The 54,332-nt window shown below is 69.0% G+C and carries 57 protein-coding genes (2 of these 57 running past the window's edge); 36 read left to right on the top strand and 21 right to left on the bottom strand.

Translation table 11 applies throughout. From position 1 onward, the window contains the following. The 12 genes from yajC to ACFOES_RS13715 all read left to right on the top strand — a co-directional run. Positions 1-253, top strand: the 3' portion of a protein-coding gene (yajC, locus tag ACFOES_RS13660) for a preprotein translocase subunit YajC (RefSeq protein ID WP_377833853.1). 80 nt of this gene lie to the left of the window's left edge; only the last 253 of its 333 coding nucleotides appear in the window; its start codon lies off the left edge, out of view; the stop codon is at positions 251-253. Positions 254-271: 18 nt separating this feature from the next. Beyond that, positions 272-1,936, top strand: a complete 1,665-nt coding sequence (gene secD / locus ACFOES_RS13665) for a protein translocase subunit SecD (RefSeq protein ID WP_377833854.1) — start codon at positions 272-274, stop codon at positions 1,934-1,936. A gap of 1 nt (position 1,937) precedes the next feature. Then, positions 1,938-2,915 (top strand): protein translocase subunit SecF, encoded by a 978-nt coding sequence (gene secF, locus ACFOES_RS13670; RefSeq protein WP_377833855.1) that lies wholly within the window; start codon positions 1,938-1,940, stop codon positions 2,913-2,915. Further along, complete coding sequence (locus tag ACFOES_RS13675) at positions 2,912-3,667, top strand: TSUP family transporter (RefSeq protein ID WP_377833856.1); 756 nt, start codon at positions 2,912-2,914, stop codon at positions 3,665-3,667. The genes secF and ACFOES_RS13675 overlap by 4 nt, the downstream gene beginning before the upstream one ends. A gap of 1 nt (position 3,668) precedes the next feature. Further along, positions 3,669-4,034, top strand: a complete 366-nt coding sequence (locus ACFOES_RS13680) for an Mth938-like domain-containing protein (RefSeq protein WP_377833857.1) — start codon at positions 3,669-3,671, stop codon at positions 4,032-4,034. Between the two features lie 323 nt (positions 4,035-4,357). After that, a complete protein-coding gene (gene ccmA / locus ACFOES_RS13685; RefSeq protein WP_377833858.1) occupies positions 4,358-4,996 on the top strand; it encodes a heme ABC exporter ATP-binding protein CcmA in 639 nt (212 codons plus the stop codon). Positions 4,997-5,021: 25 nt separating this feature from the next. After that, a complete protein-coding gene (gene ccmB / locus ACFOES_RS13690; RefSeq protein WP_377833859.1) occupies positions 5,022-5,678 on the top strand; it encodes a heme exporter protein CcmB in 657 nt (218 codons plus the stop codon). A gap of 56 nt (positions 5,679-5,734) precedes the next feature. Continuing rightward, positions 5,735-6,463, top strand: coding sequence for a heme ABC transporter permease (locus tag ACFOES_RS13695; protein ID WP_377833860.1), 729 nt, complete (start codon positions 5,735-5,737; stop codon positions 6,461-6,463). Next, positions 6,463-6,624, top strand: coding sequence for a heme exporter protein CcmD (ccmD, locus tag ACFOES_RS13700; protein WP_377833861.1), 162 nt, complete (start codon positions 6,463-6,465; stop codon positions 6,622-6,624). The genes ACFOES_RS13695 and ccmD overlap by 1 nt, the downstream gene beginning before the upstream one ends. Next, positions 6,617-7,159: a DsbE family thiol:disulfide interchange protein gene (locus tag ACFOES_RS13705; protein ID WP_377833862.1), complete on the top strand. Its 543-nt coding sequence runs from the start codon at positions 6,617-6,619 to the stop codon at positions 7,157-7,159. Before ccmD ends, ACFOES_RS13705 begins: the two co-directional genes overlap by 8 nt. 278 nt (positions 7,160-7,437) lie before the next feature. Continuing rightward, a complete protein-coding gene (locus ACFOES_RS13710; protein WP_377833863.1) occupies positions 7,438-8,295 on the top strand; it encodes a DUF2189 domain-containing protein in 858 nt (285 codons plus the stop codon). A 100-nt stretch (positions 8,296-8,395) separates the two neighbouring features. Continuing rightward, entirely contained in the window at positions 8,396-9,253 is an 858-nt protein-coding gene (locus tag ACFOES_RS13715) for a DUF2189 domain-containing protein (RefSeq protein WP_377833864.1), read from the top strand. A 12-nt stretch (positions 9,254-9,265) separates the two neighbouring features. Here ACFOES_RS13715 and ACFOES_RS13720 read toward each other — a convergent pair whose 3' ends face one another. Both ACFOES_RS13720 and acnA read right to left on the bottom strand, forming a co-directional pair. Continuing rightward, positions 9,266-9,985, bottom strand: a complete 720-nt coding sequence (locus ACFOES_RS13720) for a tetratricopeptide repeat protein (RefSeq protein ID WP_377833865.1) — start codon at positions 9,983-9,985, stop codon at positions 9,266-9,268. 100 nt (positions 9,986-10,085) lie between these two features. Then, complete coding sequence (gene acnA, locus ACFOES_RS13725; RefSeq protein ID WP_377833866.1) at positions 10,086-12,836, bottom strand: aconitate hydratase AcnA; 2,751 nt, start codon at positions 12,834-12,836, stop codon at positions 10,086-10,088. 284 nt (positions 12,837-13,120) lie between these two features. Here acnA and ACFOES_RS13730 point away from each other — a divergent pair, with 284 nt between their 5' ends. After that, complete coding sequence (locus tag ACFOES_RS13730) at positions 13,121-13,840, top strand: DUF1223 domain-containing protein (RefSeq protein ID WP_377833923.1); 720 nt, start codon at positions 13,121-13,123, stop codon at positions 13,838-13,840. A gap of 46 nt (positions 13,841-13,886) precedes the next feature. Here ACFOES_RS13730 and ACFOES_RS13735 read toward each other — a convergent pair whose 3' ends face one another. The 3 genes from ACFOES_RS13735 to purB all read right to left on the bottom strand — a co-directional run bounded on the left by ACFOES_RS13735 (position 13,887) and on the right by purB (position 16,682). After that, on the bottom strand, positions 13,887-14,762 hold the full coding sequence (locus ACFOES_RS13735; protein WP_377833867.1) for a DMT family transporter: 876 nt from the start codon (positions 14,760-14,762) through the stop codon (positions 13,887-13,889). A gap of 321 nt (positions 14,763-15,083) precedes the next feature. After that, positions 15,084-15,236, bottom strand: coding sequence for a hypothetical protein (locus ACFOES_RS13740; protein ID WP_377833868.1), 153 nt, complete (start codon positions 15,234-15,236; stop codon positions 15,084-15,086). Between the two features lie 138 nt (positions 15,237-15,374). Then, complete coding sequence (purB, locus tag ACFOES_RS13745; RefSeq protein ID WP_377833869.1) at positions 15,375-16,682, bottom strand: adenylosuccinate lyase; 1,308 nt, start codon at positions 16,680-16,682, stop codon at positions 15,375-15,377. Between the two features lie 89 nt (positions 16,683-16,771). Here purB and ACFOES_RS13750 point away from each other — a divergent pair, with 89 nt between their 5' ends. Beyond that, positions 16,772-17,188, top strand: a complete 417-nt coding sequence (locus ACFOES_RS13750; protein ID WP_377833870.1) for a DUF6314 family protein — start codon at positions 16,772-16,774, stop codon at positions 17,186-17,188. 303 nt (positions 17,189-17,491) lie between these two features. Then, the gene (locus ACFOES_RS13755) at positions 17,492-18,385 is read left to right on the top strand and encodes a hypothetical protein (RefSeq protein ID WP_377833871.1); all 894 of its coding nucleotides are present in this window, start codon (positions 17,492-17,494) and stop codon (positions 18,383-18,385) included. A 91-nt stretch (positions 18,386-18,476) separates the two neighbouring features. Here the strand turns inward: ACFOES_RS13755 and ACFOES_RS13760 are convergent, their stop codons facing one another. The 4 genes from ACFOES_RS13760 to ACFOES_RS13775 all read right to left on the bottom strand — a co-directional run bounded on the left by ACFOES_RS13760 (position 18,477) and on the right by ACFOES_RS13775 (position 23,460). Next, positions 18,477-19,475, bottom strand: a complete 999-nt coding sequence (locus ACFOES_RS13760) for an SUMF1/EgtB/PvdO family nonheme iron enzyme (RefSeq protein WP_377833872.1) — start codon at positions 19,473-19,475, stop codon at positions 18,477-18,479. After that, the gene (locus tag ACFOES_RS13765; RefSeq protein WP_377833873.1) at positions 19,472-21,292 is read right to left on the bottom strand and encodes a hypothetical protein; all 1,821 of its coding nucleotides are present in this window, start codon (positions 21,290-21,292) and stop codon (positions 19,472-19,474) included. The genes ACFOES_RS13760 and ACFOES_RS13765 overlap by 4 nt, the downstream gene beginning before the upstream one ends. Next, complete coding sequence (locus ACFOES_RS13770) at positions 21,273-22,307, bottom strand: NAD-dependent epimerase/dehydratase family protein (RefSeq protein WP_377833874.1); 1,035 nt, start codon at positions 22,305-22,307, stop codon at positions 21,273-21,275. The genes ACFOES_RS13765 and ACFOES_RS13770 overlap by 20 nt, the downstream gene beginning before the upstream one ends. Positions 22,308-22,488: 181 nt before the next feature. Further along, the gene (locus ACFOES_RS13775; protein ID WP_377833875.1) at positions 22,489-23,460 is read right to left on the bottom strand and encodes a ribose-phosphate diphosphokinase; all 972 of its coding nucleotides are present in this window, start codon (positions 23,458-23,460) and stop codon (positions 22,489-22,491) included. Positions 23,461-23,596: 136 nt separating this feature from the next. Between ACFOES_RS13775 and ACFOES_RS13780 the strand changes: the two genes are divergently transcribed. Further along, complete coding sequence (locus ACFOES_RS13780; RefSeq protein ID WP_377833876.1) at positions 23,597-24,622, top strand: hypothetical protein; 1,026 nt, start codon at positions 23,597-23,599, stop codon at positions 24,620-24,622. 19 nt (positions 24,623-24,641) lie between these two features. Here the strand turns inward: ACFOES_RS13780 and ACFOES_RS13785 are convergent, their stop codons facing one another. Continuing rightward, positions 24,642-25,337 carry a Crp/Fnr family transcriptional regulator gene (locus ACFOES_RS13785; RefSeq protein WP_377833877.1) on the bottom strand — a complete coding sequence of 232 codons (696 nt, stop codon included), beginning with the start codon at positions 25,335-25,337 and terminating at the stop codon, positions 24,642-24,644. Positions 25,338-25,566: 229 nt separating this feature from the next. Between ACFOES_RS13785 and ACFOES_RS13790 the strand changes: the two genes are divergently transcribed. Both ACFOES_RS13790 and ACFOES_RS13795 read left to right on the top strand, forming a co-directional pair. Next, on the top strand, positions 25,567-26,565 hold the full coding sequence (locus tag ACFOES_RS13790) for a Crp/Fnr family transcriptional regulator (protein ID WP_377833878.1): 999 nt from the start codon (positions 25,567-25,569) through the stop codon (positions 26,563-26,565). A gap of 148 nt (positions 26,566-26,713) precedes the next feature. Continuing rightward, positions 26,714-27,277, top strand: a complete 564-nt coding sequence (locus tag ACFOES_RS13795) for an Hsp20/alpha crystallin family protein (RefSeq protein ID WP_377833879.1) — start codon at positions 26,714-26,716, stop codon at positions 27,275-27,277. 141 nt (positions 27,278-27,418) lie between these two features. Here ACFOES_RS13795 and ACFOES_RS13800 read toward each other — a convergent pair whose 3' ends face one another. The 3 genes from ACFOES_RS13800 to ACFOES_RS13810 form a co-directional block, all read right to left on the bottom strand. Further along, positions 27,419-27,976, bottom strand: coding sequence for an HPF/RaiA family ribosome-associated protein (locus tag ACFOES_RS13800; protein ID WP_377833880.1), 558 nt, complete (start codon positions 27,974-27,976; stop codon positions 27,419-27,421). A gap of 115 nt (positions 27,977-28,091) precedes the next feature. Further along, positions 28,092-28,772 carry a phosphoribosyltransferase gene (locus ACFOES_RS13805; RefSeq protein WP_377833881.1) on the bottom strand — a complete coding sequence of 227 codons (681 nt, stop codon included), beginning with the start codon at positions 28,770-28,772 and terminating at the stop codon, positions 28,092-28,094. 45 nt (positions 28,773-28,817) lie between these two features. Beyond that, positions 28,818-29,243, bottom strand: a complete 426-nt coding sequence (locus ACFOES_RS13810; protein WP_377833882.1) for a host attachment protein — start codon at positions 29,241-29,243, stop codon at positions 28,818-28,820. Between the two features lie 209 nt (positions 29,244-29,452). On the opposite strand from ACFOES_RS13810, the gene ACFOES_RS13815 reads away from it, so the two are divergent. The 10 genes from ACFOES_RS13815 (at position 29,453) to ACFOES_RS13860 (ending at position 39,253) form a co-directional block, all read left to right on the top strand. Further along, the gene (locus ACFOES_RS13815) at positions 29,453-30,058 is read left to right on the top strand and encodes a TorD/DmsD family molecular chaperone (protein WP_377833883.1); all 606 of its coding nucleotides are present in this window, start codon (positions 29,453-29,455) and stop codon (positions 30,056-30,058) included. A gap of 88 nt (positions 30,059-30,146) precedes the next feature. Next, positions 30,147-30,344, top strand: a complete 198-nt coding sequence (locus ACFOES_RS13820; RefSeq protein WP_377833884.1) for a twin-arginine translocation signal domain-containing protein — start codon at positions 30,147-30,149, stop codon at positions 30,342-30,344. 67 nt (positions 30,345-30,411) lie between these two features. Beyond that, positions 30,412-33,330 (top strand): formate dehydrogenase subunit alpha, encoded by a 2,919-nt coding sequence (locus ACFOES_RS13825; RefSeq protein ID WP_377833885.1) that lies wholly within the window; start codon positions 30,412-30,414, stop codon positions 33,328-33,330. Positions 33,331-33,345: 15 nt separating this feature from the next. Further along, a complete protein-coding gene (fdh3B, locus tag ACFOES_RS13830) occupies positions 33,346-33,939 on the top strand; it encodes a formate dehydrogenase FDH3 subunit beta (protein WP_377833886.1) in 594 nt (197 codons plus the stop codon). Between the two features lie 187 nt (positions 33,940-34,126). Continuing rightward, positions 34,127-35,314: a formate dehydrogenase subunit gamma gene (locus ACFOES_RS13835; RefSeq protein ID WP_377833887.1), complete on the top strand. Its 1,188-nt coding sequence runs from the start codon at positions 34,127-34,129 to the stop codon at positions 35,312-35,314. Between the two features lie 10 nt (positions 35,315-35,324). Next, positions 35,325-35,969: a hypothetical protein gene (locus ACFOES_RS13840; protein ID WP_377833888.1), complete on the top strand. Its 645-nt coding sequence runs from the start codon at positions 35,325-35,327 to the stop codon at positions 35,967-35,969. Further along, on the top strand, positions 35,966-37,276 hold the full coding sequence (locus ACFOES_RS13845) for a (Fe-S)-binding protein (RefSeq protein ID WP_377833889.1): 1,311 nt from the start codon (positions 35,966-35,968) through the stop codon (positions 37,274-37,276). The genes ACFOES_RS13840 and ACFOES_RS13845 overlap by 4 nt, the downstream gene beginning before the upstream one ends. Before the next feature lie 59 nt (positions 37,277-37,335). Continuing rightward, entirely contained in the window at positions 37,336-37,527 is a 192-nt protein-coding gene (locus tag ACFOES_RS13850; protein ID WP_377833890.1) for a DUF6494 family protein, read from the top strand. A 32-nt stretch (positions 37,528-37,559) separates the two neighbouring features. After that, positions 37,560-38,255, top strand: a complete 696-nt coding sequence (locus ACFOES_RS13855; protein WP_377833891.1) for a biotin/lipoate--protein ligase family protein — start codon at positions 37,560-37,562, stop codon at positions 38,253-38,255. After that, on the top strand, positions 38,252-39,253 hold the full coding sequence (locus ACFOES_RS13860; RefSeq protein WP_377833892.1) for a DUF6352 family protein: 1,002 nt from the start codon (positions 38,252-38,254) through the stop codon (positions 39,251-39,253). Before ACFOES_RS13855 ends, ACFOES_RS13860 begins: the two co-directional genes overlap by 4 nt. A 78-nt stretch (positions 39,254-39,331) precedes the next feature. Here ACFOES_RS13860 and ACFOES_RS13865 read toward each other — a convergent pair whose 3' ends face one another. Next, on the bottom strand, positions 39,332-41,374 hold the full coding sequence (locus ACFOES_RS13865; RefSeq protein WP_377833893.1) for a 4Fe-4S binding protein: 2,043 nt from the start codon (positions 41,372-41,374) through the stop codon (positions 39,332-39,334). Between the two features lie 102 nt (positions 41,375-41,476). Here ACFOES_RS13865 and ACFOES_RS13870 point away from each other — a divergent pair, with 102 nt between their 5' ends. From ACFOES_RS13870 to ACFOES_RS13895, 6 genes are read left to right on the top strand one after another with little or no spacing between them, the layout of a single operon-like run. Beyond that, positions 41,477-42,007, top strand: a complete 531-nt coding sequence (locus ACFOES_RS13870) for a DUF3305 domain-containing protein (protein WP_377833894.1) — start codon at positions 41,477-41,479, stop codon at positions 42,005-42,007. After that, positions 42,000-42,617 (top strand): DUF3306 domain-containing protein, encoded by a 618-nt coding sequence (locus ACFOES_RS13875; RefSeq protein ID WP_377833895.1) that lies wholly within the window; start codon positions 42,000-42,002, stop codon positions 42,615-42,617. Before ACFOES_RS13870 ends, ACFOES_RS13875 begins: the two co-directional genes overlap by 8 nt. 22 nt (positions 42,618-42,639) lie before the next feature. Continuing rightward, a complete protein-coding gene (locus tag ACFOES_RS13880; RefSeq protein ID WP_377833896.1) occupies positions 42,640-43,788 on the top strand; it encodes an Mrp/NBP35 family ATP-binding protein in 1,149 nt (382 codons plus the stop codon). A gap of 7 nt (positions 43,789-43,795) precedes the next feature. Then, positions 43,796-44,503, top strand: a complete 708-nt coding sequence (locus ACFOES_RS13885) for an ABC transporter permease (RefSeq protein WP_377833897.1) — start codon at positions 43,796-43,798, stop codon at positions 44,501-44,503. Then, a complete protein-coding gene (locus tag ACFOES_RS13890) occupies positions 44,496-45,275 on the top strand; it encodes an ATP-binding cassette domain-containing protein (RefSeq protein WP_377833898.1) in 780 nt (259 codons plus the stop codon). Before ACFOES_RS13885 ends, ACFOES_RS13890 begins: the two co-directional genes overlap by 8 nt. 28 nt (positions 45,276-45,303) lie before the next feature. Beyond that, a complete protein-coding gene (locus tag ACFOES_RS13895) occupies positions 45,304-46,125 on the top strand; it encodes a substrate-binding domain-containing protein (protein ID WP_377833899.1) in 822 nt (273 codons plus the stop codon). 75 nt (positions 46,126-46,200) lie between these two features. On the opposite strand, the gene ACFOES_RS13900 is transcribed toward ACFOES_RS13895, so the two are convergent. From ACFOES_RS13900 to ACFOES_RS13920, 5 genes are all read right to left on the bottom strand, one after another. Then, positions 46,201-47,463 carry a molybdopterin molybdotransferase MoeA gene (locus ACFOES_RS13900; protein ID WP_377833900.1) on the bottom strand — a complete coding sequence of 421 codons (1,263 nt, stop codon included), beginning with the start codon at positions 47,461-47,463 and terminating at the stop codon, positions 46,201-46,203. After that, positions 47,460-47,969: a molybdopterin-guanine dinucleotide biosynthesis protein B gene (mobB, locus tag ACFOES_RS13905; protein WP_377833901.1), complete on the bottom strand. Its 510-nt coding sequence runs from the start codon at positions 47,967-47,969 to the stop codon at positions 47,460-47,462. The genes ACFOES_RS13900 and mobB overlap by 4 nt, the downstream gene beginning before the upstream one ends. Next, positions 47,966-48,583: a molybdenum cofactor guanylyltransferase MobA gene (mobA, locus tag ACFOES_RS13910; RefSeq protein ID WP_377833902.1), complete on the bottom strand. Its 618-nt coding sequence runs from the start codon at positions 48,581-48,583 to the stop codon at positions 47,966-47,968. The genes mobB and mobA overlap by 4 nt, the downstream gene beginning before the upstream one ends. Then, positions 48,580-49,482, bottom strand: coding sequence for a formate dehydrogenase accessory sulfurtransferase FdhD (locus ACFOES_RS13915; protein ID WP_377833903.1), 903 nt, complete (start codon positions 49,480-49,482; stop codon positions 48,580-48,582). Before ACFOES_RS13915 ends, mobA begins: the two co-directional genes overlap by 4 nt. 128 nt (positions 49,483-49,610) lie before the next feature. Continuing rightward, a complete protein-coding gene (locus tag ACFOES_RS13920) occupies positions 49,611-51,062 on the bottom strand; it encodes a sensor histidine kinase (protein WP_377833904.1) in 1,452 nt (483 codons plus the stop codon). Between the two features lie 1,021 nt (positions 51,063-52,083). On the opposite strand from ACFOES_RS13920, the gene ACFOES_RS13925 reads away from it, so the two are divergent. After that, positions 52,084-52,671, top strand: a complete 588-nt coding sequence (locus ACFOES_RS13925; protein ID WP_377833905.1) for an acyl-homoserine-lactone synthase — start codon at positions 52,084-52,086, stop codon at positions 52,669-52,671. 312 nt (positions 52,672-52,983) lie between these two features. Here ACFOES_RS13925 and aroQ read toward each other — a convergent pair whose 3' ends face one another. Together aroQ and ACFOES_RS13935 are read right to left on the bottom strand one after the other, a co-directional pair. Then, complete coding sequence (aroQ, locus tag ACFOES_RS13930; RefSeq protein ID WP_377833906.1) at positions 52,984-53,424, bottom strand: type II 3-dehydroquinate dehydratase; 441 nt, start codon at positions 53,422-53,424, stop codon at positions 52,984-52,986. Positions 53,425-53,456: 32 nt separating this feature from the next. Beyond that, positions 53,457-53,936 carry a hypothetical protein gene (locus ACFOES_RS13935; RefSeq protein WP_377833907.1) on the bottom strand — a complete coding sequence of 160 codons (480 nt, stop codon included), beginning with the start codon at positions 53,934-53,936 and terminating at the stop codon, positions 53,457-53,459. A 143-nt stretch (positions 53,937-54,079) separates the two neighbouring features. On the opposite strand from ACFOES_RS13935, the gene ACFOES_RS13940 reads away from it, so the two are divergent. Further along, positions 54,080-54,332 carry the 5' portion of a SufE family protein gene (locus ACFOES_RS13940; protein WP_377833908.1) on the top strand. It continues 179 nt past the right edge of the window, so the window shows 253 of its 432 coding nt (coding positions 1-253); its start codon is at positions 54,080-54,082; its stop codon lies off the right edge, out of view.

Below are 54,332 nucleotides of genomic sequence, written 5' to 3' on the forward strand. Positions count from 1 at the left end.
GATCCTGATCTTCGGCATCATGTATTTCATCATGATCCGGCCGCAGCAGAAGAAGATGAAGGAACACAAGTCGATGGTCGAGGCGCTGCGGCGCGGCGACCAGATCGTCACCCAGGGCGGCCTCATCGGCAAGGTGACCAAGGTCAAGGACGACAACGAGGTCGAGGTCGAGCTGGCCGAAGGCGTCAAGGTGCGCGTCGTGCGCTCGACCATCGCCCAGGTGGTGTCCAAGACCGAACCCGCCGCCTCCTGAAGCCAGGGACATTAGGCCATGCAAATCCCCCTCTGGAAGCGGGTGATGATCATCGCGATCTGTCTGATCGCGCTGGTCTTCGCCATGCCCAACCTGTTCTACTCCAGGGTCGAACTTCACAACGACGCCGTTAAGAAGATCGAGAAGACCGGGGTCACTACCCCCGATCTTCTGGCCCAGAAGGCGGGATGGCCCGACTGGCTGCCGTCGTCGATCGTCAATCTCGGGCTCGACCTGCGCGGCGGTGCCCATCTGCTGGCCGAGGTCCAGGTCAAGAACGTCTATGCCGAGCGGATGAACGCGCTCTGGCCCGAGGTTCGCGACGCGCTGCGCAAGGAGCGCGACGTGGTCGGCGGCATCCGCCGGGTGCAGGCGCCCGAGGGCGAGCTCAAGGTCCGCATCGCCAAGCCCGAGGGCATGACCAAGGCGCTGCAGACGATCCGCGGCCTGGCCCGGCCGGTGACGACCCTGACCGGCGTCGGCCAGACCGACCTGGCGATCGCCCAGGACGGCGCCGACACGATCACGGTGCAGCTCTCGGATGCCGAGAAGGCGGCGACCGACTCGCACACGATGCAGCAATCGCTCGAGATCATCCGCCGCCGGATCGACGAGGCCGGCACGCGCGAACCGACGATCCAGCGCGAGGGCACCGACCGCATCCTGATCGAGGTGCCCGGCATCGGCAGCGCCGCCGAGCTCAAGGCCCTGATCGGCACCACCGCCAAGCTGACCTTCAACCAGGTGGTCAGCCGCACCAACGACGCCCATGCCTCGACCAGTGCCGACCAGCAGCTGCTGCCGGCCTCGGACCAGAAGGGCGTCTATTACATCGTCGACCGGACCCCGGTGGTCTCGGGCGAGGAACTGACCGATGCCGAGCCGTCCTTCGACCAGAACGGCCGTCCGGCGGTGAGCTTCCGCTTCAACCCCTCGGGGGCGCGCAAGTTCGGCAATTACACCGCCAACCATGTCGGCGAGCCCTTCGCCATCGTGCTCGACAACAAGGTGATCTCGGCCCCGGTGATCCAGACCGCGATCACCGGCGGCTCGGGCATCATCACCGGCAATTTCAGCGTCGCGGAATCGACCAACCTTGCCGTGCTGCTGCGCGCCGGCGCCCTGCCGGCCAAGATGACCTTCCTCGAGGAACGGACCATCGGCCCGCAGCTGGGCGCCGACAGTATCGCGGCGGGCAAGCTGGCGGCGCTGGTCGGCTCGATCGCGGTGGTCGCCTTCATGGCGGCGAGCTACGGCATGTTCGGCTGGATCGCCAACTTCGCGCTGATCCTGAACATGGCGATGATGTTCGGCGTCCTCTCCGCCATCGGCGGTACGCTGACCCTGCCGGGCATCGCCGGTATCGTGCTGACCGTCGGCATGGCGGTCGACGCCAACGTGCTGGTCTACGAGCGTATCCGAGAGGAACTCAAGACGGCGCGCGGCCCGGCCCGGGCGATCGAGCTGGGCTATGAACGGGCGCTGTCGGCCATTCTCGACTCGAACATCACCACCTTCATGACGGCGGTGATCCTCTACATGCTGGGCTCCGGCCCGGTGCGCGGCTTCGCCATCACGCTCGGCCTCGGCATCATGACCTCGGTCTTCACCGCGATCTACGTCACGCGGCTGGTCATCGTGTTCTGGTTCGAGCGCCGCCGCCCCAAGACGATCGAGGTGTAAGATGCGTCTCAGACTTGTTCCCGACGATACCAAGATCGATTTCTTCGCCGTCGCCCGGGTGACCTTCGGCGGCTCGATGGTGCTGGTGGTCGCTTCGATCATCCTGTTCTTCGCGGTCGGGCTGAACTTCGGCATCGATTTCCGCGGCGGCACCACGATCCGCACCGAATCCAGCCAGCCGGTCGATGTCGGCGCCTATCGCAAGGCGATGTCGGGCCTGCATCTCGGCGACGTGATGATCACCGAGGTCTTCGACCCGTCCTTCGGCGAGACCAAGCATGTCGCCATGGTCCGGGTCCAGGCCCAGAAGGGCCAGGAGAGCATCACCCCGGCGACGATCAACGAGATCGAGGCGGCGCTGAAGAAAGTCGACAGCACGATCACCTTCCCGTCGATCGAGAGCGTCGGCCCCAAGGTCTCGGGAGAGCTGATCCAGACCGCGATCATCGCGGTGCTGGCATCGATCGCGGCCATCGTCTTCTACATCTGGCTACGCTTCGAGTGGCAGTTCGCGCTCGGGGCCGTGGTGGCGCTGATCCATGACGTCGCCCTCACCATCGGCATCTTCTGCGTCTTCCAGATCAAGTTCGACCTCAGCATCATCGCCGCGCTGCTGACCATCGTCGGCTATTCGATCAACGACACCGTCGTCGTCTTCGACCGGGCGCGCGAGAACCTGATCAAGTACAAGAAGATGCCGCTGCGCGACGTGCTCAACCTGTCGGCCAACGAGACGCTGAGCCGGACGGTGATGACCTCGGGCACGACGTTGATCGCGCTCATTGCCCTGCTGACGCTGGGCGGCGACGTGATCCGCGGCTTCGTCTTCGCGATCACCTGGGGCATCATCGTCGGCACCTATTCGTCGATCTATGTCGCCAAGAACATCGTGCTGATGCTGGGCGTCAAGCGCGACTGGTCCAAGCCGACCGATGGCGGCGGCAGCGGCGGCACGCAGTTCTCGAACGTCAAGGCATGACCTCCGCGCTTGCCCCGGGCCTCGATGGCGCGGGGCTGGCGCTGCTGGCCGGGGCGGCTGTGGTCGCCGGGCTGGTGCGCGGCTTCGCCGGCTTCGGATCGGCGCTGATCTTCATGCCCTTCGCCGGCATGGTCCTGCCGCCCTTTTCCGCGCTCGCCGTACTGGCGACGATGGACCTGGTCGGCCCGATCCCCAACCTGCCGCGCGCCTGGCGCGAGGGCGCGCCGAAAGAGGTGGCGTGGATGGGGCTCGGCCTGATCGCCACCCTGCCGCTGGGCTACCTGGTGCTGGCCGCGATCCCGGTCGCGGCCTTTCGCACCGCGGTGTCGCTGATCGCGCTGGCGCTGCTCGGGCTGCTGATCAGCGGCTGGCGCCACGACCTGCCGGCCAGCCGGCCGGTGCTGAGCGCGGCGGGGGCGGTGTCGGGCTTCCTCACCGGCTCGACCGGCATTGCCGGGCCGCCGGTGATCCTGTTCCTGATGGCCGGGCGGCGAACGGCGGCGGATGTCCGCGCCAACCTGCTGCTCTACCTGTTCCTAGTCGATGTCGGGACACTGGCGCTGATGGCGCTGGTGGGGCGGCTGAGCTGGAGCGCGGTGCTGGTCGGGGCGGGGCTGATCGTCCCCTTCACCCTGGCCAATATCGCCGGGGCGGCTATGTTCCGGCCCGGGCGCGAGCGGCTCTATCGCCGCATCGCCAATGTCATCATCGCGGCCTCGGCGCTGGCCGGGTTGCCGATCTGGGGAGGCTGAAATGCGGATGAAGGAAATCGACTATAGCGGCGCCGCGCCGATCGACGGCTACGGGCCGGGCTTCTTCCGGATCGGCGGCGCGGTCCACCAGGGGCCGCAGCTCGTCGATGCCAGGGGCGTCACGCCCTGGGCCGGGCTCGAGGACCGCGCGCCGCTCTTGGCGCTGGCCGGTGCGGTCGACGTGCTCTTCGTCGGCATGGGCGAAGAGATCGCCCATCTGCCGGCGCCGCTGCGCACGGCGCTGGAAGAGGCCGGCATCGGTGTCGAGGTGATGGCGACCCCGGCCGCCTGCCGCAGCTACAACGTGCTGCTGGCCGAGGGCCGCAGGATTGCCGTTGCCCTGCTGCCGGTGGGGCAGGCGGGGTAAGGAGCCTACTTGCCATTCGCGTGCTTGGTCGTGTGGGAGCTGAGTGCGCCGGAAGCCCCCTGTTCCGCCCGACGGGTACCGCCGGGCAGCGCCCGACCCGCCCCCCACCGGGGCGGGCGCTTCTGGTGAGGAAGGCGCAAAAAGCGTGCCGCCGGGGTTTTGAAGACCGTCCTGCACCGTTCACAGCCGCCCCGGACGGGTCGGGCGCTGCCCTTTGCTCTGTTGCCCGGAGCTTGCATCGGAAATCTCGCCTCTTACCCGCCTTGCTCCCGATTGTCGCAGTGCCTTCCCCAAGCCCCGGCTTTGGGTTAGGGCTGTCTGCCATGGAATTGCGCGTCACCGATCTTGCCTGCGCCCGCGGCGGCCTGCCCGTGCTGGAAGGCGTCAGCTTCACCGTCCAGCCCGGCCGCGCGCTGGTGCTGCGCGGGCCCAACGGCATCGGCAAGACGACGCTGCTGCGCACGCTGGCCGGGCTGCAGCCGCCGCTGGCCGGCTCGGTTTCGGTGCCGCCGGAATCGATGGCCTATGCCGCCCATGCCGACGGGCTCAAGGCGACGCTGACGGTGACCGAGAACCTGGGCTTCTGGGCCCGCGTCTTCGGCACCCATGACATCGAGCCGGCGCTGCAGCGGATGAACCTGTCGGGCTTGCGCGACCGGCTGGCGCAGAACCTCTCGGCCGGGCAGAAGCGGCGGCTGGGGCTGGCCCGGCTGCTGGTCACCAACCGGCCGATCTGGGTGCTGGACGAGCCGACCGTGTCGCTCGACACCGACTCGGTGGCGCTGTTCGCCGGCGTCGTCCACGACCACCTGAAGAACGGCGGCCTGGCGCTGTTCGCCACCCATATCGAGCTCGGGCTCGCTTCGGCCGACACCCTCGACCTCGCCCCGTTCAAGGCCAAGATCCCCGAAGAGGGCACCGGCACCGGCTTCGACGGCGGCTTCGACGAGGCTTTCGCATGAACGGGTGCATGAACGGGGCTTTCGCATGATCGGTCTGCTGTTGCGCGACCTTCGTCTGGCGATCCGGGCGGGAGGTGGCTTCGGCCTCGGCCTTGCCTTCTTCCTGATCGTCGTCGTGCTGGTGCCGCTGGGCGTCGGGCCAGAGGGCAAGACCCTGGCCAAGATCGCCCCGGGCATCCTCTGGGTCGCGGCGCTGCTGGCCTGCCTGCTGTCGCTCGACCGCATCTTCGCGCTGGATTACGAGGATGGCTCGCTCGACCTGCTGGCCACGGCGCCGATCCCGCTGGAAGGCGTGGTGACGATGAAGGCCGCGGCCCACTGGATCACCACCGGCCTGCCGCTGACCCTGGCCTCGCCGGTGCTGGCGCTGCTGCTCAACCTGCCCAGCGACGGCTATAGCTGGCTGATGCTCAGCCTCGCCCTCGGCACGCCGGCGCTGTCGGTCATCGGCACCTTCGGCGCGGCCCTCACCGTCGGCCTCAAGCGCGGCGGGCTGCTGCTGTCGCTGCTGGTGCTGCCGCTCTACGTGCCGACGCTGATCTTCGGCGCCGAGGCGATCCGGCGCGGCGCGCAGGGGATGGAAAACGGCACGCCGCTGCTGCTGATGGCGGCGATCACCGCCGGGTCGGTGGCGCTGTTGCCCTTCGCCTCCGCTGCGGCAATCCGCGTCAACCTGCGATAGGGTCGAGACGTGCTATTTAATTGAGCATCCCGAGAAAAGGACGTAGAGCGAGTTTCATGTCACTGTGGGAATACGCCAACCCCAAGAAGTTCATGCAGACCTCGGGCTGGCTCTTGCCCTGGGTCACCGTGCTGACGGTGGTCGCGCTGGTCGTCGGCCTGGTCTGGGGCTTCTTCTTCACACCGGACGACTACAAGCAGGGCTCGACGGTCAAGATCATCTACCTGCATGTCCCCAGCGCGATGATCGCCATCAACGCCTGGCTGATGATGCTTGTCACCTCGCTGATCTGGCTGGTCCGCCGCCACCACGTCTCGGCCCTCGCCGCCAAGGCCGCCGCGCCGGTCGGCATGACGATGACGCTGATCGCCCTTGTCACCGGTGCGATCTGGGGTGAGCCGATGTGGGGCACCTGGTGGGCCTGGGACCCGCGCCTGACCTCGTTCCTGATCCTGTTCCTGTTCTACCTCGGCTATATCGCCCTGTGGGAGGCGATCGAGGACCCGGACACCGCGGCCGACCTGACCTCGGTGCTGTGCCTCGTCGGCTCGGTCTTCGCGCTTCTGTCCCGCTACGCGGTGGATTTCTGGAACCAGGGCCTGCACCAGGGCGCCAGCCTGTCGATGGACAAGGCGCAGCACGTCGCCGACGTGTTCTACTTCCCGCTGCTGGTCTGCATCGCCGGCTTCATCCTGCTGTTCGTCATGCTGGTGCTGCTGCGGACCCGGACCGAGATTCGCGCCCGCCGGCTCAAGGCGCTGCTGGCGCGGGAAAGGATGGCGTGATGCTGCCGGATCTGGGCAAATACGAGGTCGCGGTGCTGTCGGCCTACGGCGCGGCGATCGTGCTGATCGTGGTGCTGGTGGTCTGGACGCTGATCCGCGGCGCCAAGGTGCGGCGCCAGCTCGACGAGGTCGAAAAACGCCGGGGACGCAAGAATGGCTAAACTCTCTCCGCTGATGATCCTGCCGCCGGTGATCTTCGCCGGGCTCGCGGCGATGTTCTGGGTCTCGATGGAGCGCGGCGGCGATCCCAACGCGCTGCCCTCGATGATGGTCGGGCGCGCGGCGCCGCCGGTGATCCTGACCCCGTTGGGCGACAGCCCGCCCTTCACCGATGCCACCCTGCGCGACGGCCATGCCAAGCTGCTCAACTACTGGGCCAGCTGGTGCGCCCCCTGCCGCGCCGAGGCGCCGATGCTGGACAAGATCGCGGCCTCGGGCGTGCCGATCTACGGCGTCAACTACAAGGACAAGAAGGAAGACGCGCTCGCCTTCCTGGCCGAGACCGGCTCGCCCTATGCCGCCATCGGCGCCGACCTGGCCGGCAAGATGGCGCTGAACTGGGGCGTCTACGGCGTGCCCGAGACCTATGTCATCGACGGCAAGGGCAAGGTGCTGCTGCGCTTCCCCGGCCCGATCACCGAGAGCGTCTGGACCAAGACGATCCAGCCCGCATTGCAGAAGGCGGCGGCGGAGTAGGGGGCACAGCGTCGTGCACTCTGGTGCACTCCGCGAAAATGTGCAGTGAACAACTGTTTTCCGAGGCTTCCGCCCCGGATCGCGCCCGACCCGCCCCCAGGGCGGGCGCGATCCCAAGTGCTGCCAGATGACGACGCGGTTGTTCTGGCCCCGAGCCCTCACACCCCCTCCCGACCAATTGACGCCGCGCGACGGGCAGTCCGGACAGCCGCGCCCCATATGCCCCGATGAGCAACCGCGGGCGGCGCGGGCCGCCTGCCCGAAGACGGGAGCGTGCGATGAAGACGATCGGCAATCCGCTGTCCTGGACGGCACAGGAGCTGGTGCGGGCGGGCGGCGCCCTGGCCGCCACCGAGGAGGCGCTGCATGGCGCCGGGGCGGCCCCGCCCGAGATCCGCCGGATCACCGTCGACGATCTGTTCCGGGCGCTGCGCAAGGGCTGGGAGGATTTCATCGCCACCCGCAGCGACGTCGCGGTCCTGGTCGCGATCTACCCGCTGACCGGGGCGCTGCTCTACTGGCTCGCCGGCCATGCCGACCTGCTCCATCTCTTCCTGCCGGCGCTGACCGGCTTCGCCCTGCTCGGCCCGGTCGCGGCCGTCGGCCTCTACGAGCTCAGCCGGCGGCGCGAGGCGGGCGAGCGGGCGCTGCTGACCGACGCGCTGGCGATCCACCGGGTGCCGGCCTTCGGCGCCGTGGTCACGCTGGGGCTGTTGCTGCTGGGCCTGTTCCTGACCTGGATGACCGTGGCGACGATCGTCTACGGCGCCGTCATGGGCAGCGCGGTGCCGGCCAGCCTGACCGCCTTCCTGTTCCGCATCGTCACCACGGCGGACGGGCTGTGGATGCTGACCGTCGGTGGCCTGATCGGTCTGGCCTTCGCCACCGCCGTGCTGGTGCTCAGCCTGGTCTCCTTCCCGCTGCTGCTCGACCGCGATGTCGGCCTGCCGGTGGCGATGGCGACCTCGCTGCGGGTGGCGCGACGCAACCCCGGGGCGGTGGCGCTGTGGGGGCTGATCGTCGCCGCCGGGCTGGCGCTGGGGGCGCTGCCGGCGTTGCTCGGGCTGGTGGTGGTGCTGCCGGTGCTGGGCCACGCCACCTGGCATCTCTACCGCGCCGCGGTGGTGCCGGGCTGAGCGGGCCGCCGCCGGCCAAGGGGCACCGGGACGACAGGGCCGGGCATCCGTGCTATCTTCTGCGACATTCCGCCACATATGGCGGGGGGAGGAGCAAGCGATGTCCGGAACCATCGGTAATCCGCTGTCCTGGAGCGCAGAGCGCCTGTTCGGCGCCGGCGCCCATCTGGCCCAGGCGACAGAGATATTGGGAGGCGACCGGGACGAAGCCCGGCCAAGGGTCCGCCGTATCGGCAGCGCGGACGTCTTCGGCGCGCTGCGGCAGGGGCTGGCGGATTTCGCCGCCCTGCGCACCGATGTCGTCTTCCTCTGCCTCGTCTACCCGGTGATCGGCGCGGCGCTGGTCTGGCTGGCGCTGAACCGCGACCTGCTGCCGCTGGTCTTCCCGCTGATGTCGGGCTTCGCCCTGATCGGCCCCGTCGCGGCCGTCGGCCTCTACGAGATGAGTCGCAAGCGCGAGGAGACCGGGCAGGCGGTCTGGGCCGACGCCTTCGGCGTGCTGGCCAGCCCGCGCTTCGGGGCGATCTTCATCCTCGGACTGGCGCTGTTCGGGCTGTTCCTCGTCTGGATGGTGGTGGCCGGCGGTCTCTATGCCGCGACCTTGGGGCCCGAGCCGCCGGTCTCGGCCGCGGCCTTCCTGCGCGACGTGACCACCACCGATCCGGGCCAGACCATGGTCTTCGTCGGTGTCCTGGTCGGGCTGGGCTTCGCGGCGCTGGTGCTGATGGTCAGCCTGGTGTCCTTCCCGCTGCTGCTCGACCGCGATGTCGGGCTGCCGGTCGCGGTGGTGACCTCGATCCGGGTGGCGCGCAAGAACCCCGGACCGGTGGCGCTCTGGGGCCTCATCGTTGTCGCCGGGCTGGCGGTGGGGGTGGTGACGGCGCTGCTCGGCCTCGCCATCGTGCTGCCGGTGCTGGGCCACGCCACCTGGCATTTCTACCGCCGCGCGGTGGGGTAGGGCGCCCGCAGGCTAGTGCAGGCTGGTGCGCAACCGCGCCAGTCCGGCATCCCCCGGAAAGAGGCGCAGGCCCTCGGCGATGGTGTCTCTGGCCGCGGCCGCGCGGCCGAGAGAGAGCTGGGCCCGGGCGGCCTGGACGTAGATGCGCCCGCTTTCCGCGTTTTCCGTCAGCCCCTCGCGGGCGACGGCAAGCGCGTCGCCGGGCTGGCCGCTGCGGTTCAGGGCCCTGGCCGAGAAGTAGATGGCATCGAGGTCGCCCGGCCGTTCCTCCAGCGCCCGGGCGCAATCGGGCACCGCCTGGGAGAAATGCGCCTGGTCCTGGCGCACGACGCAGCGTGACAGCCAGCCCTGCGGAACGTCGGCAAGCTTGAGCGACCGGGTCAGCAGCATTTCCGCCTGCGCCGGCTTGCGCTCCTGGCGCAGGGTCCAGGCCAGCATCCTGAGGATCTCGGCATCGCGCGGTGCCAGCGTCGCGGCCCGGCGCAGGGCGGACTCGCTTTGCGGCAGGCGGTCGAGGGCCCGCTGGGCGAGACCGATATTGAGCAGGACCTGCGCGCGGCTTGCGTCGGGCATGTCCCGGGCCGCGGCGACGGTGCAGGTTTCGAGCGCGGCTTGCGGCTCGGCCAGCGGCGCGGCGGACAGGCAGTCCTTCACCGGGTCGGCCCGGACCGGGGCGCCGAGCGCGAGCAGGGACAGAAGCGGGGCGCAGAGCGCGGTGGCTACCAGTTTCAACTCGTCCTCCCGAAGGCACAGGGGCTCAGTCTCGCCGCAAAATGAAAAAGAGGGCAACCCCCGGGGGGCGCCCTCTTCCAATTTCGCCGTGTGGCGGGACTTACGAGGCTTTCGCCAGGTTGCGCAGCACGTAGTGCAGGACGCCGCCGTTCTCGACATATTCCAGCTCGACCGCGGTATCGATCCGGCACTTGAGCTCGATCACCTTCTCGCTGCCGTCGGCATATTTGATGGTGCAGGGCACCGTGGCCTGGGGCTTGAGGTCGCCTTCCAGCCCGGCGATCGAGATTTCCTCTTCCCCGGTCAGACCCAGCGACTTGCGGGTGTCGCCGCCGGTGAACTCGAACGGGATCACGCCCATGCCGACCAGGTTCGAGCGGTGGATGCGCTCGAAGCTCTCGGCGATGACCGCCTTGACGCCCAAGAGCGCGGTGCCCTTGGCCGCCCAGTCGCGCGACGAGCCGGCGCCGTATTCGATGCCGCCGACGACGACCAGCGGGGTGCCGGCGTCCTGGTAGGCCATCGCGGCGTCGAAGATCGAGGTCTGGGTGCCGTCCGGGCCCTTGGTGTAGCCGCCCTCGACGCCGTCCAGCATCTCGTTCTTGATGCGGATATTGGCGAAGGTGCCGCGCATCATCACCTCGTGGTTGCCGCGGCGCGAGCCGTAGGAGTTGAAATCCTTCGGCGCGACCTGGCGCTCGGTCAGGTAGCGGCCGGCCGGGGTGCTGTCCTTGAACGAGCCGGCGGGCGAGATGTGGTCGGTGGTGACCATGTCGCCCAGCAGGGCCAGGACGCGGGCGCCCTTGAGGTCGGTGATCTTGCCCGGCTCCTGCGACATGCCCTGGAAGTAGGGCGGGTTCTGGACATAGGTCGAGGCGGCCGGCCAGTCATAGGTCTCGCTGTCGGTGGTCTCGACCGCCTGCCACTTCTCGTCGCCCTTGAAGACGTCGGCGTATTTCGACTGGAACGCCTCGCGGGTCACGGTCTTGTGGACCAGATCGGCGATTTCCTTGGTCGAGGGCCAGATGTCCTTGAGGTAGACCGGCTGGCCGTCCTTGCCGGTGCCCAGCGGCTCGCTGCTCAGGTCGATGTTCATGTCGCCGGCCAGCGCATAGGCCACGACCAGCGGCGGCGAGGCGAGGAAGTTCGCGCGGACGTCCGGGCTGATCCGGCCCTCGAAGTTGCGGTTGCCCGACAGCACCGAGGCGGCGACGAGGTCGTTGTCGTGGATCGACTTCGAGATCTCGGGCTGCAGCGGGCCCGAGTTGCCGATGCAGGTGGTGCAGCCATAGCCGACGAGGTTGAAGCCGATGGCGTCGAGATCCTCCTGCAGCCCGGCGGCCTCGAGATATTCCGACACGACCTGCGAGCCCGGCGCCAGCGAGGTCTTGACCCACGGCTTGCGGGTCAGGCCCAGTTCGCGCGCCTTGCGGGCGACGAGGCCGGCGCCGATCATGACATAGGGGTTCGAGGTGTTGGTGCAGGACGTGATCGAGGCGATCACGACCGAGCCGTCGCGCAGCTGGTAGTCTTCGCCCTCGACGGCACCGGTCTTGCGGCAGTCGGCCGGCGCGGTGAGCGTGTCGCCTTCCGAGGCCATGTTCGCCGCCCCGTTTTCGGCATCGACGCCGCGATAGTCGCAGACCACGTTGTAGAAGGCGCCGGCGGCCTTGGTCAGCGGCAGGTAGTCCTGCGGCCGTTTCGGACCCGAGATCGCCGGGACGATGGTGCCCATGTCGAGCTCGAGCGTCGAGCTGTAGACCGGGGCGTAATCGGCGTCGCGCCACAGGCCCTGGGCCTTGGCATAGGCCTCGACCAGCGCGATGCGGTCGGTGTCGCGGCCGCTCTGCTCGAGGTAGCGCAGGGTCTCGCCGTCGATCGGGAAGAAGCCGCAGGTGGCGCCGTATTCGGGGGCCATGTTGGCGATGGTCGCGCGGTCGGCCAGCGGCAGGTGATCGAGGCCCTCGCCGTAGAACTCGACGAACTTGCCGACGACGCCGTGCTGGCGCAGCATCTGCACCACCTTGAGCACGAGGTCGGTGGCGGTGGTGCCCTCGACCATCTCGCCGGTCAGCTTGAAGCCGACGACTTCCGGGATCAGCATCGAGATCGGCTGGCCCAGCATCGCCGCCTCGGCCTCGATGCCGCCGACGCCCCAGCCCAGCACGGCCAGGCCGTTGACCATCGTGGTGTGGCTGTCGGTGCCGACCAGGGTGTCGGGATAGGCGACTTCCTCGCCGTTCTGGTCGGTGTCGGTCCAGACCGTCTGGGCCAGGTATTCCAGGTTGACCTGGTGGCAGATACCGGTGCCCGGCGGCACGACGCGGAAGTTGTTGAACGCCTTCTGGCCCCACTTGAGGAAGGTGTAGCGCTCGATGTTACGCTCGTATTCGCGGTCGACGTTCATCTGGAAGGCGCGCGGGTTGCCGAACTCGTCGATCATCACCGAGTGGTCGATGACCAGGTCGACCGGGTTCAGCGGGTTGATCTTCTGCGCGTCGCCGCCCAGGGCGACGATGCCGTCGCGCATCGCGGCCAGGTCGACCACCGCCGGCACGCCGGTGAAGTCCTGCATCAGCACCCGGGCCGGGCGATAGGCGATCTCGCGCGGGTTCTTGCCGCCCTTCTGCGCCCATTCGGCGAAGGCCTTGATGTCGTCGACGGTGACGGTCTTGCCGTCCTCGAAGCGCAGCATGTTCTCGAGCACGACCTTGAGCGCGGCGGGCAGGCGCGAGAAATCGCCCAGCCCGGCGGCTTCGGCGGCCGGGATCGAGTAATAGGCGACGCTGGCGCCGCCGGCGCTCAGGGTCTTGCGGGTGTTCTGGCTGTCATGTCCGACAGTGACGGTCATCTCGGCCTCCTGGCTGTTGGATCGGTCGCGGGATTTGCCGTCCTCATGCCCGACGGGGCGCGGGGACGCAAGGGAGTCGCAAGCGATGTATGCAATTGTATGCCGAAAATCCAGCCCCTTTTGCAGGGGGGGGCGACGCGGCCACGACATGCTGCGTCGTATCGAGAGCACAGATACATATTGTCGCCCCGGGATCGCAAAACCTTGATTGGCGCCCGGCGGTTCCCTTCGGTAGAAGGGAAGGTGGGAAGCTTGAATTTGCAGAGACAGAATAGATGCGCCGGATGATGATCGCCGCCCTTGGCCTGGTGCTGGGGGTGGCTGGGAGCAATCTTGCCGGCACCGCACGGGCCGAAACTGCGACGCAGGGCCCCGGCGCGGTGGTGGTCGAGCTCTATACGTCGCAGGGCTGCTCGTCCTGTCCGCCGGCGGACGCGCTGTTGTCCGAACTGGCCGAGAAGCCGAACGTCATCGCCCTGGCGCTCCATGTCGACTACTGGGACTATATCGGCTGGAAGGACAATTTCGGCTCGCCGGACTACACCGCCCGGCAGAAGGCCTACGCCCGCGCCATTGGCAGCCGCACTATCTATACCCCGCAGATGATCGTCGAGGGCGTCGACCGGGTCGAGGGCTTTCGGCCGATGCAGGTCGCCGACCTGATCCATCATCACCGGGCGCAGACCTCTCCGGTCTCGCTGCAGATCCAGCGCCAGGGCGGCGTGGTGCATATCGTGGCACAGTCCGCCGAACCGCTGAGCGAGGCCGCGACGGTGCAACTGGTGCGCTACCGGCCCGAGGCGACGGTGCAGATCCGCCGCGGCGAGAATGCCGGCCGGACGCTGACCTACCACAACATCGTCACCCATTGGGAAACCCTGCGGGACTGGGACGGCCGCAGCGCCCTGTCGCTGACCGCCCCGGCCAAGGGCGAACAGCCCGTCGTCGTGATCGTCCAGCGCAAGGGCCCGGGCGAGATCCTCGCCGCCGCGCGGGTCGAGTAGGGGCGCCGCCTCCGGCCGGGCGCACAGGGGGCCGAGCCTTGCCGCTCTACCCCTGCCGCGCCGCCCGCGTCTCGCGATGCCAGACATAGAGCCCGGCGCAGACGATGACGGCGCCGCCGATGCCGGTCCAGAGATCGGGATATTCGCCGAACAGCACGATGCCCCAGAAGGTGGCGAAGAGCAGTCCGACATAGCCGAAGGGCGCGATCAGCCCGGCCTCGGCGATGGTGAAGGCGCGGATCAGGAAGAACTGGGCGGCCGCCCCGATCGCCCCCATCGCCATGAAGGGCAGGATGTCGGGCGCCGCGATCGGCTGCCAGACCGTCGGCAGGGCGATGGTGGTCAGCACGGTCCCCAGCGCGGCGGTGTAGATCAGCGAGGTCCAGGTGTTCTCGTCGCGCCCGACCAGCCGCGTCACCAGCACGTAACCGGCATAGCAGACCGCCGCCGCCAGCGGCAGCAGCGCGGCGGAGGCGAAGACGGCGCTGCCCGGCCGGATGATGATCAGCGCCCCGATCATCGCCGCCAGCACCCCGGCCAGCCGGCGCGGCCCGATCGGCTCGGACAGCACCAGCGCCGCGCCCAGGGTGATGATCACCGGGTTGGCATCCATGATCGCGGTCGCCTCGGCCAGCCCGATATGGCCCAGAGCGGTGAAGAACAGCGCCGTGGCGCCGAGTTGCAGCACCGAGCGCAGCCCCTGCAGCCAGGGGTGGCGCGTCCTCAGCAGCGGCCCCAGCCGCCGCGCCAGCACCAGCGCGACGATGACGCTCTGCCCGGTATAGCGCGCCCAGACCACCTGCAGCGTCGGGTAGCGGCCGACCAGCGACTTCGCCGTCGCGTCCATCAGGGTGAAGGTGAAGACCGCCAGTAGCATCAACAGGATGCCGCGCGTCGCCGCGGCCGGCCCCGGGGCGTTCATGGCAGGGCGCGGCCCGCCGGGCGGCGGACCTCACGGCGGACGTCACGGGGCAGGGGGCGGTGCGACAGGTTCATGGCCGGCACGCTAGGGCCAATCGCGAAGGGCGGCAATGGGCCGAAGGCGGGGCCTGTCGGCACCGGGCGGTGACGTAGCGGCAGCTCCGGGACGGCGTGTCGATGGAACAGGGCGCGCGTCAGGCGGAACCGCATACCCAAGCAGGCCCGCCATCGCGTTTCACGCGCGGGCGGTCAGGCCATGGTCACGGCACATATTCCTCCTGCCGCCAAGGCGGTGCAGGCATTTCCCTGGCTCTGTCGGTCCTCAGCTGCCGGCCTTGGGCACGCAGCTGCCCGTCGCGGAATCCCAGACCTGGCCGTCGGCGCAGCTGCGGGCATGGTCAATCCCACATTGCGCCGCCGCCAGCGCAGGGGCCAGCGCGGCGAGAACCGCGAGGATCAGCGCAATCGCTTTCATCCCGATCTCCCTTGTCTGCTGTCCTTCCAGCAAACGCCCAAATCCGATTCGCGGCAAGGGCGGAGGCGGGAAATCAAAAGGACGGAAGCCGCGGCCCCCGTCCTTGTCGCTGTGCCTGTCGGCGCCGATACGGAGGTCTCAGCCCTCGCCGAAGACCCGGCGGAAGATCGTGTCGACATGCTTGGTGTGGTAGCCGAGGTCGAATTTCTCCTCGATCTCGGCCGGGCTCAGCGCCGCGGTGACCTCGGCATCGGCCAGCAGCTCTTGCTTGAAGTCCTTGCCCTGTTCCCAGACTTTCATCGCGTTGCGCTGGACGAGGCGATAGGCGTCCTCGCGGCTCACGCCGGCCTGGGTCAGCGCCAGCAGCACCCGCTGCGACATGACGAGGCCTTTGAACTTGTTCATGTTGGCCAGCATGTTCTCGGGGTAGACCACCAGCTTCTCGATCACCCCGGCCAGACGGTTGAGCGCGAAGTCGAGATGGATGGTGGCGTCGGGGCCGATGCCGCGCTCGACCGAGCTGTGCGAGATGTCCCGCTCGTGCCACAGCGCGACGTTCTCGAGCGCCGGGGTCACCGCCGAGCGCACCAGCCGGGCCAGCCCGGTCAGGTTCTCGGTCAGCACCGGGTTGCGCTTGTGCGGCATCGCCGAGCTTCCCTTCTGGCCCTTCGAGAAGAACTCCTCGGCCTCCAGCACCTCGGTGCGCTGCATGTGGCGGATCTCGATGGCGACGTTCTCGATCGACGAGGCGATGACGCCGAGGGTGGCGAAGAACATCGCGTGGCGGTCGCGCGGGATCACCTGGGTGCTGATCGGCTCGGGCTTCAGCCCCAGCATCTTGCAGACATGCTCTTCGACGTAGGGATCGATATTGGCGAAGGTGCCGACGGCACCCGAGATCGCGCCGGTGGCGATCTCGGCCCGCGCGGCGGCCAGGCGGTGCCGGTTGCGGTCCATCTCGGCATAGAAGCGGGCGAAGGTCAGGCCCATCGTCGTCGGCTCGGCATGGATGCCGTGGCTGCGGCCGATGCGGACGGTGTCCTTGTGCTCGTAGGCGCGGGCCTTGAGCGCCGCCAGCACCTTGTCCATGTCGGCCAGCAGGATGTCGGCGGCGCGCACCAATTGCACGTTCAGCGTGGTGTCGAGCACGTCCGACGAGGTCATGCCCTGGTGGACGAAGCGGGCCTCCTCGCTGCCGATGATCTCGGCCAGGTGGGTCAGGAAGGCGATGACGTCATGCTTGGTGACGGCCTCGATCTCGTCGATCCGGTCGACGTCGAACTCGACATCCCTGGCCTTCCAGACCGCCTCGGCATTGGCCTTCGGGATCACCCCCAGTTCGGCCTGGGCATCGCAGGCATGGGCCTCGATCTCGTACCAGATGCGGAACTTGGTCTGCGGCGACCAGATGGCGACCATCTCGGGGCGGGAATAGCGCGGGATCATCGGCGGACCTTTCGGTTTGAGGGCGGGCGCGCCGTCTTCTAGACTGCGGCGGTCGCCAGAGCAAGCGACAGGGCTGCCGCAGGGGAACGATGCCGTCGATCGAGGAGTTCGAAGGCCGCTGGCGCATCGCGCGCCGGATCGACGACCGCCGCGCCGGGGCGGAAGGCCGGTTCGACGGCGAGGTCGTGATCGCTCGCGGCGGCGACGGCTGGGTCTATGACGAGACCGGCAGCCTGAGCCTCGGCGCCGGTGCCCCGCTCACCGCCACAAGGCGCTACCTGTGGCAGGCGCTGGCCGACGGCCGCATCGCCGTCAGCTTCGCCGACGGCCGTCCGTTCCATGTCTTCGATCCGTCCGCGCCCGTGCCCGAGGCCGACCATCGGTGCCAGCCGGACTTCTACCGCGTGCGCTACGACTTCACCGCCTGGCCGGACTGGGCGGCGGAATGGGAAGTGACCGGCCCGCGCAAGGACTACCGGATGGTCAGCACCTATCGCCGGGCGTGACGCCAAGGCCGGGGGCGCTGCCCCCGGACCCCCGGGATATTTGCGAGCAGAAAGTGGGCAGGGCCTTCCAGCATTTAGCTTCCCCCCAACTATCGAGCGGGGGCGCCGCGGGAGCGAGGGCGCGGCCTTGCCCGCCCCGCTGCCGAAAACCGCCCGATCGGCGGCCTCATGCCGCTTGTTGCCGCAGCGTAAGGCGGATTTCCGCCCGCGCGGGCGGGGTGCGACAGGGGCGCGATTGACAGTCTTGCGACGGCTTCGCCAGATGGTCGGACCACTCGATTGATACTCAGAATAGGTGATCTCTTGCGACGTATTGCTTCGCTTGGCGGCCTCGTGCTGGGCCTTGCGCTGGGGAGCGCCGTGCCTGCCGCCGCCGCCGGCTCGGCCACCCGCGCGACCCATGGCTGTGCCAAGACCCTGACCCGCGACATTCCCGCCCGGCCCGCCGCCGCCCCCTCCGGCAGCGCGGTGATGAACAAGCTGCTCGACCTCAGCGGCAGCAAGCGCGACGCGGCGGTGCGCGACCAGCTGCTGGCCGGCAACGTGCCCGGCTTCCTGCGCGACCTCGCTCCGGTGCGTTTCTCGGGCACCGAGCCCGATGGCAGCAAGGTCGAGGTGACGATCTGCGTCACCCCCGACTACCTTGCCGTCGGCAATGACCGCGACTTCGTCCGCGTGCCGCTGGGCCTTCCCGCCGCCGCCGAGGTCGCCGACCGCTTCGGCTTCCTGCTGCCGACGCCGAAGATGGTTGACGCGATCTACCGCCAGGCCCAGGTCCGCCTCGCCCCCAGCCCGATGCAGCCGGGCCGGATGATGACCTCGACCGCCTACCTGCTGCGCCACAACCACACCGTCCAGAGCCAGCGCGCCCGGCTGGGCGTCTCGCAGGACGAGCTGACGGCGGGCGACAAGAAGGATGTCGTGCTGTCGGCGCGGCTGCGCCGGGCGCCGGGCAAGGTGGCGATCTACGGCTGGCACCGCAGCAACGGCCGGCCGATCCAGCCGCTCAGCACCGTCCATGTCGCGCGCTATGCCGATTACAGCCACGGCATCCGGCTGGTCAGCGATACCGCCTTCGTCAACGGCAAGCCGGTGCCGCTGGCCACGGTGATGCAGGATCCCAAGCTGGCCGCGCTGATCAGTCGCGAGGGGCCGATCGCGAAACCGCGCCAATTGCTGGCCTCGCTCTACCGCTGAGCATCGCCTTTCGTGCGAGTGACCGTCGGTTCGGCGGGGGGGCGTCCACACGGGCGGGCGCGGTCTGCGGCCGTCATCGCCGGCGGAAGGATCAGTTCAGCGTCTTGCAGCAGCGGAAGCCGAGGTGGTAATTCTCGTGACTGCCCGTCGACATCACCCGTGAGCCATGCCAGAACGGCGCCCGCCAGCGGCACCAGTCGGGATGGGCGCGGTACTTGTCGAAAATGAACCAGCTGCCCTTCATCTCGGTCACGCCCAGCTTGGTGCTGCCGCGGCTGGTCATCTGGTCGGGGGCCAGCGGCAGGTTCATGTGTTCGGCGGCGTTGCCGTTGAGGTCGTAGACCCCGAGCGGGCTGTGGCAGCCGGGAAAGGCCCCGGTCGGATAGGTGTTCGAGCCGCAGCCGCGCCAGCCGCCGCCATTGCAGCCCGGGCTTTTCACGCTGTCGGCGGCGCAGACGCCGCGCTGGTAGGCCGGGCCGTAGCTCCAGCGCGCCGTCGGGGCGTATTTCGCGTTGTGGGCGGCGCGCATCCGGGCGACTGCGGTGCCGGCCGAGACGCCCTTGGCAAGGTCGAAGCGGTAGTCGGGCGGGCCGAGCACGCCCTGGCAGGCACCTTCCCATTCATGCGCGTCGCACAGCCGCTTGCCCTCGGCGGCGCAGATCTCCTCGGCCTCGCGCGCCTTCACCCAGACCACGGGGTAGGTGCAGGGGATGTCGGGGAACTCGAACTGGTCGATGCAGGCGGTGGCGTCCTGCGGTTTCTGCGTCGCCGGATCGTAGAGCGGCGCCATGTACTTGCCGCCGCAGATACGCTCGAACTGCGTATTGGCATAGCTTTGCGGCCCGCCGGGGATGCGGGCGGCGCATTGCGCCGGGGTCATCGGGTGGCGGGTGATCGCCGGGTTGCCCTGGCCCATGACGCCCGAGCGGGCGAAGATCGCCCGGATCCGGTCCATCTGGGCATCCGACAGCCGGTGGACCTTCTGCAATTGCTGGAACAGCACCTCGTTGTTCCGCTGCAGGGCGGTCTCGGCCCGCAGGGGCAGGGCGGTCAGGGCCGCCAGCGTGGCGGCGGCGATCAGGCGGATCATGGCGTTCCCTCCTTGCTGTAGAGGTAGAACAGGTCGCGGTTGTCGGGATAGCCGAGGAAGCGCGGGATGACGCCGCCGCCCCGGGTCTTCTTGTCGATCAGCGCCATGCCCGGCACCAGGTGTTCGACCTGCACCTTGCCGGCGTGGCGCAGGTAGAGCGCCAGGTAGGTGTGCTCGAGCGCGTTCATGTCGAGCAGCATGGCGTAGCGGCAGCCATAGGCCTGGAAGGTGCGGGTCATCGCCGAGGGCGTCGCGGTCGAGAAATAGGCATAGGCGAGGTAGGCGGTGCCGCCGTGGTCCAGCAGGCAGGCGCCGGCACGCAGGGTCCGCAGCTTGGCATCGGCCGAACCCGACCAGTTGCCGGCCCCCCATTGCGTCACCAGCGTGCCGGGCACGCCCTTGCCCGTCTTCGGGTCCCGCTCGATCAGCGGCACGCCGTTCTGGCGGGCGAAGCGGATCTTCGGCAGCAGCACGTCGTCGGCCTCGGTCCAGGTCTTCATCCCGATCGTGCCGTCGTCGAGGACGTAGAGCGTCGACAGCCCGGGCTGGAGCTTGGAGAAGATCACCCCGTGCTCGAGGAAGCCGTAATGGGTGCCGTGGTTGACGCCGGCATAGGGGCCCCATTTGAACGCCCCGTGGCTGCGCTTGAAGCCGGCGGTGAAGGTGGCGACGGTGCGCGGCGCGATGGCCGGGCTGACCATGCCCAAGGTTTCCAGCGGCGTCGACGAGGCGACGCCGTCGGGGCCGGGCAGGCCGCGTGGGCGGACTGCGGCGGGCGGGCGCGGCGACCAGTTCAGCCGCGGGTGATCGGTGCCCAGTTCGAAGCCGAGCGCGTAGCGCGACAGGTCGAAGGCGACCATGTAGCCCGTCGCCCGCGCCTCGACACCGTCGAGACCGTTGACCCGGCCGGGGCTCTTCAGCACCGCGCGGTCGACCGCGCCGGGCTGGAAGGCGGTGGCGTAGATGCCCTTGAGCCCGGCCGCCGGATACCATTCCCCGAGCGCCATCCGGCCGTTCGTCGTCCCGGTCAGGCCGATGTCGAGCAATGTCCCGACCTCGAGGTGATCCATCCGCGCCGGGGCCGGGCCGGCGGTCTGGCCATTGTCGCTCGCCTCGCCCTCGGCCTTGTCGAACTCGGCGAAGGCGTCCTTGTAGAAGGTCGAGCGGACGAAGCCGACGACCTGCTCGCCGCCCCAGACATTGTCGCGCAGGAAGTCGGTGACGCTTTCGAGGCTGGAGCGCGATCCCGAGGCGTGGTTGCGCAACAGCAACCGGCCACCGCAGAGCGGGGCATAGGGCAGCCGGCTGTCGCGGGCCTTTTCCAGCGCCCCGGTCCAGGGCGTGCAGCGGGTCTCGCCCTCGGCACCGCCCAGCACCAGCGCCGGGGTCGGATCGGTGCTCAGCGCCACGCTCTGGCGCCGCGGGTCGGGGTTTTCGAGGTGGTAGCTCTGCTGCGCGCGGCTGCCGTCCTTGCCGATCTGGAGCAGGAACCAGCCATTGCTGTCCGGATTGAGGTCGATGAAGCGCAGCGGCGTCCTGCCGTCGGCCAGCGTCGTCTCGGTCGTGCGCCGCCAGGGCTGCAGCGCCAGGATGCTCTTGGGCTGCACCGCCTCGTATTGCTGCCACTGCGCCTTGAGCTGCGCGTCCCGGGCGGCGTCCAGCGCCGCGGCGGGGCCGGCGAAGACGGTCAGGGCCAGGGTGGGCAGGGCCAGGGCGGGCAGGGCCAGGGCGGGCAGGGCGACCGCGGCGAGGAGCGCGCGGCGGAATCGGCGCGGCGGGCGGGGACGCGGGCGGGGGTCAGAAGACGAAACGGGCAAGGGCCAGGGCTCCCTTCTTCCAGGGTTCGCGATGGGTGACGCCGGCGCCGCGGGTGATCGTGGGGCGGTTGGCGACGTACCAGTCGTAGTTGCGGATCAGCGCCTCCTCGTTCGAGTAGCGCGGGGCATAGCCGAGCCGGGCGCTGATCTTGTCGATGCCGACGAAGCTCTCGGTCGCGGCGGTCTCGTAGATCCACTTGTAGAGCGGCGACAGCCCCAGCGACTCGAGCGCCCGCAGCGTCCAGATCGCCGGGGCCGCGGGCAGGCCGATGACATGCTTGCCGTGGCCGGCGCGGTCGAGCACCGCCTGGAACGACTGCCGCAGGGTGCCGTAGCGGCCGGCGCCGACATTGAAGACGTCGTTGACCGCGTCGCGCTCGCCGGTGGCGCAGAGCTCGACCGCCTGGCACAGGTCGGCGACGTCGAGCAGCTGGTAGAGGTTGTCGCCGCGGCCGAGCACCGGGAAGTTGTGACCGCCATAGGCGAAATCGTATAGCAGCTCGAACACGCCCAGCCGCTCGGGGCCGACGAAGGATTTCGGCCGCAGCACCGGCACGCACATCCCCTGTTCGCGGAACTGGCTGCAGACGGCCTCGGCCCGGACCTTGGCCTCGCCATAGGGGCCGACGCCGCTGATCCGGTCGCTCTCGATCAGCGGGTGATGGTCGGGGATGCCGTAGACCGCGGTCGAGGAGATGTGGACGAAGCGGTCGATGCCGGCCGCCGCGGCGCTTTCCAAGAGCCGGCGGGTGCCTTCCACCTCGACCGACAGGATCTCGTCGGGGGCGCAGAGCGGCAGGGCGGCGGCGCAATGGACGACCACGTCGACCCCCTCGAAGGCGCGGGGATGCAGGTCGCGGTCACGGATGTCGCCGCGCAGGACCGAGACGCGCGCGGCCTCGGGATAGTCGAAGGGCGCGATGTCGTAGCTGCGCACCGCGTGGCCGCGATCGAGCAGGTGCCGCACCAGGTTGATGCCCATGAAGCCGGCGCCGCCTGTAACCAGAAATTTCACGTTCCGTTCCTCGTTTCCCCGCGCGGCGATGGGGCCGCGGTCCTCCCGGGTGGTGGTGCCCACCTTACGGAATATAGGCGAAACATGCTGCAATTGCGCGGGGGGCGACATGATCCGTGTCAATCTGCCCACCCATGCCGGCCTGACCCTCCCCGGACCCTCCCCGGACCCTCCCCGGGCTCTACAGGGTCAGCAGGTCGCCCATCGGCCGGCCCTCGTGCAGGTTGACGATGGTCTGGCCCAGAAGCGGCGCCACCGACAGCACCCGCAGCCGGTCGCCCAGGGCGTCGAGCGGCACCGCGAAGGGGGCGACGCTGTCGGTGACGGTGATGCCGGCGATCGCCGGGTCGTCCAGCGCCGCGATCGCCTTCTCCGTCATCATGCCGTGGGTCGCCAGCAGGTGCACCGCCGCCGCGCCGCGTTCGCGGCAGGCCGTCGCCGCCCGCACCATGGTGCCGCCGCCGACGATCATGTCGTCTAGGATGAACACCGTCCGGCCCTCGACATCGCCGGCGAACAGCGAACCGGAGACGACGCCGCTGCTGCGCCGCTTCTCCATGAAGCCGAAATCCACCGTCCGCCCGGTCTGGGCGACCAGCGCCTCGCGCAGCAATTCGGCCCGCTTGACCCCGCCGCCATCGGGCGAGACCACGGCGACGGGCCCCTCGGGCAGCCGCGCCGCGATGTCCGCGGCGAACAGCCGCCGGGTGTCGAGATGCAGGCTGCCGCGCCGATAGGCGTTCTGGAAGGCGATCACGGTGTGGACGTCGAGCGTCACCACCATGTCGGTGCCGACCGCCTCGAACAGCTGCGCGACATAGCGCGTGGTGACCGGGTCGCGCGGCTTGGTCTGCCGGTCCTTGCGCGAATAGGCCAGGTAGGGCACCAGCGCCGTTACCCGCCGCGCCCCGTTCTCGCGGCAGGCGGCAAGGAAGAACAGGAGCCGCAGCAGCCGGTCGTTGGCCGAGTAGCCGGGCGTGCCATTGAGATTGTGCAGGACGTAGACGTCGCGGCCGCGCACGCTGACCAGCGGCCGCGTCTTGTGCTCGCCGCCCTCGAAATCGCGCTCCTCATGCGGCGCCAGCTCGATCCCGGCCGCCGCCGCGGTGGCGGCGCCCAGCCCGTCCGATCCCTTGAGTGCGAAGAACAACATGGACCCAGACTGCGCCCGCAGCCGTCCGGCGCATTGATGCAAGTCAATGCGGCCTGAAATTCCGGGCGGTTAGCCTGTGCCAGTGAAGCGGGCGGCTGCGGCGGTCTCCGCGAAGCGGGCAGCACGGGAGCCGCGGGTGCGTTTCAAGGACAAGGTGGCATTTCTGAGCGAGCCGGGGGCCTATCCCTGGCCGGTCGATGCCGTCGAGACGGTCGAGACCCATACCGCGATGGTCTTCCTGGCCGGCGACCGGGCGCTGAAGCTGAAGAAGCCGGTGCGCTTCGGCGTCATCGACTTCTCCAGCCTCGAGCGGCGGGGGCATTTCTGCCGCGAGGAGCTGCGGCTCAACCGCCAGCTGGCCGGCCATGTCTATCGCGACGTCCGGCCGCTGGTCCGGGCGCCGGATGGCGGGCTGCGACTGGACGGTGCCGGCCACGTCGTCGACTGGCTGGTCGAGATGACGCGGCTGCCGGCCGACCAGTTCCTCGACCTGCGGCTGGCTGCCGGCGGCGTCGCCGAGGCCGAGATCGAGGCGGTGATGACCCTGCTGGCCGCCTTCTACCGGGCCCGCCGGGCCGAGGCGGCGGAGGGACTGGCCGAGGCCGGCGGGCCGGGCGCCTATTGCGACCACCTGCTGCAGGAATGCGAGACCAACGCCGCCCATCTCGACGCGATGGCCGCGCATCTGGGCCCCGACTACCGGCCCGAGATTGCCGCCACCGCGACGAAGCTGATGCAGCGCCACCGCGACGAGATCGAGGCGCGGGGCCGGGCCGGTCTGATCGTCGAGGGCCATGGCGACCTGCGGCCCGAGCATGTCTGCCTCGTCTCGCCGCCGGTGATCTTCGACCGGCTCGAATTCTACCCGCCGATGCGGCGCGTCGATATCTATGACGAGGTCAACTATCTCGGCCTCGAATGCGCGATGATGGGCGGCGACTGGATCTGGCCGCGGGTGCTGGAGCTGCTGGAACGGGCCCATGGCAACCCGCCTTCGGTGGCGCTGCTGGACGCCTATGGCGCCTTCCGGGCGCTGACCCGGGCGCGGCTGTCGATCGACCACCTGCGCGACCCCAAGCCGCGCAGCCCGCAGAAATGGCCGACCCAGGCGCGACGCTACATCGCCGTCGCCGCCCGGCTGCTGCAGCCTTTCCTGTCCTGAGGCCGGGCTGGCCGCAGCCTCAGCCGCAGCGTTCGCGCAGCAGGTCGTGGCCGGAGATATTCACCAGCCCCTCGGGATCGGTCACCTCGAACCGGCCCGGGTCGTGGATCACCAGCACGCCGCGATCCTCGAGCGCGTGCAGCGCCCGGCTGAGGGTTTCCGGCCGCGTTCCCAGGTGACGGGCCAGGTCGGCGCGGCTCAGCGGCAGGCGCACCGGGATCGGGCTGCCGTCCCAGTCGGTGCCGCGCCGCGCCAGCTCCTGCCGGCACAGGATCAGCAGGAAGGAGGCGACCCGCTCGACCGCCTTGCGGCCGCCGAGCAGCAGCAGCCATTCGCGCGCCGCGTCGATCTCGTCGAGGACGTTGATCATGAACAGCCGCTCGACCTCGGGCGCGGCTTCGAGGATCTCCTCGAAACCGGCGCGCTTGAAGCACAGCACCCTTGCGTCGGTCAGCGCCTCGACCTGATAGCTGGCCTCGGGATCGAAGACCCGGCCGCAAAGCTCGCCCGGCGTCAGCAGGCCGATGATGTTGCTGCGTCCGTCCGGAAGCCGCTTGATCAGGCCCAGCGTCCCTTCGAGGACGAGGCCGACGCCTTCGGCCGGGGCCCCGTCGGCGATCATCACCGTTCCCGCCGGAGCGTCGCGCAGCTCCGAAACGGCGGCGAGCGCGCGTCGGATATCCGCTGGCAATTGCGCCAGGAGGCGGGCCAGCATCTGACCTCCGGTCGAGGCCAGCGCGGCATCCAAGGGGGGCTCGGGGGCCGTGTCTGCCATGTCGTCTCTGCGTCGTCGCAGCCTGTTCGTCGCGTGCCTGCCAAGCGTGGCCTGATCTGATGGGTTTAGCAAGGCTTCGCGCTAAGGTTGTGGTTTCTGTCTCGCGCGGGCTATGTCGAGGCAAACTCGGGTGTTATACAAAAGCAGTAGATGTCGCATCGATTCTTCTGTGGCCGCCATCGCGGCGGCCGGTGGAAGCGGCGCTGGAATGCGGGGAGAGCTCATGCACGCATGCCATTCCACCGGGGTCGGGCCCGACTGCCATCTTTGTCCGATGTGCGATACGGGGCTGTGCGTGGCGGCCGGCCCGGCCGGACGAGAGGAGCTGATGCGCAAGGGCAACCTGCAGGATTTCGCTGCCAACGCCACGGTCTGGGACGAGAGCCGCGGCCGCGGCTGTGTCGGGGTTGTGGTCTCGGGCCTGTTGCGTCTGCAGAGCTATAACCTCGATGGCCGGCGCCAGATTCTGGCGCTCTACAGCTGCGGCGACGTGATCGGCGACGGCATGCTGCCGGCCGAGGGCTGCATGCTCGAGGCGGCGACGCCGGCGCGGATCTGCCGCTTCGAGAGCAGCGCGCTCGAGCGGCTGGTGCGGGGCGGCGGGATGGCACGCGCGCTCTACCGGCTGCGCACACTCAAGCTCGACCAGTTGCGGCTGCTGACCTGGGCGCTGGCGGCGCTCGACGCGGAAGAGCGGTTCTGCGCCTTCCTCGCCGCCTCGACCCGGGTCTTGCCCTACGCGCCGCTGCCGGCCCGGGCGGGGACCGGCCGGCGGGGTGGCGTGCTGACGCTGGAATTGCCGCGGGCCGACATTGCCGACCTGCTGGGAACGACGGTGGAATCGATCAGCCGGATCAGCACCCGGCTGGACGCCGCCGGCGTGATCCGGATTCGCGATGCCCGCCATTTCGAGATTCCGGATCTCGACCGCTTGATCGAGATGGGCTGCCTCGAGAACACCTTCGACAATATCCGCTTCGCCTGCGAGGAAAGCAGGCCGCGACAGCCGGCGGACCGGAAGAACTTCGTCGCCGAAAGGCTGTCCCGGCCGAGCGCGGCAGCCGTCTATCCACGTCCGCCGAGTCTCCCGCGCCCGCCGCGCCCGCCGCGCGCGCCGCGCGCGCCGCTTCGCGCTGCGCCGGCGGCGCGGAATGACCCCCGTCAATGACCCTCTGATCCGGCGCTGCCAGAGTGGCGGCGTCCGGTCGTCCCTGCCACAGTCAAGCCGTGCGGGCGGCCGGATCGTGGCCGGCGCGCCGCTTCCAGCCGCGATGCGCCGGGCCCGTTTCCGACATGGCAGAGACAGGAGACGAGAGATGGCGAAGAGCAAATCGGAAAAGACGGATGTGAAGGTGACGCAGGCACCGGCGGGGCCGACGCCCGGGGCTCGGCCCGAGGTGCGGCCCGAGTCGCGACTGTCGCCGCTGACCAGCCTGCGCGGTGAGATCGACCGGTTGTTCGAGGATTTCGACTGGCCCGATTTCCGCCTTCCGGGCCACCGCCGGCGCGGCATCGGGCCGTTCCGACAGATCGGCGACCTGTGGTCGGACGTGCCGGCGATGGACCTGGTCGAGCGCGACGGCGAGTACGAGTTGCAGGCCGAGCTGCCCGGCGTCGCGCCGGGCGAGGTCGAGGTCAAGCTCTCCGAGGGCATGCTGACGATCAAGGGCGAGAAGTCGGCCGAACGCAGCGAGGAGAAGGAGGACTATCACCTGCGCGAGCGCAGCTATGGCAGCTTCCAGCGCAGCTTCGGCCTGCCCAGCGGCGTCGACGAGGACAAGGTGGCGGCGAAATTCGTCAATGGCGTGCTGACCGTCACCCTGCCCAAGAGCGCCGAAGCGCGCCAGAAGGAACGCAAGATCGAGGTGAAGTCTGCCTGACCGGACACCGGACCGACGGGACCGCGGACTGACCGGACCGCGGAGCCGTGCGGCAAGAGATGGCCGGGGGAAAAGAAGGGCCGGGAAGGTTTCCCTTCCCGGCCGTTTCTCGCCTGCGGTCCCTCGCGGCGCGGGCGGGCGTCAGGTCCGCGCCATTACCGCGACATCCGTGGCGAAGGCGCCTTTCTCGCCGTCCCGCTCACGGAAGCGCAGGCGATCCCCGATCTCGAGCGTTTCCCAATCGCCGCTGACCAGCGAGTCGCGCTGGAAATAGACCTCGCGGCCGTCATCGGCCCGCAAGTGGCCCCAGCCAAGCTCGTCCTCGAGCTCGACGATCTCGCCATGCAGTTCCGGCGGATGGTGTTTGACATGGACACCGCCGATGACCTCGCGCTTGGCTTTCAGCCGGCCTTCGAGGGCGGTGAAGGCCGCGTTGACGGCGCGGATGACGTCATCGGCCGCGTGACCGTGACGGACATGGCGGGCGACGTTCAGGTTGGGGCCGGGGATTTCCAGCTGCACCCGCACGTCGAAGCCACGCCCGGTGACGCGGCGCTTCTGCGGGGCGTCGATCACCACAGTGCAGCCGATGATGTTCGGATGGAACTTGTCCAGCGCCTCGATCCGCTCGTTGACGATGCTGTCGACGGCCGGCGAATGATCCATGTTGCGCCAGGTGATGATCGGATGGGTTCTCATTTCGATTCTCCCCTTAAGTCTTCGGGATGCCTTTACTTTGACCACATGGGGCGGGGCTCACCTTGACCAAAATCAAACCTGCGTGCGGGACGGAACGAAAATTGTCGGCGCCGGGTCAGGGGGCCGTTTCGCCATCGCCGGACGCCGCCTTCAGCAGGCGGGCGACCTCGTCGTCCGAGACCTGCGGGAAGCTGCGGTAATGGGCGCCGACGGCACCGAAATAGCCCGGCAGGTCGAGCGCCACGACATCGTCGACCATGGCCTTCAAGACCTCCAGCGAGTCGCGCGCCGCGACCGGCACGGCGAGCACGATCCGGGTCGCCCCGGCCGCGCGCGCGGCCCGCACCGCCGCCCGCATCGTCGCCCCGGTGGCGATGCCGTCATCGACGATGATCGCGCTACGCTCGCGCAGCTCCGGGGCAGGCCGGTCGCCGAGGTAGAGCCGGCGCCGGCGCTGCAGCTCGGCCCGTTCCGGTTCGGCCAGGGCGGCGATCTCGTCTTCGTCCAGCCCCGCCATCCGGGCGACATCGCGGTTGATCACCAGGTGTTCGCCCGCCGGCCCGGCGATCGCCGCGACCGCCAGCTCCGGCTGGCTTGGCAGGCCGACCTTGCGCACCAGAAGCAGGTCGAGCGGCAGGTGATGCCGCGCCGCCACCTCGGCCGCCACCGGCACGCCGCCGCGGGGCAGGGCCAGCACGATCGCCGGCGGCCCCTCCGGCACGCCCGCCGGCGGGTGCAGCAGCGGGGTGAGCGCCTCGGCAAGCTGGCGGCCGGCCTCTGCGCGATCGGTGAACATGACACTCCTCCCTTGTCCGCTCGTCCCCTCGGCGCGTCGCTTGCCTCACCGCTTGGCCGGATCGCTTCCGTCCCCTCCGTCGCGGACGATCCGCAGCAGCGCCTCCGACGACAGCCCGATCGGATCGACGGCCCAGGCCCGGGCCAGGCGGCGGCGCAGCAGCGGGCTCATCTCGCGCTCGAGGATATCCATCATCTCCGGCGGGGCAATGACCGCGAGCCGGTCGAAATCGGCGGCGCGGCGATGGGTGTCGAGCAGGGTGAGGACGGCATGGACGAAGGCCTCGCTGTCGCGGTCGAGCGCCGTTGCGCCGTCGCCCGGCGGGGGCATCGCGGCCCCGTCCAGGTCGAGCGCCGCGCGCAGATGGCGGTGATCTGCGCGCATCACCAGCTCGGCGCCGGACGGCGGCGCCCGGCCGTCAGCGCGCGCCCCGTCCAGACCTCTCAGGATACGCGCCCGGGACGTGTTCATCGCCAAAATCCACTGGACCTCACTTTCCATCCCGATGGACCTCTCACCCCCGAGTCCTGCCACTATGACAGCGGTGGCGCGGCGGCTCATTGACCGCCGTCAATGCGGCCGGCCGCGCCGCGCTGCAGAAAGACGAAAACCGCAAGTCTCGAAGATTTTCATTGCCTTGTAGGCAAAGGAATGCTGAAGTTTCGCCAGGGAGAGGTGATTTGTCACAACAGTTATCAGTCGCGCGACAGGAGATCGACGAGGCCGACCAGATGCGGGCCGGCTTCTACCGTCTGCTGGCGCGGTTGCTGGCGGCGCCGGCCGATGCCGAGGTGCTCGCTCTGGTCGCCGGGCTGCAGGGCGACGAGAGCGAGATGGGCGCGGCGATCGCCGATCTGGCGGCGCGGGCCGCCGACGCCACGCCCGGCTCTGCGCGCGATGAGTTCGAATTGCTGTTCAACGGGCTCGGCCGCGGGCTGCTCTTGCCATACGCCTCCTACTACCTGACCGGATTTCTGAACGAGAAGCCGCTGGCGCGGCTGCGGGCCGACATGGCGCCCCTGGGTATCGCCCGCAGCGCCGACAGCGGCGAGCCCGAGGATCACATCTCGGCGCTGATGGACATGATGGCCGGGCTGATCGAGGGCGCCTTCGGCGCGCCGCAGCCGCTGGCCGCGCAACAGGATTTCTTCGCCAAGCATATCGGGACCTGGGCACCGCATTTCTATGCCGATCTCGAGAAGCTGCCGCAGGCGGAACTCTACGCCCCGGTGGGGCGGATGGGCCGGCTGTTCATGGCGATCGAGGCCGCCGCTTTCGAGATGTAGCGGCCGTTTCCGAGTTTCCCGTGCGCCGGCGAAGACGCCCGGCCGCGCGCGGGAGGTGTCAACGGGGCGTCACGAAGAGGAGAATTCGATGGAGGAGAAGACCGAAGGCGTCCGCACGGATCGCCGGGGCTTCCTGAAATTCGCCGGTCTCGGAACCATCGCCGGAGGGGCCGCCCTGGCCACCGGCGCAACGACCGAGAGCGCCGAAGCCGCCCAGCCCGATACGGGCCAGGGCTATCGGGAAACCGCCCATATCAAGGCCTATTACGACTCCGCCCGTTTCTGAGCGGAGACTGCATTAAGGCCGCCGGCGGCTGATCCGCCGGGCGGAGTTTTTTCATACGGAGAGTAAGATGCTCAGGAAGAAGACAAATGGGGTAGCGAGAGGCCCCCGGCTGTCCTCGGCTGGTGCAGAGCTCGGAACCGCGGCGATCGACCGCCGCACGTTCCTCAAGCGTTCGGGCCTCACCCTCGGTGGGGCCGCCGCCGTCTCGACCCTGTCGGGCGGGATGGTGCAACGCGCCGAAGCTCAAACCGCCGCTGCTGCCGGTGCCCTTGAGACGAAGAAGACGGTCTGCACGCATTGCGCCGTCGGCTGCACGGTGATCGCAGAGCTCGATCACGGCGTCTGGACACGGCAAGGGGTCGGCATCGATTCTCCGTTCAGCGTCGGCGGCCATTGCGCCAAGGGCGCCGCCGTGCGCGAGCACGCCCATGGCGACCGCCGCCTGAAGCATCCGATGAAGCTGGTCGGCGGCAAGTGGCAGCGGGTCTCGTGGGAAGACGCGATCAACGAGATCGGCGACAAGATGCTCGAGGTGCGCGACAATGCCGGGCCCGATTCGGTCTACTGGCTGGGCTCGGCCAAGCATTCGAACGAGCAGGCCTACCTGATGCGCAAGTTCGCCGCCTACTGGGGCACGAACAACGTCGACCACCAGGCGCGGATCTGTCACTCGACCACGGTCGCGGGTGTTGCCAACACCTGGGGCTACGGCGCGATGACCAATTGCTTCAACGACATCCATAACAGCCGCGCGATCATCCTGTTCGGCTCGAACCCGGCCGAGGCGCACCCGGTGTCGCTGCTCCACCTGCTCAAGGCGAAGGAGGAGAACAACGCGCCGCTGATCGTCTGCGATCCGCGCTTCACCCGGACCGCGGCCCATGCCGACGAATTCGTCCGCTTCCGGCCCGGCACCGATGTCGCGCTGGTCTGGGGCATCCTGTGGCACATCTTCAAGAACGGCTGGGAGGACAAGGACTATATCCGCCGTCGCGTCTGGGGGATGGACCAGATCAAGCAGGAGGTGAGCAAGTGGACCCCCGACGAGGTCGAGCGGGTCACCGGCGCGCCGGGCTCGCAGCTCGAGCGGGTGGCGCAGACGCTGGCCAACAACCGGCCGGCGACGCTGGTCTGGTGTATGGGCGGGACCCAGCACACCAACGGCTCGTCCAACACCCGGGCCTATTCGATCCTCCAGCTCGCGCTGGGCAACATCGGCAAGGAAGGCGGCGGCGCCAACATCTTCCGCGGCCATGACAACGTCCAGGGCGCGACCGACCTTGGCGTGCTGGCCGATACCCTGCCGGGCTATTACGGCCTCTCCGCCGGCGCCTGGGCGCACTGGTCCCGGGTCTGGGAGGAGGATCTCGACTGGATGAAGGGCCGTTTCGCCACGATGAAGGGCAAGAACGGCAAGAACAAGGCGATGATGAACCAGACCGGCATCCCGGTGTCGCGCTGGATCGACGGCGTTCTCGAGGCCAAGGAGAACCTCGAACAGCCCGACAACACCAAGGTGATGGTGTTCTGGGGCCATGCGCCGAACTCGCAGACCCGTCTGCCGGAGATGCGCAAGGCGATGAGCATGCTCGACATGCTGGTGGTCGTCGATCCCTATCCGACGATGAGCGCGGTGCTGCAGGATCGCCAGGACGGCGTCTACCTGCTGCCGGCGACGACCCAGTTCGAGACCTACGGATCGGTGACGGCCTCCAACCGCTCGATCCAGTGGCGCGAGAAGGTGATCGAGCCGCTGTTCGAGTCCAAGGTCGACCACGAGATCATGTATCTTCTGGCCAAGAAGCTGGGCTTCGCCGACCGCATGTTCCGCAACATCAAGGTCGAGGGCGACATCCCGCTGGTCGAGGACGTGACCCGCGAATGGAACCGCGGCATGTGGACCATCGGCATGACCGGGCAGTCGCCCGAGCGGCTGAAGTCGCACATGAAGTACCAGCACACCTTCGACAAGACCTCGCTGCGCGCGGTCGGCGGGCCGCATGACGGCGAGTTCTACGGTCTGCCCTGGCCCTGCTGGGGGACGCCGGAGCTTGGCCATCCCGGTTCGGCGGTGCTCTACAATACCGAGATCCCGGTGGCGAAGGGCGGCATGGGCTTCCGCGCCCGCTTCGGTGTCGAGCGCAACGGCGAGAACCTGCTCGCCGAGGACAGCTATCCGGTCGGATCGGAGATCAAGGACGGCTATCCGGAGTTCACCGTCGGCATGCTGCGCGGCCTCGGCTGGGACAAGGACCTGACCGCGGAAGAGATGGCGGCGATCAAGAAGGTCGCCGGATCGGAGGACCAGGCCGCGATCGACAAGGTCAACTGGAAGGTCGACCTGTCCGGCGGCATCCAGCGGGTGGCGATCAAGCATGGCTGCGCCCCCTATGGCAACGCCAAGGCCCGCGCGGTGGTCTGGACCTTCCCCGACCCGGTGCCGCTGCACCGCGAACCGCTCTACGCGCCGAACCGGGAACTGGTGGCCGATTATCCGACCATCGCCGACAAGACCTTCTGGCGCCTGCCGACGGCCTTCGAGTCGATCCAGAAGAACGACTATTCCAAGGACTTCCCGCTGATCATGACCTCGGGGCGTCTGGTGGAATACGAGGGTGGCGGCGACGAGACCCGGTCGAATCCCTGGCTCGCCGAGCTCCAGCAGGAGATGTTCGTCGAGATCAACACCTACGATGCCAACAACCTGGGCATCCGCGACAAGGAGCAGGTCTGGCTCTACAGCCCGTCCGGCGGCAAGATCAAGGTCGCGGCGATGGTGACCGAGCGGGTGGGGCGCGGCGTCGTGTTCACGCCGTTCCACTTCGGCGGCCAGTTCGAGGGCACGGATCTGAGGGACAAGTATCCCGAAGGCTCGGACCCGATCGTGCTGGGCGAGGCCTGCAACACGGCGCAGACCTATGGCTACGACATGGTCACGCAGATGCAGGAAACGAAGACCACGCTCTGCCGGATCGAGCGGGCGTAAGGGAGGAATGACATCATGGCACGTATGAAATTCCTCTGCGACGCCGAGCGCTGCATCGAGTGCGAGGCCTGCGTCACCGCCTGCAAGAACGAGAACGAGGTGCCCTGGGGCATCAACCGGCGCCGGGTGGTCACCATCCACGACGGCCAGCCCGGGGAACGCTCGATCTCGGTCGCCTGCATGCATTGCTCGGACGCGCCCTGCATGGCGGTGTGTCCGGTCGATTGCTTCTACCACACCTCGGAAGGCATCGTCCTGCACAACAAGGACCTGTGCATCGGCTGCGGCTACTGCTTCTACGCCTGCCCCTTCGGGGCGCCGCAATACCCGCAGGCCTCGAGCTTCGGCTCGCGCGGCAAGATGGACAAGTGCACCTTCTGCGCCGGTGGCCCGGAACCCGACGGCTCGCCCGAGGAGTTCCAGAAATACGGCCGCAACCGGATCGCCGAGGGCAAGCTGCCGCTCTGCGCCGAGATGTGCTCGACCAAGGCGCTGCTGGCCGGGGACGGCGACACGATCTCGGCGATCTATCGCGAGCGGATCGTGGCGCGCGGCTTCGGCGCGGGCGCCTGGGGCTGGGGCACCGCCTACCAGGCCAAGGGCGGCTGAGCGCCGGCTGAGCCATCAGCCGATGAAAAGAGGACCGGGACGCGATTTTCGCGTCCCGGCGACGCCGGGCCTCGGTCCGGCACCTCTTGTCACATGTTTCGGGAGTGAAGCGATGTTGAGTCCGAGAGCGCCCCGTCCGGGGCGTCAGGCCCGCCATCCACGGGGACCCGCGCAGGGTCTTGTCGGGGTGCTCGCCCTGTTGGTGGCGGTCGCGCTGGGTGCGGTCGCGACGCCGGGGCTGGCCCAGACGGACGCGGCGCCGCTGCTGCCGTCCAAGATCCAGCCGGAGCTGCCGCCGCTCTTGCCGCAGAAGATGACGACCGAGCTGCCGGCCGGCACCCCGGTCGAACCGCCGTCGAGCAGCAAGTCGGTGCGGCCGCCGGCGAATGCCACGACCAATGTGCTGCCGCCGGGGCCGGACATGATCGGTGGCGTTCTGGGCAACCGCTCGGACGGCGAGATCTGGCACGACATCCGCCTCGGCGCGACCGGCTCCACCCAGGCCGACGGGCCGAGCGCCGGCAACATGATCCAGTCGCAGGGCGAGGTCTGGCGCCTGCTGCGGACCGAGCGGCTGCTGCCCTGGGGCGCGCGGCTGCTGCTGGCCATCCTGGTGTTGCTGGTGATCTTCCGGCTGGTCCGCGGCCGGATCAAGCTCAAGGGCGGGCGCACCGGCCGGGTGATCCCGCGCTTCTCGCTGGTCGAGCGGGTGGTGCACTGGTTCATGGCCGTCTTGTTCGTGCTGCTCGGCGTCACCGGGCTGATCATCCTTTTCGGCCGGCCGCTGCTGATCCCCTTGATCGGGCCCGAGGCCTTCGCGGCGCTGGCCAGCGCCTCGATGCAGGGCCACAACCTGTTCGGGCCGCTGTTCATCCTCGCGATCCTGGCGCTGTTTTTCACCTTCCTGCGCGGCAATTTCTTCCAGCTGGTCGATCTGAAATGGCTGCTCAAGGGCGGCGGCTTCCTGGGCGGGCATGTCAGCTCGCACCGCTACAATTTCGGCGAGAAGACCTGGTTCTGGTGGGCCACCGCCTGCGGCATCGCCCTGTCGCTCAGCGGACTGGTGATGCTGTTCCCCGACCATCTGCCGGGGATGTTGCAGCAGGCCGCCGCCCAGGTCCCGCCCGAGCGTCCGTTGCTGCAGCTGGCCACCCTTGTCCACGCCATCGCCGCGCTGGCGTTCATCGCCTTCGGGCTGGGCCACATGTATATCGGCACGCTCGGGATGGAGGGCGCGCTCGAGGGCATGACCCGCGGCACCGTGGACGAGACCTGGGCCAAGGAACACCATGACCTCTGGTACGAGGCCCACATGGCCGAGGCCAGCACCGACCAGTCGGCGGCTGAGGTCAAGGCCGCCGCCGGCGAAGTCTGAGGAGAGACCGATGAGCTTTCTGCAACTGACCGAAGGACCGCTGTGGTACCTGGCTTCGGCCGTCTTCGTGATCGGCGTATTGTGGCGGCTGATCGGCCTCATTCGGCTGGGCAGGCCGGTGGATCGCAGCGTCGCCCGCTCCTCGGGCTTCGGCGGCGCGCTCAAGGCGATCGCGCTGCATTCGGTGCCCCATGGCGGCAATCTCAAGCGCACGGTCTACCATTTCGTCACCGGCTATGCCTTCCACCTCGGCCTGTTCGCGCTGCTGCTCTTCGCGGCGCCGCATGTCGCCTTCATCAAAGACCGGCTGATCGGCGTCGGCTGGACGCCGATGCCGCGCTGGGGCTTCCTGATCGCGGCCGAGGCGGCCTTTGCCGGGCTGATCCTGATGTGGGTGCGGCGCAAGACCGATCCGGTGATGCGGCGCCTCAGCGATGCCGACGACCATATCGGCACCTGGCTGACCTTCATCACCATGCTGACCGGCTGCCTGGCGCTGCAGGAGGCGCATGACGGGCTGCGGGCGATCCACATGCTCTGCGTCGAGGCGCTGCTGATCTACTTCCCGTTCAGCCGCCTGATGCACGCCTTCACCTTCGTCTTCAGCCGGTCCTATACCGGCGCAACCTATGGCCGCAGAGGGGTGACGCCATGACCGACACCGCGACCAACCCGCCCGGGGCGCCCGAGACCCCCGCCAAGACGCGCGAGGTGAACACCCAGGCGGCGATCGACAAGTTCCTCGCCGTCACCGGCAGCCATGTCGCCTCCTATCTCGACGCCTGCATCCATTGCGGCCAGTGCAGCCAGGCCTGCCATTTCCACGAGGTGACGCGCGATCCGAAATACACCCCGGCGCTGAAGCTGCAGCCGATCACCCGGGTCTACAAACGCCACAAGGCGCCGCTGTCCGGCCTCAAGAAGATGTTCGGCCTGGTGCCGCCCGAGCTGACCGCCGACTACCTGATCGAGCAGCAGGAGCTGTTGTTCGACAGTTGCACCATGTGCGGCCGCTGCACCGAGGTCTGCCCGATGGGGATCGACATCGCCTCGATCGTCGGCCTGTCGCGGCAGGCGATGGTGGCGGCGGGGCTGGGCCCCGAGGACCTGATGGAGGCGGCCGAGAACTCGCGCTCCAAGGGCAGCCCGCTGGGGCTGACGCCCGAGGTGCTGTCGGACCGGATCGACTGGCTGGCCGACGACAACGAGGTCGAGATCCCGCTCGACCGCGACAAGGCGGACGTGCTGATCACGGTATCGTCGATCGAGATGATGAAATATCCCGATTCCATCGTCGCCATGGCCAAGCTGCTCAACCATGCCGGGGTCGACTGGACGATCAGCTCCAAGGGCTACGAGGCGACCAATTTCGGCGTGCTCTCGGGCAAGTCGGACGTTGCCAAGATCATGGTCGAGCGGCTGGTCGAGGCCGGCGAGGCGGTGGGCGCCAAGATGCTGGTGATCCCCGAATGCGGCCATGCCTATGGCGCGATGCGCTGGAGCGGGGCGAATATCCTCGGCCGGCCGCTGCCCTTCGAGGTTTCCCACGTCACCGAGTTCGTCGCCGGGCTGGTGCGCGACGGCAAGCTCAAGCTGAAGAAGAGCGATACCTCGGTCACCTATCACGATCCCTGCCAGGTCTCGCGCCGGGGCGGGGCGACGCAGGCGGCACGCGACATCCTCGGCGCCTTCGCCACCGATTTCCGCGAGATGGACCCGCATGGCAACCACAACTGGTGTTGCGGCGGCGGCGGCGGGGTGCAGGCGATGGGCAGCGCCGCCGAGTTGCGCCACAAGGTGTTCCAGATCAAGATCGACCAGGTCGAGGCGACCGGGGCCGAGCAGATGGTTTCGGCCTGCGCCAATTGCCGGCTGACCATGGACGAGAGCCGGACCGCGCTGGGCTGGCAACGCGAGGTGCAGAGCCTGGTCGAGGTGCTGGCCGATCAGCTGGACGAGTGACGCCCGCAGGGGGCAGGCTGCAGGAGCCGCCCGGCGGGGGGCGAAGAAGGAAACGTGAAATGAGTGAAGACGGGTTCAACATGTCGCTGCGCAAGTTCCTCAAGCAGGTCGGCGTGACCTCGCAGCAGCAGATCGAGGCGCTGGTGCGCGCGGGGGCGGCCGGCGAGGGCCCGCTGAAGCTGCGGATGCAGTTGACCGCCGAGGGCACAGAGCTGAAACATGTCGTCGAGGGCGAGATCGAGCTGCCCTGACCGTGTCCCCGGATACCCTTTCCCCGCCCGCCTTGCCGCCGCTGCTGACCGGCCATACCGTGCCCGCGGGCACGGCCCCGATGCTGATTGCCTGGGAGGGCGCGCGCGCCGGGCGGCTGGGCGCGGGCGACCTGTGCTGGTCCGATGCGACCGACGAGGCGCGCGCGGCGCTGGTGCTCGAGCCCGAGGCGCCGCTGGAGGTGGCGCTGCAGATGGGGCCGGCGATGCTGGTGGCGATCTGCGACGCGCTGGGCGCGATCGGCCCGCCCAACCTGGCGATGGGCCTGCGCTGGCCCGGGCTGGTGCTGGCCAATGGCGGCCGGGTCGGCCGGGTTGACCTTGCCGCCGCCGAGACGGCGCCCGGGGCCGTGCCCGACTTCCTGCTCGTCGGCTTCACGCTGAGCCTGACGCTGCCGCGCGAGCTGCGCGACGCCCCCGGAACGGCGGCCCATATCACGGCGCTGCACGAGGAGGGCTGCGGCGATATCGACCACAGCGCCCTGATCGGTGCCGTCGCCCGGCATTTCCTCTCGGCGCTGGATGCCTGGGAGCATGACGGCTTCGGCGCCCTCCATGCCGCGCTGACCCCGCGGCTGGACACGGTGACCGAGGCCGGCGACCGGCTGGTCGGGGTGGACGAGGCCGGCGGGGCGATCATCGGCACGGGCCAGCGCGCGCGCGGCGTGACGCTGGCGGAAGGGTTCGGCATCCGGGGAGGGGCGGCATGATCTGGAAATCGGCGGGGCTGCACCTGACCGAACGGCTCGGGAACGGCTGGCTGGCGGTCAGCCCGGATTTCCTGCGCGCCTATTACACGCGGCCCGAAATCCATCCGGTCGCGGAGAGCTGCGCCGCCGAGCACGCGCTGTTCGAGCGGCTGATGGAGACCCCGGACGCCGCCGTCACCGAGGCCGACCTGGCCGCCATCGCCGACCGCGACACGGCCGCCAACTACGCCCTCGTGCTGCGCTTCCGCGACCACCTGCTGGCGGCGGGCTCGATCGAGGCGGGCTATCGCGGCCTGTTCCTGCCCGCGGCGCCGCAGGTGCCGCCGCTGTTCATCGGCCAATTGGCGCATCTGATCATGGCCAATCTGCTGACGGGCGAGACCGACGCGGTGACGGCGCGGGCGGGCGAGCTGTTCTTCCGCGACCAGGTGGCGATGACCGACGAGGGGCAGTTGATGCTGGCCGATGCCGAGGTGGTCGAGACCAGCGCCCAGCCCGGGGCCCAGCCCGGCGCGCTGCTCGATCCCGGCCGGCCGATGCGCGAGGTGGCGTTGGACAAGCTGACGCCGCAGAACGCCGATGCCTATTGGCCGCGCGCCGACCGCTTCGATTTCGCGCTCGACTTCCGCTTTGCCGAGCCGGGACAGGACGCCTTCGCCCGGCTGATCGAACGCTGGCTGGCGCATTTCCTCGATCTGCCGGTGCGGGTCCAGCCGCTGCAATCGGTGCAGAACCAGAGCTGGCCCTGGCATGTCGGGCTGGATGCCGAGGCGACGCGGATCCTCAACGCGCTCTACCAGGGCGCGGAGCTGCCGGAAGCGGGCCAGGGCCGGATCGCGGCGCTGTTCCGGATGGAGATCGAGGCGCCCGAGCGGGTGATCGAGCGGCTGCGCGGCAAGCCGGTCTTCCTCGGCCTTGCGGTCGAGGCGGGCGGCAAGGTCCGGATGAAGCCGCAGAACCTGCTGGTGAACCTGCCGCTGGTCGAGGCGCGGCAGTAGCGCGCGCTCCTCGGCCGCGTCGCGCCCCGTCGCCATCCGGGGCGAAGCGGTGCCGAAGGCCCCGATGAGCGCAGCGCCTCACTCGTCGCTGAGGAAATCGTCGATCGACAGCCCCTTCTCGTCGGCGGCGAGGTAATCCTCGGTGGTCCGGGTGCGGCGCGGATGGGCGATGGCGAAGGGATCGGCGCCGCCCTTCGACAGTTCGGCCAGCCGGCAGGCATCGCACATCCGGATCAGCCGGGCGCTGTCCTCGTCGGCGAACATCCGGTGCTTGCCCGCCAGCGTCCGTTCCACCGCCCGCAGCATGGCGCCGGCGGCGAAGGGCTTGCCGCAGGAGATGCATTCCGCCGGCTCGTCCTCGTTCAGCGTCACCGGCCGCATCGCCGCCGGCGACAGGTTGTAGCGCGGCTGCAGCGTGATCGCGTCCTCGGGGCAGGTGGCGGCGCAGAGGCCGCATTGCACGCAGGCGCTCTCGACGAAGCGCAGCTGCGGCCGCTCGGCAGTGTCGCGCAGCGCGTCGACCGGGCAGGCGGTGACGCAGGCCAGGCACAGGGTGCAGCTGTCGGTGTCGACCGCGACCGCGCCATAGGGCGCGCTGTCGGGCAGGGCGAAGACTTCCGCCGCCGGCTTGCCAGCCTCGGCCAGCGCGGACAGGGCGCTGCGCGCCACCTCGCGCTTGCCGCCGCGCGGGGCGGGGGCGCTGCGGCTGATCTCGGGCAACTCGGGCAGGGCATGAAGCGCCGTCGCGACCGCGTCGGGATCGGTCTCCATCAGGGTGACGACGCGGTTGCCGGCCAGGCCGAACCCGGCCAGCAGCGCCTCGGTCAGCTCGGCCTCGGCCGCCAGCGCGGCGAACTCCTCGGCCTTGGCGGGATCGGCCAGCACGACCACCTGGCGGAAGCCGGCGGCAAGGGCGGCGGCGAGGACGTCATGGCCGACACCGCTGGCGGAATGCAGCTCCCACGGGATCACCCGCGCCGGCAGCCCGCGGCCGAACCGTGCCATGGCGCCGATCAGCGGCGTGCCGTGGCCGGCATCGTGCAGCAGCAGCACCGGGGCCTTGCCGCCGGCGGCAAGGTAGCTGCGCGCCAGCGTCTGGATGCGGGCGATCTGGTCGGACCGGGTCGGGTAGCTGTAGGAGATCGCCCCGGTCGGGCAATGGGCGGCGCAGTTGCCGCAGCCGCCGCAGATGCCGGGATCGACGAAGACGCCGTCGCCATCGGGGGTGATCGCCCCGGCCGGGCAATGGTCGAGGCACTTGGTGCAGCCGGTCAGGCGCGAGCGTTGATGGGCGCAGATCGCGGCGTCGTAGCCGACATAGAGCGGCTTCTCGAAGGTGCCGACGTAATCCGAGGCGTCGAGGATCGCCTCCAGCACCGCCGCCGGGTTGCCCGGATCGGCGCGGAAATAGCCGTCGCGCCCGCCGGGGCGCGGGAACAGCGCCGCGCCGCCGCTGATGTCGAAGATCACGCTGCACTGGGTGCGGGCGCCGTTGCGGGCCATGGTGAACTCGGCCGTGCCGCGCGACGAGGGCAGCAACGCGGCATAGCCGTCGACCGTCAGCTCGAACCCGCCCAGCGAGCCGGCCGCCTTGGCGACCCGGCCGCTGAAGATCGGGAAATCGAGCACCGGCGGCAGGAGAAGATCGCCCGGATCGGTCAGCAACAGCGTCACCGACAGCGTCCGGTTGAGCCGCGCCGCCGCCTCGAACGCCACCTGGCCCGCGCCGATGACGAGGCAGAGCCCGTCGCTTTCGATCTCGCGCAGGCGGGCCGGGGTGATCGGCTGCTGCGCCGCCGCGATCAGCGCCGCCATCTTCGGCACCGGCGAAGCCTTGTCCCCGGTCCAGCCCGCCGTTTCGCGGATATTGACGAAGGTGACATCGGCGCGCCCCGCCTCGCCGGCGATCTCGGCGAAAAGCGGGCTTTCCTGGGCGCAGGCGACGCAGAGCGGAGCGTCGCCCGCCAGCGCCTCCTCGAAGCTGCCGATCTCGGCCCGGCACAGGTGGCGGTGGAACGAGACGGTGTCGCCGTCGCCCAAGGCCTTGCCCAGCCCGTCGCGCCCGACCGCCATCGAGCCTTCACAATTGCACAGGAATACCCGCTTCGAACCCGTGGACATTCGATAATCCTTGTTGTCTGCTTCCAACAGCTTATTCTCCAAATCGGAGGAGGCAACAGCGATTGCCTTGAAAGTGTGAGGGAGCAGGGTGTGTCGCGGGAAATGACCATCATGCTCGGCGTGATCGCGGAGAAACGCCAGTCGATTTCGCGCTGGGCCAAGGACTACTGGATCCCGGTCGGCGTCATGCTGGCCCCGGCGGATCTGGAGGCCGGCGACGTGCTGGTCAGCGACGACCGCATGACGCGCTACTACATGGGCCGCTTCGATCTCACCTGCTATGCCGCCGATACCGAGGCCTATGTCGAGAATTTCGACAGCGGCGCGCCGGCGCTCTATGTCGTGCTGCGCCGCGATACCGAGGGCACGCATCCGCTCGACTGGTTCGTCCACCTCGTCACCGCCTCGCCGCACGAGGCGCAGGATTGCGAGGTTGGTTCGGAGGATCTCATCGAGCGGCTGCCGATGCCGCCCGAGATCGAGGCGGCGATGCTGGATTTCCTCGACAGCTATCACGTCGAGAAGAAATTCGTGAAGCGGCGCCGCGACAAGCTGGATGTCGAGGAACAGAAATTCGGCAAGCAGCCGATCTTCCTGCAGCGCAAGCGCGGCGGAGGGGGGCTGGATGGCTGACAGGGAGGGCTTTGCCGCCCGCTGGTCGCGGCGCAAGCGCGAGGTCGAGGTCGAGGCGGCGGAAGAGACGAGGGCCGTTGCGCCCGATCCGCTGGCCGAGGCCGAGGCCGAACGGGCGGCGCGGGAGGAGGAAGAGGCCAACCGGCTGGCGGCCGAGGCGGTCGACCTCGACGCGGTGGAATATGGCGACGATTTCTCGCTCTTCCTCAAGCGCGGCGTGCCCGATGCCCTGCGCCGCAAGGCGCTGCGGAAGTTCTTCACCTCCGATCCGCTGCTGGCCAATCTCGACGGGCTGAACGATTACGACGAGGATTACAACAACCCCGCGCACCTGGTTTACAAGTCGAGCTGGGACGCGGTGCGCGGTTTCCTCGGCGAGGCCGAGGAGACGGTGGAGAAAGCGGGCGAGCGGCTGGACGAGGCGGGCGAGGCGCTCGATGCGCTGACGCCCGCGGAGGAGGGGCCCGCGCCGCAGGAGGTCGAAACGGAGGCGGAGGAAGCCGGGCCGGAACATGCCGCAGAGGCGGTGCAACCGTCCGAGGAGACCCCCGAGGCGCCCGGGGAGCCGGCGCCGCGCCGGGTGTCCTTGCGCCGGCGGCTACAGGGATAGCGGAACAGCGAAGGGAGGCGTTGTGGCGATCGAGGCGAAACAGGTTCTGGAGCAGCTCAAGCGGGTCAAGGGGCCCGACCTGACCGGCAATATCGTCGATCTCGGGCTGGTCTCCGACATCGTGGTGCAGGGCGAAAAGGTGATCTTCTCGGTCACCGTGCCGACGCAGCTTGCGGCCCAGCTCGAACCGCTGCGGGCGGCGGCCGAGAAGGCGGCGACGGCGGCGCCCGGCGTGGCGCAGGCGTTGGTGACGCTGACTGCCGCCAGTGCCGAGAAGACGCCCGATCCCGCCCCCGTCCGCCCGGCGCCGAAAGAATCGCAGGCCGGCGAGGTGCCGCCGCCGATGCTCAAGCAGGCCGGGCAACGGCCGCCGCCCGGCGCCAAGGCCCCGGTGCCCGGCATCGGCGCCATCGTCGCCGTCGCCTCGGGCAAGGGCGGGGTCGGCAAGTCGACCACCTCGGTCAATATCGCGCTGGCGCTGGCGGCCAACGGCCAGCGCGTCGGCATCCTCGACGCCGATATCTACGGCCCGTCGATGCCGCGCCTGCTGCGGGTCTCGGGCCGGCCCGACGCCGGCGAGGACGGGGTGATCGAGCCGCTCGAAGCCTACGGCATCAAGGTGATGTCGATGGGCTTTCTCGTCGACGAGGAAGAGCCGATGATCTGGCGCGGGCCGATGGTGATCCAGGCCCTGACCCAGATGCTGCGCGAGGTGAACTGGGGCGAGCTCGACGTGTTGATCGTCGACATGCCGCCGGGCACCGGCGACGCCCAGCTGACCATGGCGCAGAGCGTGCCTCTGGCCGGCGCGATCATCGTCTCGACACCGCAGGACCTTGCCTTGATCGACGCTCGCAAGGGCTTGAACATGTTCCGCAAAGTCGATGTCCCGATCCTCGGCCTGGTCGAGAACATGTCGATGTTCATCTGTCCCGATTGCGGCGGCCGGCACGACATCTTCGGCCATGGCGGCGCCCGCGACGAAGCCAAGCGGATCGGCGTGCCCTTCCTTGGCGAGGTGCCGCTGGAGATGGCGATCCGGGCCAATTCCGACGGCGGCACCCCGATCGTGATCGCCGATCCCGAGGGGCCGCAGGCGACGATCTACCGCGAGATCGCCGCCAAGGTCTGGGACCGGCTGGGCGCCGAGCGGCGGATGGCGGGGAGCTGAGCCGCCGATGCAGGACTTCGCGAGCGCCTTCGGCCTGGCCTTCCACCTGATCGCGACCGGCGACGACGATCTTGTCGAGATCGTCTCGCTGTCGCTGCAGGTCAGCTTCTCGGCGCTCTTTTTCTCCTGCCTGATCGGCTTTCCGCTCGGCGCGCTGCTGGTGGTGCGGCCGTTTCCCGGCCGCGGCGTGGTCGTCGCCATCCTGAACGCGATGATGGGGCTGCCGCCGGTCGTCGTCGGCCTCTTGGTCTACCTGACACTGTCGCGGGCCGGGCCGATGGGCTGGCTCGGGCTGCTCTACAGCCCGACGGCGATGATCCTGGCCCAGACGCTGCTGATCGCCCCCATCGTCGCCGCGCTGTCGCGGCAGGTGCTGGAGGGGCTCTACAACGAATATGACGAGCAGTTCCGCTCGCTCGGCATCAGCCGCAGCGGGGCGGCGCTGGCGCTGATCGTCGACGGGCGCTACGGCCTCGTCACGGTGGCGCTGGCCGGGTTCGGCCGGGCGGTGGCCGAGGTCGGCGCCGTCATCATCGTCGGCGGCAACATCGCCCACCTGACCCGGGTGATGACCACGGCGATCGCGCTTGAGACCTCGAAGGGCGACCTGGGCATGGCGCTGGCGCTCGGCATCATCCTGATGTCGATCGCGCTGGGGGTGAACCTGGCCGCCGGCGGCTTGCGTGCGATGGCGGAGCGGCACGCCTATGCCTGAGCGCGCCATCCCCTTCGCGTCGGCCAGGCCGGCGCCGCCCACGGCCCGCTCGCGCGCCCATCCCGGGGCGCTGCGGGTCGCCGACCTGACATTGGAAACGTCTGGCAAGCGCCTGATCGGGATCGAGAAACTGGCGCTGGATCCGGCCTCTGTCAGCATCGTCATGGGGCCGAACGGCGCCGGCAAGAGCCTGTTCCTGCGCCTCGTCCACGGCCTGCTTGTCCCCAGCGCCGGCTGGGTCAGCTGGGGCGAGGTGCCCTGCGGAGAGGCCACCCGCTCGACCCAGGCGCTGGTGTTCCAGAAGCCGGTGCTGCTGCGCCGCTCGGTCGCCGGCAATATCGACTTCGTGCTGCGCGGCCGCGGCCTGACGCGGGCAGAGCGGCGGGAGCGACGCGACGCCTTGCTCGAACGGGTCGGTCTGCTGGGGCAGAGCCGCCAGCCCGCCCGGCTGCTCTCGGGCGGCGAACAGCAGCGGCTGGCGCTGGCCCGGGCGCTGGCGCTGCGGCCGCAGGTGCTGCTGCTCGACGAGCCCACCGCCAGCCTCGATCCGGCCTCGGCCCTGATGATCGAGCAAAGCGTGCAGGAGGCGAGCCGCGCCGGTACCAAGGTGATCTTCGTCACCCACGACCTCGGCCAGGCCCGGCGGCTGGCCGATGACGTCGTCTTCCTCCATCGCGGTGGGGTGGCGGAACATCGCGCAGCTCAAGAGTTTTTTTCTGGTCCGAGTTCGGAGGCGGCGCTAGCGTACCTCTCGGGTCGCATCGTTCTCTAGCGGCCGGTAATTCGTTCAGGGAGGAAACATGTCTATCCGCAAGACCATTCTCGGCGCCTTTGCCGCCGTCACGCTTGCCGCGGCCGGCGCCCATGCGCAGGACAAGTCGATCATCGTCCAGTCGACGACCTCGACCCAGAACTCGGGCCTTTACGGCTACCTGCTGCCGATCTTCAAGAAGGAGACCGGGATCACCGTCAACGTCGTCGCCGTCGGCACCGGCCAGGCGCTGAAGAACGGGGCGAATTGCGACGGCGACATGCTGATCGTCCATGCCAAGCCGGCCGAGCTCAAATTCGTCGCCGCCGGCCATGGCATCAACCGGCACGACCTGATGTATAACGACTTCGTCATCGTCGGCCCGGCCTCGGACCCGGCCGGCATCAAGGGGATGAAGGATGTCGAGGCGGCGCTGAAGCAGATCGCCGACAAGAAGGCGCTGTTCGCCTCGCGCGGCGACGATTCCGGCACCAACAAGGCCGAGATGCGGCTGTGGCAGGCGGCCAATATCGATCCCAAGCAGGGTTCGGGCGACTGGTATCGCGAGACCGGCTCGGGCATGGGGGCGACGCTGAACGCTTCCGTCGGCATGGGCGCCTACACGCTGACCGACCGCTCGACCTGGATCAGCTTCAAGAACAAGGGCGATTTCTCCATCGACGTGCAGGGCGATCCGCGGCTGTTCAACCAATATGGCGTCATGCTGGTGAACCCGAAGAAATGCCCGGCGGTGAAGCAGGACCTGGCCCAGCAGTTCGAGGACTGGCTGCTGTCGAAGCACGGCCAGGAAGTGATCGCCGGCTACCATGTCGACGGCCAGCAGCTGTTCTTCCCCAACGCCAAGATGTGAGCCGGGGGTCAGCCCCGCTCCGAACTCCCTGGTTTCGCCCGGCCACTGGCCGGGCGCTTCCGTTTCCGGCCAGTGCTAACCGTCGATGCCGAAGCCCGAGAAGGGCAGGAAGGAGACGAGGTCGCCTTCGGCCACGCCGGTGACCTCCTCGGCCGCCTCGATCAGTCCGGTCGCCTGCCGCAGCCCCGAGATCAGCCCCGAGCCGTCGCGGGCGAATTTCCGCGCCACCGGGCGGCCATCGGGCCCGGTTTCCAGCCAGCCGCGCCAGAACTCGCGCCGTCCGGTCTTCTTCTTCGCCACCGCGAAGCCGGCGGGGACCGGGAAGCGGGTGGGCTCGACGTAACTGCCGCCGCCGAGCACGGTGAGGGCGGGGCGGACATAGAGCAGGAAGCAGACGAAGGCGGCGACCGGGTTGCCGGGCAGGCCGAGGAAGACGCAATCGCCGATCTGGCCGAAGCTCATCGGCCGCCCCGGCTTGACCGCGATCTGCCACAGGTGGCGCGTGCCCAGCCGGTCGATGGCGGCGACGATATGGTCCTCTTCCCCGCGCGAGGCGCCGCCGGTGGTCAGGATCGCGTCATGGCTGCGGGCGGCCTCGGCGATGGCGGCCTCGATGGTCGCGGCGTCGTCGGGCAGGATGCCGAGATCGGTGACGGCGACGGGCAGGGTCGCCGCCAGCGCCTTGAGCATCGCCCGGTTGGAATCGAAGACCTGGCCGGGGGCGATCTGCGCCCCGGCTTCGCGCAGCTCGTCGCCATTCGACAGCACGGCGATGCGCAGCGGCCGGTGGGCCGAGACCTCGGCCAGCCCGAAGGAGGCCAGCGCCGCGATGTCCTGCGGCCGCAGCCGCGTGCCGGGGCCGAGAACGGTGCTGCCCGCCGCCACGTCCTCGCCCGCCTGGCGGACATTGGCGCCGGGCTTGAGGCCGGACGGGATCGTGACCGTGGTCCCGTCTTCCGATGCCGTGCAATCCTCCTGCATCGCCACGCTGTCGGCGCCCTTCGGCATCGGGGCGCCGGTGAAGATGCGCGCGGCGGTGCCGGCGGCCAGCGGCGGCGGCGCGGTGACGCCGGCGGCGATGCGGGCGCTGACCGGCAGGGAGCCCGGGGCCGGGGCGGCGAAGGCATAGCCGTCGACGGCGGAATTGCGGTGCAGCGGCACGTCGCGCGGCGCGGTCACCGGCGCGGCGAGCCAGCGGCCCGGCGCGGCGCCCAGCGGGACGATTTCGGGCGCGGCGACGCAGCTCAGCCGCGAGGTGAGCAGGGCGACGCAATCGGCGTGGCGCATCCGCTCGCTGTCATGCAGGAAACAGTCGTCGAGCAGTTTGCGGGCGTTCATGCCGGGGCCTCCAGCTTCAGTTCGGCGGTGATGAAATCGGCGATAGCGGCGACGTCATCGAGGGCGAAGACGGGCAGGGGGCTGTCGACCTCGTGATCGGCGGCGATCGCCCGGATGGTCGGATCGGCGGGGGCCATCGGCGTCCGGTCGCGCGCCTCGCGCCGGCGCAGTTCCAGCTTGGGCTGGCCCTCGCGCTTGAAGCCCTCGATCAGCACCAGGTCGCAGGGCGACAGCCGGGCGAGGATCTCGGCCAGCGGCGGCTCCTCTTCATCGCGCAGCTCGTGCATCAGCGCCCAGCGGCGGCCCGAGACGATGGCGACCTCGCCGGCGCCGGCGATGCGGTGGCGATGGCTGTCGGTGCCTTCGTGATCGACGTCGAAGCCGTGATGGGCGTGCTTGACCGTGGCGACGCGCAGGCCGCGGCGGGTGAACTCGGCCACCAGCGCGCAGGTCATCGTCGTCTTGCCGGAATTCTTCCAGCCGGCGATGCCGAAGACGGCGGTCATGCCCGCCCTCCCGCCAGCAGTTGCTCGGCCTCGGCGAGTTCTTCCGGCGTGTTGGCGTTGAAGAACGGGTCGGCGGGACCGTCGGGCGCGAAATCGGCCCAGGCGAGGGCGTGGCGGTCGGTGAAGGCCAGCACCTTCATCGTCTCGGTCTCTTCCAGCCAGCGGGCGAGATCGTCGCGCAGGCTGACCGGCCACAGCCCGAAAACCGGCTGGCGGCCGCCGGGCGAGCGGGACAGCACGATCGTGTCCGGCCCGGACAGCGCGGCAAGCCGCGCGACGAGGTCGCGGGGGAAGAAGGGCGTGTCGGTGGCGGCGGTGGCGAGGAGGTCGAGCCCCTGCGTCGCGGCCCAGTCGAGCCCGGTCAGGATACCGGCGAGGGGGCCGGCGAAACCGGGATGGATGTCGGCCAGCACCGGCAGGCCGAAGGCATCGTAGAGCGCCGGATCGGCATTGGCGTTGATCGCCAGCGGCCCGACCTGCGGCGCCAGCCGGTCGATGACATGGGCGATCATCGGCTTGCCGCCGAGCGTCCTGAGCCCCTTGTTGCCGCCGCCCATCCGGCGCGACAGGCCGCCGGCCAGCACCAGCCCCGCGACCTCGGATCGTGATCTCATGCCTCGTCCTTTCGCGCGCTCTTGCGGCGGTGCCTGGGCGCCTCGTCGGGCGCGGCGTCGGGGTCGCTGTCGAAGACGATGCGCTCCTGCCCGGCGAGGGCGACGAAGCGCCTGCCGCGGGCGCGGCCGATCAGCGTCAGCCCGGCCTGGCGCGCCAGTTCGACCCCCCAGGCGGTGAAGCCCGAGCGCGAGACCAGGATCGGGATGCCCATCATCACCGTCTTGATCACCATCTCCGAGGTCAGCCGGCCGGTGGTGTAGAATATCTTGTCCGCCGCCGGCACCACGTTGAGGAACATCCAGCCGGCGATCTTGTCGACGGCGTTGTGGCGGCCGACATCCTCCATGTAGACCAGCGGCCGGTCGCCCTGGCATAGCACGCAGCCATGGATCGCCCCGGCCTCGAGATAGAGGCTGGGGGCGGTGTTGATCCGGTGGGTCAGGGCGTAGAGCCAGGAGGTGCGCAGCCGGGCCTCGGACGCCAGCGCCGCGCCCTCGAAGCTCGCCATCACGTCGCCGAAGACGGTGCCCTGGGCGCAGCCCGAGGTCCGCACCTTCTTCTGCAGCTTGGCCTCGTAATCGGTTTCGCGCGTGGTCCGCACCACCACGACGTCGAGCTCCTCGTCGTGGTCGATGGCGGTGATCTCGTCGTCGGGCCGCAGCATGTTCTGGTTGAGCAGGTAGCCGACGGCCAGCAGGTCGGGATGATCGCCGATCGTCATCATGGTGACGATCTCCTGCCGGTTGAGGAACAGGGTCAGCGGCTTTTCGGTCACCACCCGGGTTGCCACCGGGGCGCCGGTCTGGTCGATGCCCGCCACCTCGGCCGAGAGCCGGGGATCGGAGGGGTCGGACCGCAGCAGGAAACCGTCGCCGGTCGGATCGGAAGAACTGGCCACGCGCGCCTCGTCTGATTGCCCGGACAGGATGCTAGGGCGCAAACCCGGTCAGGACAAGCGATGGCGTGCCCACGATGGGGCGATCAGGCGACGACGCGGCGATCAGGTGACGCGATCAGGCGACGCGATCAGGCGACGGAGCGCCGGGCCGGGCCATGCGCCGACACCTCGCTCCCGGCCCGTTTGGCAACGGCGGCTTTCGCCGTGGCCGGGACGCTTGCGGTCGCCGAGGGCGCGGGCTCCGCGCTGGGGGCGTGATCGGCCAGGTCGAGATCGATGAAGAAGGTCGTGCCCTTGCCGGGTTCGCTCTCGTAGTCGATGCTGCCGTTGAGGGCGTCCAGGATCTGGCGGGTGATGCTCATGCCGAGGCCGGCGCCGCCGATCTTGCGGGTGGCCGAGGGGTCGACCTGCGAGAAACGGCCGAAGACCACGTCCTTCGAGCCGGGCGGGATGCCCTCGCCATAGTCGCGGACCGACACCCGGGCCTTGCCGCCGTGCAGTTCCAGGGTGACGTCGACCTTGTCGCTGTCGGCCGAGAACTTGGCGGAGTTCGACAGCACGTTCGACATCACCTGGATCAAGCGGTCGTGATCGCCGCGCACCCAGACGGGCTTGCGCGGCAGGTGGGCGTTGAAGGTGACGTTGAGCGACTTGCCGTAGCTCTCGTTCGCTTCCACCGCGTCCCGGACCAGGGAGACGAGGTCGAGCGTCGTGATGTTGAACTTCATCTTCGCCGCCTCGAGCTTCTGCAGGTCGAGCAGGTCGTTGATGAGCACGGCCAGCCGGTCGCTGTTTTTGTAGGCGGTGCCGATCAGCTTGCCGACCTGGGGCGACACCTCGCCGAGGCTGCCGTTCTGGATCAGTCCCAGCGCGCCCTTGATCGAGGTCAGCGGCGTGCGCAGCTCGTGGCTGACGATCGAGACGAATTGCGACTGGACCTCGTAGGCGTGTTCGGCCCGGTCGCGCTCCTGCCGCAGCTCGGTCATCTGGGCGAGGTTGCGGTGGTAGAGCTTGAAGTAGACGCGCGAGCAGTCGACGATGAAGTAGAGCACCAGCAGCAGGGTGCCGAATTGCAGCCAGAGCTCGGAATCGAGCGGGGCGCCGGTGACCCAGAGATCGTGGGCCGGGATGTAGATCAGCGCCAGGCCGTAGATGATCAGCCGCGCCACCAGCACGCGCAGCAGCTGGTGGTTGTTCATCGCCGCGAACAGGCCGGCCGCGATCAGGAAGAACAGCGGCGCGAAGTGGTTCGAGATGCCTTCCTCGCGCGCGACGAGAATGGTGAAGAGCGACACCGCCATCGCGCTGAAGACCGAACTCAGCGTCAGCAGGTTGAGGTAGTACTTCTCCTGCTCGACATTGCCGGCCCCGCCGGCCTCGTGCCAGCGGATCACCGACTTGGCGAGCACGAGGTCGAACAGCTCGGTCGCAAGGGCGGCGAGGTAGCAGGTGATGGCAAGCTGGGTGTTGTAGAAGTAGCCCGCGAGCACGGCGGCGCCGACGAACATCGCCTGGCGCTGCCAGAACAGCACGAGGCTGCTCTGGACAAAGTCCCTCATTTTCTGGGCGAGATTGCTCATCTCAGGTCGCCTTCCGCGTCTGTCCCACCTAGCGTCGCCCGAGGGCTGCCTCGTCCATGGCTGTATTGCATCGAAACCGCACCTTACCCTTACGCATCGGCAAAGGCGCCCAATACAACCTCTGCATTACATTGCCCTTCATTAAGGAAGGTTGAAACGGTGTAACTGGGGCGAAATCTGGTCATTAGTATGAATTCGTGACGCGGAAAAGGCGAACGGAAAGTAAGGATGCAATCTGGCGGCGATGCGGATCGTTTCAGGCCGGTCCGGCCGGCCAGCGCGCCACCGCGCCCCCGTGACCGACGACAGCGCGCCGCGTCGCGACAATCCCGTTTGCGTGCTGACGGCCCCCCGCGCCGGGACCTCGTGTCAATACCAATCTGCCCCGAGGTGCGTTTCTCAAGAATGCCTCTTATGGGCCTGACGTAGCGGCAGCAATGTCGATTCGGCGCCTCCGCCGCCGCGGTCATCTCATTGTGACAGCAATGATGATACGAATCGATTGTGGCCGAAATGTGACTGCGCGCCGCATCCGGTCGAATCGCGCCGCTTAGCGGAAACTTGCGAAATTAAGTGGAAATTCCGGCAAATAGGCGCTTGTTCTCCCGGGTGGCGCCTTTGCGGCGCGGCATTTCTGGGATGCAATGGCCACAATCTGGCCATAACCTGCCGCATTCTCGACATAATCCTTCACTTTGCGCCGAAAATATGTTTGCAATCAGGGGTAGGTGGACGCGACGTGGTGCGAGTTGGCGTGACGTGCTCTGTGGTCTCGGGTGGCGAAGAAGAGCCCGGCAAGGGGTGGCCGTCTCCGGGGCGTTTCGGCTGGGATCGTGTGTGGCGTTTCGTGCGTGTTGCGTTCATCGGCTTCGGACCCGCGGGTTCGAGGTGTCGCAGGTATTGATCGAGCAGAGTATCGCAAGGTGCCGAGGTTGCCGGCCGGGTCGGGATTCCCGATCCGCGTGAGGAGGGGCCGGGCATGGGCGGCGGGCGAACTGTTCCACAGGTAGCGGGCCAACGAATGGAAACGACGACACTATCTTTTCAGAACATGCACACGCATGGAGAACTCTTCACCAATCTGCTGCGGGCGCGGCGGGAGAGCTTCATCGTCCAGAACCGCTGGGACCTGCCCGAGGCGGACGGGATGGAATTCGATCAGTACGACACGCCGGCAAGCCGCTGGATCGCGGTGCACGAGTTCGGCGAGGTGTTGGCCGGGATCCGGCTGACCCCGACCACGGCCCGGGTCGGGATGTATTCCTACATGATCCGCGACGCGCAGCGGGGGCTGTTGCCCTCGATCCCCAGCAACCTGCTCGACTTCGAGGCCCCGGTCGAGCCGCATATCTGGGAAAGCTCGCGCGTGTTCGTCTCCCGCAACGTGCCCGCCAAGCTGCGGATGAAGGTCCAGCACGACCTGATGACCGAGATGATCAACGCCGCGCGCAAGCTCGGGGCGACGCAGATCCTCGGGCTGGTGCCGGCGGTCTGGTCGCGCTGGATCAAGCGGCTGGGGCTGGACGCCGAGCCGGCGGGCCCGGTGCTGAATATCGACGGCAGTGAATCCCAGGTGGCGCTGATGCACCTGTCCACCAACCTGCACTGAGCGGCGGGGCGGAAGCGGAATGCGGGGCGGGCAGGGGCCCGCCCTTTTTCTTTGTCCCGATGTCGAGGCGGGCCGGCTTTTCTCGAGCGTCTCGCGGAGTTTCGACAAGAGCAGCCATGGCCCGGAACCAAGGGCGAAGCCCGCCGGGCCGCACCCTGCCTCCCTGTCACGCCGCACCCGTCACGCCGCAGGCGTGCTTCCAGAGCGACGGGAGGGCGCGGCCCTCTGTCGTGTAGTGTTCGAAATTTGTCCAGATCCGCGCGATCTGCGGACAGGCCCGCTGCATGGGGCCGCGAGGTCCGGCGCTGCGGCTCAGCCCAGCAGTCGGGCCACCCGTTGCAGGGCCAGTTCGTAGCCCTGGGTGCCGCAGCCGACGACGATGCCGTCGGCCCGCTGCGAGACATAGGAATGGTGGCGGAACGCCTCGCGCTGGTGGACGTTCGAGATATGGACCTCGATCACCGGCCCCTCGAAGGTGTTGAGCGCGTCGAGGATCGCCACCGAGGTATGGGTGAAGGCCGCCGGGTTGATGACGATCGCCCGCGCCGTCTCGCGCGCGTCGTGGATCCAGTCGATCAGCTCGTATTCGCGGTTCGACTGGCGGAAGGCGAGGTCGAAGCCCAGTTCCGCGGCCAGCGTCCGGCAGGCGGCCTCGACATCGGCCAGCGTCTCTGCGCCGTAGATCTCGGGCTGGCGCTGGCCCAGCAGGTTCAGGTTGGGCCCGTTGAGGACCAGGATCGTGCCGCTGCTCATGCCGGTCTCCCCCGGGGCTGTGGCGCGCCGCGTCAGCGTCGCGCGCTCAGGCTGTTATTGGCGCCGACCACCACGATCCGGTGCAGCTTGGACAGCGTCAGGTCGGTGACGAAGGCGGCGGCGGTGACCTCGCGCGAGGCCTTGGTCGAAACCCGGGTCTGCTCGCGCGGGGGCGAGAGCCGGAACTGGTAGGTCAGCACGCCGTCCTTGGGTTCGCCGTCATTCTCGGCCACCAGCGAGACATCCCACCAGCCCTGGGTCGGCGGCAGGCCGGTGGCGCGGACGATGGCGCCGCCGGGCATGCGCTCGACCTTCAGCGCGGTGACGCGGTCGACCAGCGCGCGGTTGTCCTCGGTGGCGGTCGGATAGCCGCCCTTGGGGGTCAGCGTCTCGGCCTTCTTCTCGTGCGGGCCGAACCAGGTGAGGGGGTTGAGCCGGGACGACCCCGACCCGCCGCCGCAGGCGCTGACGAAGAGAGCCGCGCTCAGGGCGGCAACCAGCGATTTTCTCATGCCCGATCCTCATCCTTCATCGCCCTTGGGTAGCCCAAAGCGGTCGCTTTGAAAAGCCGCTCGTCGGCCTGCCGGGGCGGGGTGGGCTGCGGGCTGGACCTTTGCCGCCCCGCGCCTTAGGTGGAAGGGGAAAGGAGACGCCGATGGCCACGCCCGCATTCGAAGAGATCGCCGAAACCTTCGAGTTTCTCGACGACTGGGAGGACCGCTACCGCCACGTGATCGAGCTGGGGCGCGAGATGCCGCCGCTGGACGAGGCGTTCCGGGTGCCCGCGACCAAGGTCGACGGCTGCGCCAGCCAGGTCTGGATCCTGCCGCGGATCGAGGGCGAGGGGCCGCAGGCCAGTTTCGACTTCCAGGGCGAGAGCGACGCGATGATCGTGCGCGGCCTGATCG

It is taken from the genome of Acidimangrovimonas pyrenivorans, assembly GCF_042643245.1.
GTDB classification, from domain to species: Bacteria; Pseudomonadota; Alphaproteobacteria; order Rhodobacterales; family Rhodobacteraceae; genus Acidimangrovimonas; species Acidimangrovimonas pyrenivorans.

What these genes read in the sequence shown, in the direction of transcription:
- ACFOES_RS13695 (WP_377833860.1), top strand. Translation starts at nt 5,735, where the DNA reads ATGTCACTGTGGGAATACGCCAACCCCAAGAAGTTCATGCAGACCTCG.
- ACFOES_RS13715 (WP_377833864.1), top strand. Translation starts at nt 8,396, where the DNA reads ATGTCCGGAACCATCGGTAATCCGCTGTCCTGGAGCGCAGAGCGCCTG.
- ccmA (WP_377833858.1), top strand. Translation starts at nt 4,358, where the DNA reads ATGGAATTGCGCGTCACCGATCTTGCCTGCGCCCGCGGCGGCCTGCCC.
- ACFOES_RS13810 (WP_377833882.1), bottom strand. Translation starts at nt 29,243, where the DNA reads ATGAACACGTCCCGGGCGCGTATCCTGAGAGGTCTGGACGGGGCGCGC.
- mobB (WP_377833901.1), bottom strand. Translation starts at nt 47,969, where the DNA reads ATGACCGCCGTCTTCGGCATCGCCGGCTGGAAGAATTCCGGCAAGACG.
- ACFOES_RS13775 (WP_377833875.1), bottom strand. Translation starts at nt 23,460, where the DNA reads ATGTTGTTCTTCGCACTCAAGGGATCGGACGGGCTGGGCGCCGCCACC.
- ACFOES_RS13675 (WP_377833856.1), top strand. Translation starts at nt 2,912, where the DNA reads ATGACCTCCGCGCTTGCCCCGGGCCTCGATGGCGCGGGGCTGGCGCTG.
- ccmB (WP_377833859.1), top strand. Translation starts at nt 5,022, where the DNA reads ATGATCGGTCTGCTGTTGCGCGACCTTCGTCTGGCGATCCGGGCGGGA.
- ACFOES_RS13705 (WP_377833862.1), top strand. Translation starts at nt 6,617, where the DNA reads ATGGCTAAACTCTCTCCGCTGATGATCCTGCCGCCGGTGATCTTCGCC.
- ACFOES_RS13800 (WP_377833880.1), bottom strand. Translation starts at nt 27,976, where the DNA reads ATGAGAACCCATCCGATCATCACCTGGCGCAACATGGATCATTCGCCG.
- ACFOES_RS13760 (WP_377833872.1), bottom strand. Translation starts at nt 19,475, where the DNA reads ATGATCCGCCTGATCGCCGCCGCCACGCTGGCGGCCCTGACCGCCCTG.
- ACFOES_RS13710 (WP_377833863.1), top strand. Translation starts at nt 7,438, where the DNA reads ATGAAGACGATCGGCAATCCGCTGTCCTGGACGGCACAGGAGCTGGTG.
- ACFOES_RS13925 (WP_377833905.1), top strand. Translation starts at nt 52,084, where the DNA reads ATGGAAACGACGACACTATCTTTTCAGAACATGCACACGCATGGAGAA.
- ACFOES_RS13885 (WP_377833897.1), top strand. Translation starts at nt 43,796, where the DNA reads ATGCAGGACTTCGCGAGCGCCTTCGGCCTGGCCTTCCACCTGATCGCG.
- ACFOES_RS13840 (WP_377833888.1), top strand. Translation starts at nt 35,325, where the DNA reads ATGAGCTTTCTGCAACTGACCGAAGGACCGCTGTGGTACCTGGCTTCG.
- mobA (WP_377833902.1), bottom strand. Translation starts at nt 48,583, where the DNA reads ATGAGATCACGATCCGAGGTCGCGGGGCTGGTGCTGGCCGGCGGCCTG.
- ACFOES_RS13750 (WP_377833870.1), top strand. Translation starts at nt 16,772, where the DNA reads ATGCCGTCGATCGAGGAGTTCGAAGGCCGCTGGCGCATCGCGCGCCGG.
- purB (WP_377833869.1), bottom strand. Translation starts at nt 16,682, where the DNA reads ATGATCCCGCGCTATTCCCGCCCCGAGATGGTCGCCATCTGGTCGCCG.
- ccmD (WP_377833861.1), top strand. Translation starts at nt 6,463, where the DNA reads ATGCTGCCGGATCTGGGCAAATACGAGGTCGCGGTGCTGTCGGCCTAC.
- ACFOES_RS13845 (WP_377833889.1), top strand. Translation starts at nt 35,966, where the DNA reads ATGACCGACACCGCGACCAACCCGCCCGGGGCGCCCGAGACCCCCGCC.
- ACFOES_RS13890 (WP_377833898.1), top strand. Translation starts at nt 44,496, where the DNA reads ATGCCTGAGCGCGCCATCCCCTTCGCGTCGGCCAGGCCGGCGCCGCCC.
- acnA (WP_377833866.1), bottom strand. Translation starts at nt 12,836, where the DNA reads ATGACCGTCACTGTCGGACATGACAGCCAGAACACCCGCAAGACCCTG.
- ACFOES_RS13920 (WP_377833904.1), bottom strand. Translation starts at nt 51,062, where the DNA reads ATGAGCAATCTCGCCCAGAAAATGAGGGACTTTGTCCAGAGCAGCCTC.
- ACFOES_RS13865 (WP_377833893.1), bottom strand. Translation starts at nt 41,374, where the DNA reads ATGTCCACGGGTTCGAAGCGGGTATTCCTGTGCAATTGTGAAGGCTCG.
- ACFOES_RS13900 (WP_377833900.1), bottom strand. Translation starts at nt 47,463, where the DNA reads ATGAACGCCCGCAAACTGCTCGACGACTGTTTCCTGCATGACAGCGAG.
- ACFOES_RS13875 (WP_377833895.1), top strand. Translation starts at nt 42,000, where the DNA reads ATGGCTGACAGGGAGGGCTTTGCCGCCCGCTGGTCGCGGCGCAAGCGC.
- ACFOES_RS13795 (WP_377833879.1), top strand. Translation starts at nt 26,714, where the DNA reads ATGGCGAAGAGCAAATCGGAAAAGACGGATGTGAAGGTGACGCAGGCA.
- ACFOES_RS13730 (WP_377833923.1), top strand. Translation starts at nt 13,121, where the DNA reads ATGATGATCGCCGCCCTTGGCCTGGTGCTGGGGGTGGCTGGGAGCAAT.
- ACFOES_RS13935 (WP_377833907.1), bottom strand. Translation starts at nt 53,936, where the DNA reads ATGAGAAAATCGCTGGTTGCCGCCCTGAGCGCGGCTCTCTTCGTCAGC.
- ACFOES_RS13785 (WP_377833877.1), bottom strand. Translation starts at nt 25,337, where the DNA reads ATGCTGGCCCGCCTCCTGGCGCAATTGCCAGCGGATATCCGACGCGCG.
- ACFOES_RS13805 (WP_377833881.1), bottom strand. Translation starts at nt 28,772, where the DNA reads ATGTTCACCGATCGCGCAGAGGCCGGCCGCCAGCTTGCCGAGGCGCTC.
- aroQ (WP_377833906.1), bottom strand. Translation starts at nt 53,424, where the DNA reads ATGAGCAGCGGCACGATCCTGGTCCTCAACGGGCCCAACCTGAACCTG.
- ACFOES_RS13680 (WP_377833857.1), top strand. Translation starts at nt 3,669, where the DNA reads ATGCGGATGAAGGAAATCGACTATAGCGGCGCCGCGCCGATCGACGGC.
- secF (WP_377833855.1), top strand. Translation starts at nt 1,938, where the DNA reads ATGCGTCTCAGACTTGTTCCCGACGATACCAAGATCGATTTCTTCGCC.
- ACFOES_RS13850 (WP_377833890.1), top strand. Translation starts at nt 37,336, where the DNA reads ATGAGTGAAGACGGGTTCAACATGTCGCTGCGCAAGTTCCTCAAGCAG.
- ACFOES_RS13870 (WP_377833894.1), top strand. Translation starts at nt 41,477, where the DNA reads ATGACCATCATGCTCGGCGTGATCGCGGAGAAACGCCAGTCGATTTCG.
- ACFOES_RS13825 (WP_377833885.1), top strand. Translation starts at nt 30,412, where the DNA reads ATGCTCAGGAAGAAGACAAATGGGGTAGCGAGAGGCCCCCGGCTGTCC.
- secD (WP_377833854.1), top strand. Translation starts at nt 272, where the DNA reads ATGCAAATCCCCCTCTGGAAGCGGGTGATGATCATCGCGATCTGTCTG.
- ACFOES_RS13820 (WP_377833884.1), top strand. Translation starts at nt 30,147, where the DNA reads ATGGAGGAGAAGACCGAAGGCGTCCGCACGGATCGCCGGGGCTTCCTG.
- ACFOES_RS13740 (WP_377833868.1), bottom strand. Translation starts at nt 15,236, where the DNA reads ATGAAAGCGATTGCGCTGATCCTCGCGGTTCTCGCCGCGCTGGCCCCT.
- ACFOES_RS13860 (WP_377833892.1), top strand. Translation starts at nt 38,252, where the DNA reads ATGATCTGGAAATCGGCGGGGCTGCACCTGACCGAACGGCTCGGGAAC.
- ACFOES_RS13735 (WP_377833867.1), bottom strand. Translation starts at nt 14,762, where the DNA reads ATGAACGCCCCGGGGCCGGCCGCGGCGACGCGCGGCATCCTGTTGATG.
- fdh3B (WP_377833886.1), top strand. Translation starts at nt 33,346, where the DNA reads ATGGCACGTATGAAATTCCTCTGCGACGCCGAGCGCTGCATCGAGTGC.
- ACFOES_RS13895 (WP_377833899.1), top strand. Translation starts at nt 45,304, where the DNA reads ATGTCTATCCGCAAGACCATTCTCGGCGCCTTTGCCGCCGTCACGCTT.